This window comes from Actinotalea solisilvae (genome assembly GCF_016464425.1).
Lineage (GTDB): Bacteria > Actinomycetota > Actinomycetes > Actinomycetales > Cellulomonadaceae > Actinotalea > Actinotalea solisilvae.
Map to the genome: position 1 here is coordinate 1 of NZ_JADDKQ010000017.1, position 57,126 is coordinate 57,126.

Consider the following 57,126-nt stretch of genomic DNA (forward strand, 5'->3'; position numbering starts at 1 on the left):
GGGGGGGGGGGGCGGGGGGGGGGGCGGGGGGGGGGGCCCCCCCCCCCCCCGGGGGGGGGGGGGCCCCCCCCGGGGGGGGGGGGGGCCCCCGCACGCCTCACTCGGACGCGATCACTCGGTCGCGCAGGCCACGCCGTCGAGCGCGAAGCCCGTCGGCTCGCCCGGCGAGCCGAAGCCGAGCAGCAGGAACGACGCCGTCCGGTCGGGCCGCAGGACCGCACGGCTCGTCGCGGTCACGGTCGTCCCGTCCTGGTCCACGCGGGCCCCGAGGCCGAGCAGCGCGCGCTCGCCCTGGGTGTAGTCCCACGTGAGGTCCCAGCCCCGCAGACGCTCGTCAGTGAGGTTGGTCACCTGGACCGCGCTGAGGAACAGCCCGGCCCCGAGCGGCTGCGCGACGTAGTCGACGCGGCACGTCGCCGGCTCGGGCGCCTCGGCGACCGGCACGGTGAACGTGAACTGCGTCCCGGTCACCGCGACGGCACCCGTGACGGTGAGCTCGCCCGGCGGCGTGCCCGCCGGCACCGTGAACGTCACCGTCGCGCGGCCGACCTCGTCGGTCGTGTCGACGATCGTCGGGTCGATCGGCGCCGTGGCGACGACCTGCCCGCCCACGGAGAGCGCGACCTCGGCGCCGTCCTGCGGCTCGCCCGCGCTGAACAGCAGCGAGGACAGGGCCACGGTGACGGTGTCACCGGGGAGGTAGCCCTCGGCCGGCGCGGTGAGGTCCACCCCGACGGCCCGCTGGGCCAGGTCCGGGGCGACCGGGGAGAACTCCGCGAGGTAGTCGACGAACGCCTGGAGGTCGACGCGACCGGAGTCACGCTTGTCCGCGCCCAGGCCGAGCGTGGCGAAGTTGTCGCCGCCGCCGGCCAGGAAGGAGTTCGCGACGACGCGGTAGGACCCGTTCGGGTCCAGGGGCGTGTCGCCCACGAGCACCTCGGTGATGCGCTCGCCCGCCGCTGCGGTCGGGTCGTAGGTGTACGTCAGCCCCGCGACGCCGAGCTTGAGGAACGGCCGGCTCGCCGTCGACGGCTGCCACTGCTCCTCGAGCACCTGCACGACCTGCGTGCCCGTGAGGGTCATCGTCACGAGCGTGTTGGCGAACGACTGGACCGTCGCCGCCTCGCGGTAGGTGACGTTGCCGTCCGGGTCGCCCGGGCCGCTCGACGCGTACGTGAGGTCCGCGCGCAGGCCGCCCGGGTTCATGAACGCGATCTCGGCGCCCACGTCCTGCGTCGCCCAGAGCTGGACGTCCGCCACGAGGTTGCCGAGCGTCGACTCGCCGCCGCGGTTGGTGTCCGCCACGGGCGGCGTGCCGGCGGGGTTCTGCCGCGCGCGCATGACGTCGTCGGTGATCTGGCCGAGCGACGCCTTGCCGAGCTCGTCCGCAGCGGCCTTCGCGGCCGCGACGATCGCCGCGACCTCGGGGTCCGCCGGGAACGCCGCCACCCCGCCGGGGGCGAGCGGCACGATCTCGGACGCGCTCGCGGTCACGTCGCCCGTAGCGGCGTCGACCGTGAGCGTCACGTGCGCCAGGTTCTGCCCGTACTCGCCGCTCTGGACGACCGGCCGGGTGAGGCCCTCGGGCCAGCCGACGACCGGGATCTGGTGCGCGTGGGCCTGGTGCGTGTGACCGGCGAAGATGACGTCGACCTCGGGGTCGACCCCGGCCACGATCTGGCCGAACACGGAGTCGTCCGTCGCGTCCTCGATGGCGCTCGACGCCGGGCCCTCGTGGACCAGGAGCACGACGACGTCCGCCTCGCCGTTGGCCGCGTCGCCGTCGGTGAGCTCACCGACGACGCGGTTGACCTCCGGGACGACCGGGCGCGTCTCGATCGTGGCGATCCCGGTGGGGCTCACCAGCGAGGGCAGCTCGGCCGTGACGGCGCCGACGAAGCCGACGTCGATCCCGTCGACCTCGGTCACCCACGACTCCTCGAAGGCGGGCTCGCCGGTCGTGGTGTCGTAGAGGTTCGCCGCGAGGTAGGGGAACTCGACCTGCGGGACGACCCGGTCCTCGAGGTCCACGCGGCCCTGGTCGAGCTCGTGGTTGCCGATCGCCGAGACGTCGAGCCCGATGGCGTCGAGCACGTCGAGGGTCGGCTGGTCGTCCGCCACGAAGGACGTGAACGTCGACGCGCCGATGTTGTCGCCGCCCGAGACGAACAGCGTGCTCGGGTTCTCGGCCCGGAACGCGTCGACCGCGCCGCCGAGGACGGCCGCGCCGGCGACGCCGGACGGCGGGTTCTCCTTCTCGATCCGGCCGTGGAAGTCGTTGATCCCGAGGAGGTCGATCTCGACCGTGCCCGCGACGTCGCCGCCCGCGGTCACGCCGAGCACGATCGGGTCGTGGTCCGAGGCGCGGTACACGTGGCTCGCGTCGGGGTACGACGCCGAGTACTGGTAGCCGGACCACTCGTCGGCGTTGATGTCCCAGACGTCGGCGCCGGTGACGCGCGCCGCGAAGGACGGCGTCGCGAGGGCGTGGTCGAGCGAGCCCAGCTCGCCGTCGAACGTGTACGTCGCCTGGCCGGCGGCACGCGCCGGGACGAGGTCGACCCAGCCCGCCGACGTGAACTCGACGATCGGGTCCTCCTGCGCGTACGCGTTGAGGTCACCCAGCACGACGACGTCCTCCAGGCCGGTCTGCGCCTGGACCTCGCCGACCATCGCGAGCACGGCCTGCGCCTGCTCGACCCGCTCGGCGTTGAAGCGTCCCTGGCCGTCGGCCGGCTCGGCGCCGTCGCCGCTCTTGGACTTGAAGTGGTTCGCGACGACCAGGAAGGGGTCGCCCTCGCCGGCCGGCGTGAACGCCTGCGCGATCGGCTCGCGCGCGATGTCCCACACGGTCTCGTCGACCTGCGTCGCGGACGCGCCGAGCGGCGTGACCGATGCCGTTCGGTAGATCACCGCGTTCATGATCACGTCGGTCTCGGGCGCGCCGGCGCCCACGAGCGCGGCGGGCGTCGGCACGTACGCCCACTCCTCGGCGCCCGCGGCGGCGTTGAGGCCCGCGACGAGGTCGGCGAGCGCGACGTCCGGCGTCCCGTCGCCGAAGTGGACCGAGTTCTCGATCTCCTGCAGGGCGACGACGTCGGCGTCGAGCGCGGAGATCGCGGCGACGATCTTCGCCTTCTGGATCGCGAACGCCTCGGCGGTCGCGGCGCCGCGGGCGTCCGGGTCCTGCGAGGTGAGCGTCGTGAAGTAGTTGAGGACGTTGAAGGCCGCGACGGTGAGGTCGCCGCCGACGGCGTCGGGGGCCGCGGGGCGCGGGTTGAGCTCGGCGAACACCGGCTCGAGCGCGTCGGACGTGCTCGCGCTGAGCGGCGTCGTCGGCTGGAGACGCCACCGGTCGAAGCCGTAGTGGAGCACGTACGTCTGGCCGGAGAAGACGGCGGCGTCGCCCGTGCGCACGGGGTCGCTGCCCGTGAGGTACGGCTGCGTGAGGCCCGTGACCTGGTTGTTGCGGCCGTCGTCGAGCAGGAGCTGGCGCGCGCGGTTGTCGGCGGCGATCGCGTCGGCGTCCGGGCCCGGGCGCACCTGCTCGGTGCTCTTCACGGGCAGCGTCGTGCCGGCGGTGAGCCACACCGAGCCGAAGCGCTCGACCTCGTGCGTCGAGGCGACGCGGTACTCGCCCTCGGGGGCGACGAGCATGCCCTCGTACTGCTCGCGGTCGGCTCCGCGCACCGCGTCGGGCAGCGGCACCGGCGCGGGCAGCGTGCCGGTCCCGAGCACCTCGACGACGGCGCTCGCGGCGCTCGCGTTGAGCTGGGTGAGCCCGAAGTACTCCGCGGCCACGCCCGTGACGCTCACGGTGTCGCCGATGGCGGCCGTGGTCGTCCGGCTGCCGAGGAAGACGAAGATGCCGTCCGACGCGCCGGGGGTCGCGTCCGCGGTGCCGCCGGAGCCGGCGGTCTGGATGTACAGGCCGCGGTAGCCACCCTCGCGGTGGTCGGCGGTGACCACGCCCTCGACGGTGACGGTGGCGCCGGCGAGGGGCGTCGCGTCGGCGGCGCCCTGCACGTCGGCGATGGTGTGGGTGGCCGCAGCGGCGACGACGTCGTCGGCCGCGGCGGGGGCCACGATCCCGGTCGCGAGGGCGGTGGCCCCGGCTGCCGAGAGGAGGAGGAGGCGCGGTGTGCCGCGCCGTGGGGGATGCATCTGGCTGACCTCCAGGGGTCGTCCGAACGGCGCCGGGGGCGCTCCACGGCGCTCCGACCGGTCGGACGCTAGACGTCACCCGGGTGAAAAACCAGACCCCCGTCATGCGCGGCCATGACCCTGATGACGAGTGTTCACGCACCGGACATGGTGTTCACCATGCGGTCGTCAGGCACGCCACCGGCGCACGGGGTCACCGCGGGCGCGCGGCCTGCAGCGGCAGGTACGCCGCGAGGTCGGCGCGCTCGCCCGACGCCCGGACGGCGCCGCTCGCGACCGCGTCCGCCCAGGTCACGGCGCCGGTGACGAGCACGAGCCACGTCTGCGGGTCCGTCTCGACGACGTTCGGCGGCGTGCCGCGCGTGTGGCGCGGCCCCTCGACGGCCTGGACGGCGCCGTCGGGCGGGACGCGCACCTCGACCGCGTTCCCGGGCGCCACGTCGGCGAGCTCCTCGAGCGTGAACCGCACGGCCGTGCGGACGGCGGCGCGCGGCGCCCCGGCAGGGTCCGCGCGCCACGCGGCGAGCGCGGCCCGCCCGTCGTCGGGGTCGGTGCGCCGCCGGGGGCTCACGCGTCCCCCAGCGAGGCCGCGAACTCCTCGTGGGCCGCGCGGTAGGCCTCGAGCTCGGCCTGGTGGGTCGCGAAGAAGGCGCGTTCCGCGGCGAGGGCGGCGGCCGCACGCGCCTCCGCGTAGCCGACCTCCTCGAGGCACCCCCGGTCCGCCTCGGCCAGGGGCACCTCGGTCGCCGCGAGCTCCGCGTGCCGGCGCTGGTACTCGGCCTGCGCCTCGAGGTACGCCGCCGACGTCGTGTAGTCGTCCGTGCTGAGGTCGAGCGCGGCGCTGCCGTAGGTCTCCTGCCAGATGACGCCGGACGCGTCCTGGATCTCGTCCATCGGCTGCCTGGTGCCCGTGTAGCCCGGGTAGCCCGCGTCCGCCATGCACGCGCTCCACGCGCCGACGGTCTCGGCGAGGGCCGGGTCGGTCGCGACGGCGTCGACCATCGCCCGGATCTCGGCCTCGAGGGTCGCGAAGGCCGACGCGTCGAACTGCGGGCGGATCGCGCCGGGGACGTCGTGCTGGGCACGGCCGTAGCACCCGTACCGGGTCCAGTCGTAGGGCTCCTCGCCCGCGGCGTACGCCTCGCCCTGGCCCGGGCCGTAGAGGGTGAGGTCCCACGCGGTCCGCTCCGCGTCGGACATCGCCTCGACCGCCGACGCGTTGGGGTCGACCAGGACGACGGCACCAGGCGGCGCCGGCATCGTGCCCGCGGCGCCGGCGGCGATGCCGTAGCCCAGGCCCGGTCCGTCCTCGTCCTGCGCGACGGGCGGCTCGCCCGACGTCGCGGGCATCGGGACGTAGGGCGTCGGCTCGTACGTGAACCCCTGCTCGGCCATGCACGCGGCGACGGCCGCCTCGACGGCCTCGACCCGGCGCCTCCGGTCCGCCTCGCTCTCCTCGACCAGCCCCCGCAGGGAGGCCAGCATCTGCGAGACGGGGCCGATCTCGGCCTCCTCCGGTCCGGCGTCGGCGGCGGGCGACGAGGAGGGCGAGGGAGGGGTGTCGGTGGCCCGCTCACGGTCGACGGGTGTCGAGCACCCGCCGACCAGTCCGGCGGCGAGCAGCCCGACGAGCGCGAGCCGCCCGCCGGCGCGCCGCGCGTCGTGACCTCGCATGCCGCCGCTCCCCCCGTCGTGGGGCATGCCGACACGCCCCCGCGTCATGATCGCAGGCACGGCCCTGCGCCCGTGGCGGTCCGCGGCCCGGATCGCGTCAGATCACCCCGAGCGCGAGGATCGCGTCGGCCACGCGTCGGAAGCCCGCGATGTTCGCCCCGAGCACGTAGTTGCCGGGCGCGCCGTACTCGTCGGCCGTCGCGGCGCACCGGTCGTGGATCCCGGTCATGATCTCGGCGAGCCGCTCCTCGGTGTGCTCGAAGGTCCACGAGTCGCGCGAGGCGTTCTGCTGCATCTCGAGCGCCGACGTCGCGACGCCCCCCGCGTTCGCGGCCTTGCCCGGCGCGAACAGCACGCCCGCCTCCTGGAGCAGCGCGACGGCGTCGGGCGACGTCGGCATGTTGGCCCCCTCGGCGACGGCGACGACGCCGTGCGTGAGGAGCGTCTTCGCGTCGTCGCCGTCGAGCTCGTTCTGGGTCGCGCACGGCAGCGCGACGTCGACGGGCACGTCCCAGATGCGGCCGTCGGTCACCAGGCGGGCGCCCGGGCGCTCCGCGACGTAGTCGGCCGCGCGCCCGCGGCGGACCTCCTTGACGTCCTTGAGGAGCGCGAGGTCCACACCCGCCTCGTCGACGACGTAGCCGGACGAGTCGGAGAAGGTGACGACGCGCGCGCCGAGCTCCTGCGCCTTCTCGATCGCGTAGATCGCGACGTTGCCCGCCCCCGAGACCGCGACGCGCAGGCCGTCGAAGGACCGGCCGGTCGTGCGCAGCATCTCCTGCGCGAACAGGACGGTCCCGTAGCCCGTGGCCTCGGTGCGCACGAGCGAGCCGCCCCACGTCAGGCCCTTGCCCGTGAGCACGCCCGACTCGTAGCGGTTGGTGATCCGCTTGTACTGGCCGAAGAGGAAGCCGATCTCGCGGCCGCCGACGCCGATGTCCCCCGCGGGCACGTCGGTGTACTCGCCCAGGTGCCGGTACAGCTCGGTCATGAACGACTGGCAGAACCGCATGACCTCACCCTCGGACCGGCCGCGCGGGTCGAAGTCGGAGCCGCCCTTGCCGCCGCCGATGGGCATGCCCGTGAGGGCGTTCTTGAAGATCTGCTCGAAGCCGAGGAACTTGACGATGCCGAGGTAGACCGACGGGTGGAACCGCAGCCCGCCCTTGTAGGGCCCGAGCGCGGAGTTGTACTCGACCCGGAAGCCGCGGTGGATCTGCACGCGGCCCGCGTCGTCGACCCACGGCACGCGGAAGATGATCTGGCGCTCGGGCTCGCAGATGCGCTCGAGGACGGCGGCGTCGGCGTAGTGCGGGTGCTTGCTCACCACGGGGCCGAGGGTGTCGAAGACCTCGCGCACGGCCTGGTGGAACTCGGCCTCGCCGGGGTTGCGGCGCAGGACCTGCGCGTAGATCGACTCGAGTGCGGTGTCCACGGGACCTCCGGGGCGTGCTGGGGGCGAACCATCGACAGTAATCGCGCGCGGGGCGCCACCCGACGGGCGTCCGCGGTGCGGTCGTCGTGCACCGCGCCGGCGCGGGGGTCCCCGCTCGGCCGCCCGACGACGGGAGTGTCCCGCCTCAGCCGCGCGCGACCGCCCGCGCGGCCGCGACGACCGCGCGCACGACGTCGACGTCGGTCACGTCGCGTCCGCCGCCGTCGCCCCCGCCCGGCCCCGACGGGCCCCGGTCCTCCACGCCGCCGCGCGCCGAGAGGTGGACGGCGTCGACGCCCGCCGCCAGGACGGCCGGGGCCGCGGCGGGCGTGAGGCCGCCGCCGGCCATGACCTCGACCCGGCCGGCGGCGTGCCGGACGAGGCGCGCGAGCTCACCCACCGCGTCGCCGGCCCGCGCGGCGCCGCCCGAGGTCAGCACGCGCGTCACACCGGCGCCGGCGAGCACGTCGAGCGCGGCGGCCCGGTCCGCGACGACGTCGAAGGCGCGGTGGAAGGTCACCTCGGCCCCGGCCGCCGCGGCCACGAGCGCGTCGAGCACGGCCCGGTCGACCTCCAGCCCCGGCGTCAGGGCGCCCACGACGACGCCGGCGGCACCCGCGGCGACCGCGTCGCGCACCTCGGCGACGAGCAGCGCACGCTCGTCCCCGTCGTGCACGAAGCCGCCCGCGCGGGGCCGGACGAGCACGTGCACCGGCAGCCCCACGGCCGCGACGCGCGCGACCGCCGCGGGCGTCGGGCTGAGCCCGCCGGTCGCGGCGAGGCCCGCGCACAGCTCGACGCGGTCGGCGCCGCCCGCGAGCGCGGCGCGGGCCCCCGCGGCGTCCTGGACCGCGACCTCGACCGTGACCACGCGCGTGCCCCCGCCCGCCACGACCGGCGCGCCGTCAGCCGAAGTGGCGCGGCAGGGTCGCGCGGTGCGCGTCGGCGAGCTCGCCCAGCGTCACGCTGAACAGCTCCTGGACCTCGAGCGCCGGGCCGGCGTCGTCGGCCCCGTCGAGCGGGGCGTCGTCGGTCACGCCGATGCGCAGCACGGGGTAGCCGCGCGCCGTGCACATGTCGACGAACCGGACCTCCTCGGTGCGCGGCACGGCGACGACCGCCCGGGCCGTCGACTCGGCGAACAGCGCCTCGAACGGCGTGACGCCGTCGCGGTCGCAGAGCTCACCCAGCCACACGCGGGCGCCGGTGCCGTAGCGCAGGCACGCCTCGACGAGGCCCTGCGCGAGGCCGCCCTCGGAGAGGTCGTGCGCCGCGTCGACCAGGCCGTCGCGCGAGGCGTTCACCAGGATCGCGGCGAGCGTCCGCTCGGCCGCGAGGTCGACCTGCGGCGGGAGCCCGCCGAGCTGGCCGTGGACGACGTCGGCCCACGCCGAGCCGTCGAGCTCGCCCCTCGTGGCGCCCAGGAGGTAGATCGCCTGGCCGGGAAGGCGCCAGCCCGACGGCGTCGCGCGCGCGACGTCGTCGAGCACGCCGAGCACGCCGACGACGGGGGTCGGGTGGATCGACGAGTCGATCGTGCCGGGCTCGCCCGTGCCGTTGTAGAGCGAGACGTTGCCGCCGGTCACGGGGATGCCGAGCTCGAGGCAGGCGTCGGCGAGGCCCTCGATGGCCCGGACGAGCTGCCACATGGCGTCCGGGTCCTCGGGCGAGCCGAAGTTGAGGCAGTCGGTCACCGCGAGCGGGCGCGCTCCCGACGTCGCGACGTTCCGGTGCGCCTCGGCCAGCGCGAGCTGCGCGCCCGCGTACGGGTCGAGCTTGGCGTAGCGGCCGTTCGCGTCCGTCGCGAGCGCGACGCCGAGGCCCGTGCTCTCGTCGACGCGCACGACGCCGGCGTCGTCGGGCTGGGCGAGCGCGGTGTTGCCCTGCACGAAGCGGTCGTACTGGTCGGTCACCCACGCCTTGCTCGCGAGGTTGGGGGACGCGACGAGGCGCAGCAGCGTGTCGCGGAGCTCATCCCCGGACGCCGGCCGCGCGTAGCGGGCGGCGCCCTCGGGCCCGCTCACCGTGTCGGCCTGCAGGCCGTCCATCCACGCGGGGCGCGCGTAGGGCCGGTGGTAGACCGGGCCCTCGTGGGCCACGGTGCGCGGGTCGACGTCGACGATGCGGTGGCCGAAGTGGTCGATGGTCAGCCGACCCGTGCCCGTGACCTCGCCGATCACGGCGGTCTCGACGTCCCACCGCCCGGTGATCGCGAGGAACTCGTCGAGCTTGTCCGGCCGGACGACGGCCATCATGCGCTCCTGCGACTCCGACATGAGGATCTCGCCGGCCGTGAGCGTCGGGTCGCGCAGCAGCACCTTCTCGAGGTCGACGTGCATGCCGCCGTCGCCGTTGGACGCGAGCTCGCTCGTGGCGCACGAGATGCCGGCGGCGCCCAGGTCCTGGATGCCCTCGACGACCTGCGCCGCGTAGAGCTCGAGGCAGCACTCGATGAGCACCTTCTCCATGAAGGGGTCGCCCACCTGGACCGACGGCCGCTTCGAGGGCTTGGTGTCGTCGAAGGTCTCGCTCGCGAGGATCGACGCACCGCCGATGCCGTCGCCGCCCGTGCGCGCGCCGAAGAGGACGACCTTGTTGCCCGCGCCGGAGGCGTTGGCGAGGTGGATGTCCTCGTGCCGGAGCACGCCGAGGCACAGCGCGTTGACGAGCGGGTTGCCCTGGTAGGCCGGGTCGAACACGACCTCGCCGCCGATGTTCGGCAGGCCGAGCGAGTTGCCGTAGCCGCCGACGCCGGCGACGACGCCGTGCACGACGCGCGCGGTGTCGGGGTGGTCGATCGCGCCGAACCGCAGCTGGTCCATCACCGCCACGGGACGCGCGCCCATCGAGATGATGTCGCGCACGATGCCGCCGACGCCGGTCGCGGCCCCCTGGTACGGCTCGACGAAGCTCGGGTGGTTGTGGCTCTCGACCTTGAAGGTCACGGCCCAGCCGTCGCCGATGTCGACGACGCCCGCGTTCTCGCCGATGCCGACGAGGAGGTGCTCCTTCATCGCGTCGCTCACCTTGTCGCCGAACTGGCGCAGGTGGACCTTGGACGACTTGTACGAGCAGTGCTCGGACCACATGACCGAGTACATGGCGAGCTCGGCGGCGGTCGGGCGGCGGCCCAGCAGGTCGACGATGCGCTGGTACTCGTCCGGCTTGAGGCCGAGCTCGGCGTACGGGAGGGCGACGTCGGGCGTGGCGGCGGCGTGGTCGACCGTGTCGGGGAGCCCGGTCTCGGGGCTCGCCCCGGGGGCCTTCTCGGGGGTCGCGGCGGCAGCGTCGGTGGAGGTCATCGATTCCCGTCCGGGAGGGCCATGGGGACTCGCCCAGGCTACCGGCGGCTCACCTCTGCCCGGCCCGCCGTCTCGCGACTGCCCCGTGACCGGTCGCGTCGTGGTGGCGTCCGCGATTCCGTGGGGGGTGGGGGGGGGGGCCCCCCCCCCCCCCCCCCCCCCCCCCCCCCCCCCCCCCCCCCCCCCACTGCACCGCTCGTGCGTCCGGTCGGGCCCACGCGACGGTGGTCAGGGCGTCACGGCGCGCGAGAGGGTCCCGGTGGCGGGGGTGACAGGGCGCGGCCGGTGGGGTCGGTGAACACGTAGCGCGTGCCGGGCGGGTCGCCCGGTGGAGCACTGACGCGCCGGATCGCGAGGTCGCGGCGGTGGACCTCGTGGTGATGGAAGGAGCACAGCAGGACGCCGTTGTCGACGCTGGTCGGGCCGGTGTCGCGGTCCCACCAGCGGATGTGGTGGACCTCGCACCATCTCGCCTGGGCCGCGCACCCGTTCCAGCCGCAGCCACGGTCACGGGCCACGACCGCGCGGCGCTGGGCACCGGTGTAGGTGCGCTGGGTGCGGCCGACGTCCAGCGGCGCGCCGTCGGCGTCCAGGACGATGCGGGTCAGCTCGCAGTCGCACAGGGCCCGGGCGACCTCGCTCAGCGGGACCGGGGAGCCGTCGTCGAGAGCCACCGGCTCCAGGCCACCGAACGCCGAGGCGTCGGCGTCGACTTCCGCGGCGGCCGACCGCAGGGCCCGCAGGCCCGCCCAGGTGGCCTCGGTCATGTGGAACGAGACGTGGGGGCGCACGGCGGCACCGCTGAGGGTCTCGGGCGCGGCCAGGACCTTCTCGGCCAGGGTGTCCAGGGCGTCGGCGCGACGCTGCTCGGGCGTCCGGTCGTCGTCCTGCGCCGGCCTCGGCGACACCGCCTCCAGGGCCAGACGCAGGCGGTGCCCGGCCATCCGGTCCACGAGACCGTTGATCCTGGTGCCGTCGGGGGTGTCGGCCAGGTGCAGGAACCTCGCCGCCCGCTGCGCCTGGTGCGAGCGCTCGTGCGCCACCGGGTCCAGCCGGGCCGCGACCCGCGCCGCCGCCCGGGCGAACGTCGGCGCGTCCATCCGACGGGCCGCGTCCACGAGCTCGGCCTGCACCGCGGGCGCCGCGAGCGCTGCCTGCACCGGTGGGGCGGCCTGGGCGACGACTCTGGCCAGGGCATCCAGGTGCGCCGTCGTCGTCGCACCGGCCACCACTGCCTCACGGACCGCTGGCAGCTGCGCGGCCGCCTCCGCCTGTCGCACCTGGGACCGCACCGCGCCCGCCCCGGCACGCGAGGTCCGCGCCCGCCACGCCTCGAACGACGGATCCCCCGACGTCCGCCACGCCCCGGCATCCCGCTCGGCCAGGAGCAGGTCGCCCCGCAGGGCGGTCAGGACCCCGACCACCTGGTCGATCGCCCGCATCGCGTGGCGACGCTCCTCGACCGACCACGCGTGCGCCGTTCGCGCAGGGGCCAGCAGGTGCGCCGCGCGCTCCACGAGAACCACCTCGGGCCTCGCCCCCGGCTCGAGGTCGAGCTCGAGCCCCACGCACGTCCGCGGCCACGCGTCGCCGTCCGGCTCGCGCGGGTTGGCGTCGAGCGACGCGCTCGGGGCGCGCAGGGGCGGTCGGTCGAGCACCGCCCCTTGACCACTCATCGCCACCCGCTCCCCGCTCGAACACCTGTTCGAATGCTATCGCGGTGGCCTCGTCCCGACAATGCCTGCGCCGCGCTGTGGACAGGCTCCGCGCGGGGCGCCGTGCACCACCGCGGACCCGTCACGCGCCGTCGCGCGAACCCCTCGCCACGCGCCGCACCGCGACCGCCCACGCCCCGCCCTCCGCCCCCGCCGCCGGCCCGCACGCCCGACCGGTGGATCGGACTTCCACCCGCACCCCGCCTCCGCCACGATGAGCACCGGAGGTGGCCGTGCTCGACGTCCAGACCCTGCTCGCGTTCTCCGCCGCGTCGGCGGCGCTCGTCGCCACGCCCGGACCCGCGGTGGGCGTCATCCTCGCGACCACCCTGCGCCGCGGCCGCCCCGCCGGCATGGCGTCGGTGCTCGGCGTGGTGACGGGCAACCTGGGGCACACGGTCGCCGCGGTCGTGGGCGTCTCCGCCCTCCTCGCGGCGAGCGCCACCGCGTTCACCGTGGTCAAGATCGCGGGCGCGGCCTGGCTCCTGTGGCTCGCCGTGCGCGCGCTGCGGGCCCGGACCCCCGGCACGTTCGCGAGCGCCGCGGCCGACGACGCCGCCGCACACGCCGCAGCCCCGGCGGCCGCCGAGCCCGACGGGACCACGACCACCCCGCCCCGCGCTCCCGGCCTCCGGTCGGCCTACCGCGCCGCGGCCCTCGTCGGCCTGCTCAACCCCAAGGCGGCCCTCTTCTTCCTCGCCTTCCTCCCGCAGTTCGTCCGGCCCGGCGCCGGCCCGGTGTGGTCCCAGATGCTCCTGCTCGGCCTGGTCTTCACCGGCATCGCCGGCGTCGGGGACACGCTGTGGGTCCTCGGCGGGACGGCCGCGCGCCGCGCGCTCGGCCGCGTCCGCATGGTCGTGCTCGACCGCGTGTCCGCCGCCCTCTTCACCGCATTCGCCGCGCTGACGCTGGCCGTCCGCAGGCTCGCGTGAGCCGCCCCGGCCGCGCGCCCACGGCCCGGCACCCCCGCGCGACCCTGCTCGCCGCGCTCCTCACCACCGCGCTCGCAGCCTGCTCGCCCGCGGCGGCGGGTCCGCCCCCGGCCACCGACCGCGCCGTCCCCCCGTCGACCGAGAGCCCCGCACCGGACCTCCCGCCCCTCGACGCGCGCTCGACGGCGGCGGACCTCCAGGCGCGCCTGACCCCGCTCAGCGGCACGGCGACGCTCCCGCTCGGCTCCGCGGTCACGGTCGAGGACCTCGGCGGCTCGACGCGGACCACGATCACGGGCGACGTGCCCGACGGCGTCCTCGCGCTGGTCGCCGCGCCCGCGGGCGGGACGATCGAGGTGCTCGAGGACGGCTCGGCCGTCGTCCGCGACGCCGCCGGCACCGTGGTCGCGGGCCTCGCGGCGCCCACGCCCGCCCCGAGCCCGGACGGCGTCGTCGAGCCCGCGTCCGACGCCGTCCGCCTCGAGCAGGCCGCACCGGACCTCGTGCGCGTCGTCGGGCCGCCGCGCGGCGGCGCGCAGCTCTGGGCCTCGGACTCCCCCGTCGTCACGACCACGTGGACCGAGCAGGAGGGCGGCCGGTCGCTCGCCGTCGCGCCGTCGGACTGGAGCCGGGTCGCCGGCCAGGCAGCGGCGGACCTCGTCTGGGCGCACCTCGCGCTGGTGGGCGAGGAGGCGACGTCGTCGTCGATGCACGACCAGCTCCTGTGCCACATGATCGGCGCGCCCGACAAGGAGACCTGGAACCTCGAGCCCTGGCGGCCCGACGTCGGCTTCATCGGCGTGCTCGCCGCGGCCTGCAACCCCGTCTGACGGCTCGCGGGGCGCCGCCCTCGCCCGTGTCGGCGGGGACCACCACACTGGGGCCCATGGACCTGCCGGTGCTGCCCCCCGTCGCCCCGATGCTCGCGAAGTCCGTCGACGAGATCCCACCCGACCAGCTCTACGAGCCCAAGTGGGACGGGTTCCGCGCGATCGTCTTCCGCGACGGCGACGAGGTGGAGATCGGCAGTCGCAACACCAAGCCGATGACGCGGTACTTCCCCGAGGTCGTCGACGCGGTGCGCCGCGAGCTGCCCGAGCGGTGCGTGGTGGACGGCGAGATCGTCGTCGCCGACGCCGAGGGCGCGGGCCTCGACTTCGAGGCGCTGCTCCAGCGCATCCACCCGGCCGACTCGCGCGTCCGCCTGCTCGCCGAGCAGACGCCCGCCGTCCTCGTGGTCTTCGACCTCCTCGCGCTCGGCGACGAGGACCTCACCGGCCGGCCGTTCGGCGAGCGCCGCGCGGCGCTGGAGAAGGCCGTCGCGGGCGGCGGCCCGGGCGTCTACCTCACGCGCGCGACGCGCGACGTCGAGGAGGCGCGCCGCTGGTTCGCCGAGTTCGAGGGCGCGGGGCTGGACGGCGTCGTCGCCAAGCGCCTCGACCAGCCGTACCAGGCCGACAAGCGCGTCATGGCCAAGATCAAGCACGAGCGGACCGCGGACTGCGTCCTCGCTGGCTACCGCGTGCACAAGGCCGCGGACGACGCCGTCGGCTCGCTCCTGCTCGGGCTGTACGACGACGACGGGACGCTCGCCTCCGTGGGCGTGACCAGCTCGTTCCCCATGGCGCGGCGGCGCGAGCTGTTCGCCGAGCTCCAGGAGCTCGTCACCGACGCCGCGGACCACCCGTGGACGGCGCAGGCGCAGGCGTCCGGGACGCGCACGCCGACGGAGGCGGCCGGCAGCCGGTGGAACTCCGGCAAGGACCTGTCCTTCGTGCCGCTGCGGCCCGAGCGCGTCGTCGAGGTGCGCTACGACCACATGGAGGGTGCGCGGTTCCGGCACACGACGCAGTTCGTCCGCTGGCGGCCGGACCGCGAGCCCGAGAGCTGCACGTACGCCCAGCTCGAGGTACCGGTGCGCTTCGCGCTCGCCGACGTGCTGGGCTGACGTCGCCCGGCGCCCCGGGCCGCACCGGCGCGGGCATCCGCGCCGCGCCGTCAGACCATCGCGAATGTGCCCACGAGCGTGCGGAGCTCGGCCAGGCCGGCGTCGCCCGCGGGGGCGGTGACCTCGACGAGGACGTAGGCGCCCGCCGCGGTCTGCAGGTGGACCTGCGCGCGCAGGATCTCGACGGTGGCGCCCTCGAACGCCGGCTCGGTGAGCAGGTCGACGCCCGCGAGCGTCGCGCCGGGCACGTCGAGGCGGAAGCCCTGCTGCCCGGTCATGTCGGCCCAGCCGCCCTTCCAGGTGCTCGCGCCCTGGAGCGCGCTGACCTCGAGCGTGCGGGTCACGACCGTCGCGCCGTCGGCGCTCACGGCGAGGGCCTCGGCGGCCGCCGCGGCGGGCGTGACCGGGTGCACGTACGTGCGGTAGTCCCAGCCCTCGGGCGACGTCATGCCGAGGTCCGTCCAGCCGGCGGGCACGGCGAGCTGGAGCGCGCCGACGGCCGTCGGGGTCCAGCCCTCGGGCACGCCCGCGACGACGCCGTCGAGCACCGGGAGGTCCGCGACGGTGGCGGGCGCCTGCACCGCGCTGGCCTCGACCTCGGGCTCACCGGCGGAGGCACCGAACGGCAGCGCCGAGCAGCCCGTGAGGGCGAGCGCCGCGGCGAGTCCGACCGCGACCGCCGTCGTGCGGGCGCGGTGCGCGCCCGGCGTCGCCCGCTGATCCCGTGCACCCATGCGTCCAGCCCCCTCGTCCGGCGAGTCTCGCCCCGTTCTCCATCGGCCGTCCGGCGGCGCGCTTGAGCCCGTCGATCATGTGGTGTGCGCCACGAGCGGCAGGATAGGGCCGTGCACCCGCCCGACGAGGTCCCGCTCACCGGCGGCAACGTGGCCGAGGGCGTCGTGCGCGTCGGCTCGACCGTGCGCAAGCCCGGCGGCCCCCAGACGCCGGCGGTGCACGCGCTGCTCGAGCACCTGCACGACGTCGGCTACCCGCACGCGCCGCGGAGCCACGGGGTCGACGAGCGTGGTCGGCACGTCCTGGAGCACGTGCCCGGCGCACCCGCCCACCCCGCGCCCGCGGGCGCGCCGCCGCTCGACGCCGCCGTGGTCGGCCGCCTGCTGCGCGACCTGCACGACGCCCTCGACGGGTGGGCGCCGCCCGCGGGTGCGCAGTGGGTCTGCGCCATCCCGACCGACGGCGACGACCTCGTGGTCCACAACGACGTCGCGCCGTGGAACCTCGTCGTGCGTCCCGACGGCGGCCTCGTCCTCATCGACTGGGACGGCTGCGCGCCCGGCACCCGCACGTGGGACCTCGCCTACCTCGCGCACGGCCTCGTGCCCCTCGCGCCGGGCGTGGCGTGGGACGACGTCGCCCCGCGCCTGGCCGCGCTCGCCGACGGGTACGGGCTGGACGACGACGGCCGCGACCGCCTCGCACGCAGCCTCGCCCCGCGGACGTGGTCGATGCACACGCTCCTCGAGCACGGTCACCGGACCGGCGAGCAGCCGTGGTCCCGCCTGTGGGACGAGGGGCACGGCGAGGTGTGGGCGCGCGACGCGGCGTGGGTCGAGCGGCACGCCGACGCGCTGCGCGCGGTGCTCCTGCCCTGAGCGGGCCCTGCCCCACCTCGCTGCGCGCGGTGCTCCTGCGGTGAGCCCACCCGCCCGACCTCGGTGCGCGCCACGTCAGCCCGCGCGCACGCGCTCGCGGTGCTGCTGCGGGCTCATCCCCCGTACGCGCTTGAACGCCGCGCTCAGCGCGAAGGGCGTCGCGTAGCCGACCTGGCGCGCGACCGCGCCGACCGTCGCGTCGGGCTGCGCTAGCAGGTCGGCGGCGAGCGCGAGCCGCCACCCGGTGAGGAAGGTCATCGGCGGCTCGCCGACGAGCTCGGTGAACCGCCGCGAGAACGCCGCGCGCGACGTGCCGGTGGTCGCGGCGAGGCGCTCGACCGTCCAGGGCTCGGCGGGGCTGTGGTGGAGCGTCCGCAGGGCCGGCCCGACGACCGGGTCGCCCCACGCGCGGTACCAGGCGGGCGCCTCGCCGTCGGGTCGCGCGAACCACTGCCGGAGCACGGTGATGAGCAGGAGGTCGAGCAGCCGGTCCAGCACGGCCTCCTGGCCGGGCTCGTCGCGGACGACCTCCTCGGCGAGCATGGGGACGAGCGCCCCCGCGGTCGTGCCGCCCACCACGACCGCGGGCGGGAGCGCACGGAGCAGTCGGGCGCCGACCTCGCCCGCGAGCTCGTAGGTGCCCACGAGCAGGACCGTCGAGCCGTCCGGGTCGTTGCCCCAGGTCCGCACGCCGTGGTGCCACGCGTCGGCCAGGGGCGTGCCGTCCGGCGTCGTGCAGCGCTGCCCCGGGTGGACCACGGCCTGCGGCGCCGTGCCGGCGTCGTCGCACATCGTGTAGGGCTCGGGCCCGCGCAGGACGGCGACGTCGCCCGGGGTCAGGTGCACGGGCGGCCCGTCGGTGGGCCGCAGCTCCGCATTCCCGGCGACCTGGGCGACCACCGTGAGCGGGGCTCGGTCCTGGACGCGCAGCGACCACGGCGGCTCCATGACGCAGCGCAGCAGGAACGCCTCTCGGGCGCGCGGGCCGTCGAGCAGACCGGTCAGGGCGTCCACGGCACCTCCGGGTGAGACGGTCGCAGGTCCCCCGACCGTAGACGATCGGACATGCGGACGAGCCGATCAGCCATGGATCGTCTCGTGGAGTGACGGTTGGCTCGCTGCATGACCACCACACCGACCTCCGCCCTCCCGTCCCCCGCACCGACGCCCGACCCCCCACGCGCCGACGTGGCGTCCGTCCTCCTCACCGTCGGCACCGGCAAGACCGGCCGTCGCGTGGCCGCACGCCTCGAGGCGCTCGGCGTGCACGTCCGCAGCGGCTCGCGTTCGGGACCGCCCGCCGCGGCGCCGCCGTCCGGGTCGGGCGCCGCCGTCCGGTTCGACTGGACCGACCGCACGACGTGGGCGCCGGCGCTCGCGGGCGTCGACGCCGCCTACCTGTGCTTCGTGCCCGACCTCGCGGTCGACGGCGCGCCCGAGGCCGTGGCCGCGTTCGCCGACGAGGCCGTCCGCGCGGGCGTGCGGCGGGTCGTCCTGCTCTCGGGCCGCGGCGAGCCCGAGGCCCAGCGCGCCGAGCTCGAGGTCCGGCGGGACGGCCTGGCGTGGACCGTCGTCCGCTGCGCGTGGTTCGCGCAGAACCTCAGCGAGGGGTTCCTGGTCGACGCCGTCCGCGCCGGCGAGCTCGCGCTTCCCGTCACGACCGTCCGCGAGCCCTGGGTCGACCTCGAGGACGTCGCCGACGTCGTCGTCGCCGCGCTCACCGGACCGGACCACGCGGGCCGCACCTACGACGTGACGGGGCCGCGGCTCGTGACCTTCCCCGAGCTCATGGCCGAGGTCTCGCGCGGCCTCGGGCGCGAGGTCGGCTTCCGCACCTGCACCCTCGGCGAGCTACAGGCGGGGCTGCGGCCGTACGGCGACGACGTCGTGGACCTGCTCACGTACCTGGTGACGGAGGTGCTGGACGGCCGCAACGAGCGCCTCGGCCACGGCGTCCGGCGCGCGCTGGGTCGTGAGCCCCGCCACGTCGCGGACTACGTCGCGGCCACCGCCCCGACGGGCGTGTGGGACGTCCGGTGAGCGGGGCGTCCACCGTGGCCGGCGCGACGGGCGTGGCCGGGACGGCCGACGTCGCGCTCCTCGCCACCGCGCTCGCCTGCGCGCTCGTCGGGGGCGTGCTCTACGCGTTCTCGGCGTTCGTCATGCGCGGGCTCGGCTCGCTGCCGCCGGCGGGCGGGCTCGCGGCGATGCAGGCGATCAACCGCGCCGCGCTCCGGGTGCCCGTCATCGGCCCGCTCCTGGTCACCGCGCTCGCCTGCGTGGGCGTCGCCGTCGCGGGCCTCCGCGGCGGCGAGCCGTGGGCCGTCGCCGGCGCGGCGCTCTTCGTCGTCGGCACGGTCGGTGTCACGGGAGCGGCGAACGTCCCGCGCAACGAGGCGCTCGCCGTCGTGGACGCCGCCGACCCGGCGGCGGCCGCGCGCTGGGCCGTGTACCTGCGCGAGTGGGTGGCGTGGAACCACGTGCGCACGGTGGCGGCGCTGGGCGCCGCGGTCTCGCTGGTGGGTGCCGCGGTCGCGTGACGCGGCACGCGCCGCTCCTGCCGCGTGGCGCCGGGTGTGGTCTGCTGCACGGATGGACTCCTTCACGCGTGCGGGCCTGACGTTCGACGTCGTCGACCACGCGCCCGCGGGCACCGCAGGGCAGGACGCGGCCGACGCGCCGACCGTCGTCGCCCTGCACGGCTTCCCGCAGAGCGCGTCGGTGTTCGACGCGGTGGCGGGGCGGCTCACCGCCGCGGGCGTGCGGGTCCTCGCACCGGACCAGCGCGGCTACTCGCCGAGGGCGCGACCCCCGGGCCGGCGTCCGTACGTCGTGCCCGAGCTCGTGGCCGACGTCGTGGCCCTGCTGGACGCGGCCGGCGTCGAGCGCGCGCACCTCGTCGGGCACGACTGGGGCGGGACCGTCGCGTGGACGTTCGCGGGACGGCACCCCGACCGGACGCTCTCGGTCACCTCGCTGACGACCCCGCACCCGGCGGCGATGGCGGCCGCGCTGCGTCGCCCGGCCCAGGCGCGGCGCTCGTCGTACATGCTCGCGTTCCAGGTGCCTCGGCTGCCCGAGGCGCGGCTGCTCGCCCGGGGCGGCGCACGCCTGCGCCGCTCGCTCGAGCGCGCGGGCCTCGCCCCCGACGACGCGCAGCGCTGGACCACCCGGATGCTCGAGCCGGGCGCACTGACCGCCGGCCTGGCCTGGTACCGGGCGATCCCGCTCGCGCGCGGCCGTGGCGCCGGCCGCACGCGCGTGCCGACGACCTTCGTCACGGGCCGCCGGGACCCGTTCGTCGCGCACGACGCGGCGGAGCGGACCGCGGGCTTCGTCCTCGGTCCCTACCGCCACGTCGAGCTCGACGCGGACCACTGGCTCCCCGAGCACCGCCCCGACGACGTCGCCGCCGCCGTCCTCGCGCACCTGCGCTGAGCCGCGCCGGGATCCGGCCCGGCACCGCCGCGCCCGCCCGTCAGGTCGGGCTCGGCGCCGCCGGCGCCACCGCGGGGGCCGGGATCGCCGACGCGGTGCCGGTCGCGGCCACGCTCTTCTCGGGGATCGGCAGGTCCCCCGAGGCGCGCAGGCGCCGGTAGTGCTCGCGCGCCTCGTCCTGCCGGACCGCCTCGGCGCCGCTCGCGATCGGCGCGCGCACGTGCTCGGGCCCGTAGCCGAACGCGTCGACCAGGTCCTGGGCGTGCGGCCGGAGCCGCGCGAGCAGCCGCTCGACGTAGGACGTGACGGTCCGCGCGCGACCCGCCGAGAGACGCCCGTGGATGAGGTACCAGGCGAGGTTCCGCTCGATCGTCACGAGGCCGAACAGGTCGCGCAGCCACGTGAGCACCTGGCGGGTGCCCGGGTCGTCGACCTTCTCCAGGCCCGCGGTGAACGCCTCCCACTGGAGCAGGTCGGCGTGCGCCCGGGCGCACTCGATGAGGGCGTGCTGGTGCTCGTTGAACCGCCGGGCGGCCTCCGCCTGCGGCGCCTTCATCGCGGGCCGCAGGGCGTCCGCCACCTCCGCGACCATCGTCTCGACGCGGTCCGTGAGCAGCTCGCGCTGCGTGCTCGTCTCGCGCAGCTGACCGGCCGAGCGCCGGGCGTCGCCGCCGTCGGCGAGCATCTGCACGGCGCGCATGAGCGGGGTGCGGTGGAGCGCGGCGTCGGCCGCGCGCGTCGCGACGTAGCGCGCCATCCCGCCCGCGTCGATGTCCTTGAACTCCTTGGCGTGGTCGGCGAGCAGGCGCTTGGCGACGAGCTGCAGGAGGACGGTGTTGTCGCCCTCGAACGTCACGTAGACGTCGAGGTCGGCACGCAGGGAGGTGATCCGGTTCTCCGTGAGGAAGCCGGCGCCGCCGCACGCCTCGCGCGCGGACTGCAGCGTCGCGAGCGCGTGCCACGTCGACGACGGCTTGAGGGCCGCGGCGATGGTCTCGAGGTCCTGGCGGTCCTCGTCGGTGTCCCTCTCCCCGGAGAACACGGCGTCGAACGTCTCGAGGAGACGCTCGTGCGCGAAGGCCCCCGCGTACGTCTGGGCGAGCAGCGGCAGGAGGCGCCGCTGGTGCTCGGCGTAGTCCAGCAGGACGACCTCGTCCGACGACCCCGGGCCGGCGAACTGCCGACGCTCGTTGGCGTAGGAGATCGCGATGATCATGGCGAGCTTGCTGACGTTCACCGCGGCGCCGTCGAGCGACACGCGTCCCTGGACGAGCGTGCTCAGCATGGTGAAGAAGCGACGCCCCGGGCTCGCGATCGGCGAGGAGTAGGTGCCGTCGGCGGCGACGTCGCCGTAGCGGTTGAGCAGGTTGGTCCGCGGGACCCGCACACGCGTGAAGTGCAGCCGCCCGTTGTCGATGCCGTTGAGCCCGCCCTTGAGGCCGTCGTCCTCGCCGCCGATGCCGGGGAGGAACGCGCCCGTCGCCGGGTCGCGCAGCGGCACGTAGAAGGCGTGCACCCCGTGGTTGACGCGCGGCCCGCCCGGCGCCTGCGTGATGAGCTGGGCGAACACCACGGCGGCGGTGCCGTGCAGGGCGGCGTTGCCGAGGTAGTCCTTCCACGCCGCGCGGAAGGGCGTGTGGATCTCGAACTCCTGCGTCACGGGGTCGTACTCCGCCGTCGTCGCGATGCTCGCGACGTCCGAGCCGTGCCCGGTCTCCGTCATCGCGAACGCGCCCGGGACGTCGACCGACATCGCGCCGGGCAGCAGCCGCCGGTGGTGGTCCTCGGTGCCCAGGTGCAGGATCGCCGACGCGAACAGGCCCCACTGGACGCCGGCCTTGATCTGCAGCGACGGGTCCGCGGTGATGACCTCCTCGAACCGCGCGAGGCTGCCGCCGTGGTCGTCCGCGCCCCCCAGATCGCTCGGGAACGCGCGCAGGACGTCGCCCTCCGCTGCCAGGATGCGCAGCTGCTCGAGCACGCGCTCGCGGTGGTCGGCCATCGACAGGCCCTCGACGCGGTGCAGACGCGGGTCTGCCAGGAAGGCGCGCGCGCTGCGGCGGACCCCCGCCCAGCGGCCGAGGAGCACCTCCTCGAGGGCGGGGACGTCGACGCGCTCGGGCGTCGACGACGCCCGGGCCTTCGTGGTGGGGCGCTTCTCGCTCAGGGTCGTCATGACTGCTCCTCGGCGGTGAGGTCGGTCGGGTCGGTGGTCGGCACGGGCAGGGGAGGAACGGAGGGGCGGGGGTCTGCGGCGTCCCCGCGCGAGCGCGACAGGACGCTGACCGGGCCGGCCCAGAGCCAGGCGGTCACGCGCTCGGTGAGCTCCTCGCGGGTCGGCGCGGACGGCTCGTCGCGGTGCGTCAGCCACCACTCGCCCGCACCGCGCACGAAGCCCACCGCGCCGGCGGCCCAGACGTCCACCTCGAACGGCATGGCCTGCGGCGCACCCCCAGTGAGCACGCGCGCGAACGGCCGGGCGACCATGCCCGCGACCGCCTCGAGGAAGTGCCCCAGCGGCTTCGACGCGTCCTCGCTCAGCGGACGGGTGACGAACCAGTAGACGTTGGGCGAGCCCTCGACCATCTCGAGGTAGACGTCGATCATCGCGCGCAGTCCGTCGCGCGGCGTCGCGGCCGTGCGCGCGGCCTCGTCGAGCGCGTCGTGCATCTGCGCCACGACCGCCTCGCCGACGGCGACCTGCAGGCCGGACTTGTCGGCGAAGTAGCGGTAGACGATCGACTTGGACGTGCCCGCGGCGGCCGCGATCTCCTCCATCGACACGTCGGCGCCCGTGCGGTGCACGGTGCGTCGCGCGGCCCGCACCAGCTCAGCACGGCGGGCGGCACGGTGGTCGTCCCAGCGGCGGGAGCGCCCGTCGGCGACCTCGTGGGCGAGGACCTCCTCGACCGGGCTCGCCGCGGCGGCCGCCGGCACGGCGGTCGGTGCAGCGACCGACGGCGGCCACGACGGCGGCGACGCGGGTGTGACGGGGCTCACGAAACCGACAGTATCAGGTACTGTTCGTCGCAGGCACTAGCAGTGCGCGTGCCCCATCGCCCGGGACCGTGGTCCCGGGCGTCCGGCCACCGGCTCGACGACGACGCGAGAGGACCCCGTCCCATGGCGGCACCCCGCACCACACCCCCTGCACCCGACGCGCCCGGCGGGACCCCGCGCCGCGCGGTGGTCGTCGGGGGCAACCGCATCCCCTTCGCCCGCGCGGGCGGCCCCTACGTGCGGGCGAGCAACCTCGACATGCTCACCGCCGCGCTGGACGGCCTCGTGGCCCGCTTCGGCCTCGCGGGCGAGCGCATCGGCGAGGTCGCGGCCGGTGCCGTGCTCAAGCACTCGCGCGACTTCAACCTCACGCGCGAGGCAGTCCTCGGCTCGCCCCTGTCGCCCGAGACGCCGGCGTACGACCTGCAGCAGGCGTGCGCGACCGGCCTCGAGACCGTCGTCGGGCTGAGCAACAAGATCCGGCTCGGGCAGCTCGAGTCGGGCATCGCGGGCGGCGTCGACTCGACGTCGGACGCCCCCATCGTGGTGAGCGACCCGCTCCGGCGCGTGCTGCTCGACCTCTCGCGCGCGAAGACGCCGCAGCAGAAGCTCGCGGCCGCCGCCCGGCTGCGCCCGCGCCACCTGGCACCGTCGGCGCCGACCACGGGCGAGCCGCGCACCGGCCTGTCGATGGGCGAGCACCAGGCGCTCACGACCGCCGCGTGGGCGATCACGCGCGAGGCGCAGGACGAGCTCGCCCTCGCGAGCCACCAGAACCTCGCCGCGGCGTACGACGCGGGCTTCTTCGACGACCTGCTCACGCCGTACCGGGGCCTGACGCGCGACGCCAACCTCCGTGCGGACACGTCGCTCGAGAAGCTGGGCTCGCTCAAGCCCGTGTTCGGGACGGGCCTCGACACCCCGGCCACCATGACCGCGGGGAACTCGACGCCCCTGTCCGACGGCGCCGCCACGGTGCTCCTCGCGAGCGACGCCTGGGCCGCCGAGCGCGGCCTGCCCGTGCTCGCGAGCGTCGTCGACGCCGAGGCGGGTGCGGTCGACTTCGTGCACGGCCGCGACGGGCTGCTCATGGCCGGGGCGCACGCCGTGCCCCGGATCCTCGCCCGCAACGGCCTCACCCTCCAGGACTTCGACCTCTACGAGATCCACGAGGCGTTCGCCTCGACGGTGCTGTGCAACCTCGCCGCGTGGGAGTCCGAGGAGTACTGCCGCGACCGGCTCGGCCTGCCGGGCGCCCTCGGCTCGATCGACCGCAGCCGGCTCAACGTGCACGGCTCGTCGCTGGCCGCGGGCCACCCGTTCGCCGCGACCGGTGGACGCATCGTCGCGACCCTCGCCAAGGCGCTCGCCGCCCGGGGCCCGGGCTCGCGTGGTCTCATCTCCGTGTGCGCTGCCGGTGGGCAGGGCGTCGTCGCGATCCTGGAGGCAGCGTGACCGACACCTACCTGGACCTGGTCAACTCCGGGTTCACGAAGAAGATCGCCAAGCAGCTCAAGCTGCCGCGGCCCGCGGTGCTCCGCCGGCACGAGGAGGGCGCCCCGCTCGTCCCGGGCCCGGTGCTGCTCGTGGCGGACGCGGCCGCGGAGGCCGAGGCCGACCTCGTCGCGCAGCAGCTGCTCGGGCTCGACCTCGACGTGCACCGCCACGCCGGGGACACCGACCGCCTCGGCGCGATCGTGCTCGTGCTCACGGGCGTCCGGGAGCCGGCCGACCTCGCCGAGCCCATGCTCGCGGTCGCGGCACCCCTCAAGCGCCTCGCCCCGGGCGGGCGGGTCCTGGTGATCTCGCGCGCCCCGGGTGAGCCCGGGGCGCTGCCCGCGCCGCTCGCCGCGGTGCGGCAGGGGGTCGACGGCATGCTGCGCTCGCTCGCCAAGGAGCTGCGCGCGGGCGCGACGGGCAACGGCATCGTGCTCGCGGACGGCGTCGGTGTCGACGCGCCGAGCGTCGTCGGCGCGACGCGCTTCCTGCTGTCGGGGAAGTCCGCGTTCGTCGACGGGCAGCTGCTGCAGGTCACGTCCGACGGCGGCGCGGTGCCCGCGGACTGGTCCCGCCCGCTCGACGGCCAGGTCGCCGTCGTCACCGGGGCGGCCCGGGGTATCGGGGCGGCGATCGCGCGCACGCTCGCGCGGGACGGCGCGACGCTCGTCGTCGTCGACGTCCCGGCGGCCGGCGAGGCGCTCGCCTCGGTCGCGAACGAGGTGCACGGCACCGCGCTCCAGCTCGACGTCACGGCCGACGACGCCGCGGCGAAGATCCTCGCGCACGTCGCCGCACGGCACGGCCGCCTCGACGTCGTCGTGCACAACGCGGGCATCCTGCGGGACAAGCTCCTGGTGAACATGACGCCCGCGAAGTGGGACCCGGTGCTCGCGGTGAACATCACCGCGCCGCTGCGGATCACCGAGGAGCTGCTCGCGTCCGGGACGCTCGGGCCGGCGCCGCGGATCATCGCGCTCGCGTCGACGAGCGGCATCGCGGGCAACCGCGGGCAGACCAACTACGGCGCGTCCAAGGCGGGCGTCATCGGCATGGTCCGGGCGTTCGCGCCGCGCGTCGCGTCGCTCGGTGGCACCGTCAACGCGGTCGCCCCGGGCTTCATCGAGACCGACATGACCGCGAGCATCCCGTTCGCGATGCGCGAGGCGGCGCGGCGCCTGTCGTCGCTGCAGCAGGGCGGCCAGCCGATCGACGTCGCGGAGACCATCGCCTTCCTCGCGACGCCGCAGGCCGGTGGGGTCAACGGTCAGGTGCTGCGCGTGTGCGGCCAGAACATGGTCGGCGCGTGAGCGGCGCACGCGGGCGGTGGCGCCGGTGAGGGCGCCCCGGCGCGTCGTCGAGCTCGCGGCCATGCCGCCGCTCGCCCGCACGTACGTCAAGGGCGTCACGACGTCGGCGGTCGCGATGATGGCGCCGCGTCGGCCCGTCGGCGTCGACGAGGTGCCGGACGTCGACCTGCTCGTCCGCGGCGTGATCTCGGACGCCGAGCGGCTGACCGCCTACCAGCACCTCGTCGGCGAGCCGGCCGGCGACGTGCTGCCCGCGGGGTTCGTGCACGTGCTGGCGTTCCCGCTGCAGACGGCGCTCATGATCCGCGCCGACTTCCCGCTCCCGCTGCTGGGCATGGTGCACCTCGCCAACCGCGTCGAGCAGCGCGCGCCGGTCCGCCTCGGCACGGCCCTCGACGTCCAGGTGGGCGCCCGGGACCTCCGGGCGCACCGGGCGGGGGTCACGGTGGACCTCGTCGGCGAGGCGCGCGTGGGCGACGACGTCGTGTGGACCGGGGTCTCGACCTACCTGGCGCGCGGCGCGCGCCTCGCGGGCGCCCCGGTCCCCGCGAAGCAGAAGGGTCCGGCCTGGCGGCCGCCGACGCCGACGGGCGAGTGGCGGCTGCCGGTCGACGTCGGACGCCGGTACGCGGCCGTCTCGGGCGACCGCAACCCCATCCACACGTCGTCGCTCGCGGCCAAGGCGTTCGGCTTCCCGCGCACGATCGCCCACGGCATGTACACCGCGGCGCGCACGCTCGCCGACGTCGGGCCCGGCGCCCGCGGTGACGCCTACCGGTGGGAGGTCGAGTTCGCCGCGCCGGTGCTCGTGCCGGGGACGGCCTCCGTCCGCGTCGCACCCGACGGCGACGGCCACGCCTTCGTCGCGTGGCACGCGCGCACGGGCAGGAAGCACCTCGAGGGCCGGGTCACCCCGCTCCCCTGACCCGCCCCACCGCCACGCCGCACGCGCGTCGACCTGGCCACCGGACGACCGGGTCACCAGGCGAGGGCGCGGAGGACCTCCCGGGCGGCGTCGGCAGGCGACCCGTCGTTGAGGACCACGGCGTCGTCGAGCGCCGCCGCCGCGAGCACGGCCTCGAGCTCGACCGTCCGGGCGAGGTGCCACGCCCGCGAGGGTCCGGCGGGCGTGCGCGCCTCGAGCCGCGCGACGCGCACGGGCTCGGGCGCGGTGAGCCGCACGACGCGGACGTCGGCGCCGTCGAGCGCGGCCTCGTACCGCTCGCGGTCCTCGGGGCGCTCGACCACGCGCGCGAGCACGAGGTGGCGGTAGCCGGCGTCGACGGCGGCGCGGCCCACCGCGCGGACGTTGCGCAGGGCGACGGCGTCGGCGAACGGGTCGCCCGCGGGCGGCGGCCACACGTCGCAGAGGGCGTCCACCTCGAGCACGGCGTGCGGCACGCCACGCTCCTGGAGGAGGTCGCCGACGGCGGACGCGACCGTCGACTTCCCGGACCCGACCGAGCCGTTGAGGAGGACCGCGCGCGTCGCCAGCGCGGGGTCGAGCCAGCGCGCGTAGCAGACTGACGACGGCTCGGTGACGTACGGCCCGTAGTTCTCGACCCGGCGGTACCCGGCGGAGCGGTAGAGGCCGATCGCCTCGGGCTGGCGGACGCCCGTCTCGAGCAGCAGCCGCCGCAGCCCGGCGTCGGCCGCGACGCGCTCGAGCTCGCGCAGCACGAGACGGGACAGGCCGCGGCCCCGCGCGGCCGGGCGGACGAACATCCGCTTGAGCTCGCCGTGGGCCTCGCCGAACGCCGGGGCCGCGCGCAGCGAGCCGCAGGCGACCGCGTCCCCGTCCAGCCGGACGAGCACCGTCGCGAGCATCTCGTCGGGCGGGAGGACCGGCTCGATGTCCTCGACGCCGTCGTACCGCGCGGCGAGCTCCGCCTGCTGCTCGTCGCGCAGGCGTGCGGCGTCGTCGTCGTGCCAGGGCACCGGCTCGACGGTGATGCCGGGGGGTGGGGTGCTCACCGGATCGGCGTCGTCGGGCGGCCGGGTCGGCTCGGGCTGCCCGGTCAGCGGACCAGCGTGCCGAGCACCGACGTGAAGAAGCGCAGGCCGTCGGTGCCGGTGCGCGGGCCCGCGTCGCCGTCGGGCCCGAAGCCGCGCTCTACCGCGTGCTCGGGGTGCGGCATGAGCCCCACGACGTTGCCCGCGGCGTTGGCGATGCCGGCGATCCCGCGGCGCGAGCCGTTGGGGTTCCAGCCCTCGTAGCGGAAGACGACGCGGCCCTCGGCCTCGAGCTCGTCGAGGTCCCGCTCGGACGCGACGTACTGGCCGTCCTGGTTCTTCAGCGGGATGACGATGTGCTCGCCGCGCTCGTACTCGCGCGTCCAGGCGGTGTCCGCGTTCTCGACGACCAGCACCTGCTCCCGGCACAGGAACGTGCGGTGGTCGTTCTTGATCATCGCACCGGGCAGGAGGTGCGCCTCGCAGAGCACCTGGAACCCGTTGCAGATGCCGAGCACGGGGAGCCCGCCGCGCGCCGCGTCCACGAGCGAGCCCATCACGGGGGCGAAGCGGCTGATCGCGCCCGCGCGCAGGTAGTCGCCGTAGGAGAACCCGCCCGGGAGCACGACCGCGTCGACCCCGTGCAGGTCGGCGTCGGCGTGCCACAGGGGCACGGCGGTGCCGCCCGCGAGGCGCACGGCGCGCGCGGCGTCGCGGTCGTCGAGCGTCCCGGGGAACGTCACGACGCCGATGCGGGCGCCGTCGACGCCGCCGTCGGTCGCGGGTCGCTCGGTGGTCGGGGCGCTCATGCGCGCTCCTCCTCGACTGCCTCCGCGACCCGCACGACGTCCTCGATCACGGGGTTCGACAGGAGCGTCTCGGCGGCCCGTCGCACGGCGTCGAGCACGTCCTCGGTGACGTCACCGTCGACCTCGAGCTCGAAGCGCTTGCCCTGCCGGACACTCGTGAAGCCGTGGAAGCCGAGACGCGGGAGGGCGTTGGCCACGGCCTTGCCCTGCGGGTCGAGGATCTCGGGCTTCGGCATGACGTCGACGACGACTCGTCCCACAGAGGGCTCCTGGGTCTGGTGCGGCGGGAGGCAGGCCCAGGGTACCTGCGCGTCCCGACGCACCGGCGGCGCTGCCCACCAGTCGGCTGCCCACCCGGGGGCGGCGCGTCCGGCGCCGGCGGCAGGGCCGGCGCGGGGCCGCGGCGGCCGCTGCAGGCCGGCGTGTGACGCACGCCACTTTGGCGGACGGGTGATCGCGCGCTGCGACGCTCAAGCGCCGTCGTGCGCCGGTCGACCTCCCGAGGATGACCCACGTTCCCACCGGCGTGCAGCCGGGCTGGTACCCGTGCCCGCAGACGGACGGTCTGCTGCGCTGGCACGACGGGTCCACCTGGACGACGGCGACCACGCCGACGCCCCCCGCCGCCGCGGCCGAGGCCGACCCCGCGACGGCCTGGGCCCCGGCGGGCGGCCCCGGCCCGCACGCCACGGAGGCGACCGCACCCTCGGGCTACGCCGCACCCTCGACCACGGCGGCGTCGGGCTACGCGTCGCCCTCGGCCTACGGCGCATCCTCGCCGTACGCCGCGCCGTCGGCCTTCGCCGCTCCCTCGCCGTACTCCTCCTCGGCCGCTCCCGCGCCCTCGGCCTACGCCGCACCCTCGGCCTACGCCGCACCCTCGCCGTACGCAGCGCCGTCCGCCTACGCCGGGCAGCCGACCTACGCCGGGCAGCCGGCGTATGCGGCACCCTCCGGGTACGCCGCCGCCACGCCGCGGCAGGGCTGGGCACCCGCGCCCGCCGAGCCCGCGCACGGGCCGAAGGACACGATCCACTGGCTGCTCCCGGTCGGCCGCTCGGGCGTCTCGATCGCCGCGGGCTACGTGGCGATCGTCGCCCTCGTCTTCTGGATCCTCGGACCCGTCGCGATCCTGCTGGGCGTGCTCGGGCTCCGGCGCGCCCGGACGGGCGGCCACGGCTCGGGACGCAGCTGGTTCGCCATCGTCGTGGGCGTGCTCGCGACGATCGGCGCGATCCTCGTGGGCTGGAGCATGCTGCTGCCGGGCGCCTGACCCCCGATCCGGACCTGCGCCGCCCCGCGCTCCCGGGCGCTCCCGCCGAGGGCCGCCGCCAGTCGTGCGACTCGAGGTGCGATCCCGCCTGCGGCTCCATCTGCATCATGCCGCCGTCGACCACCCACGACGCCCCGGTGACGTCGCCGGCGTCGGGTCCGCAGACCAGCGGCACCTGCTGTCCCGCAGCCGTGTCAGTGGTCGCCCGTAGTGTCCGGGTATGGGCGGATCGCGGGTGCCGACGGGCACGTGGGGCGACGAGTGGGAGTGGTCGGTGCGCCACCGGCTCGCCGCCGAGCTCGACGCCGCCGCGCCCGGAGTCCCGCTCGTCCAGCAGCTCCTCGACCTCGAGCCGGCCGACGTCGACGACGCCGCCCTGGTCGAGATGGCCGCGGCGTGGGAGCGGGTCGTCTCGTGGGCCGCGGCGGCGCAGTCGCGCGTCGTCCAGGAGCTCGCGCGCCGTCGTCCTGCCGGCTCTGACGGCGGCGTCGGGGACGAGCTCGCCGCGCGTCTCCTGCTGACGCGCGCGGCGGCCGAGGGCAAGGTCGCGCTCGCGGCGGGGCTGGACGTGCTCCCAGAGGTCGCCGACGCGCTCGCCCGGGGTGAGCTCGACGTGCGGCGGGCCGCCGTGCTGGCCGACGACCTGGCGCACCTCCCCGCCCCGGCGGCGCGAGAGGTGGCCGTCGCGACGCTGCCGGCCGCACGCGAGTGCACGGCACCCCAGCTGCGCCAGCGCCTGCGCCGCATGGAGATCGTCCGGGACCCCGAGGGCGCCGTGCGGCGCACCGAGCGTGCCCGTGAGCGCCGACGCGTCGAGCTGTCCCCCGCACCCGACTCCATGGCCTGGCTGAGCGCGTACCTGCCCGCCGATGACGCGGTCGCGATCCACACCGCGCTCACCGCGATGGCCGACCAGCACGCCGACGAGGACGCGCGGTCGCGCGACGCGCGCCGGGCCGACGCCCTGGTCGACGTCGTGACCCGGTGGCTCGACGCGGGGACGGCGCCCGACGGGACGCCGCTCGTGAGCCGCCAGGGGCGGCGCCCGCACCTCGTGCTCACGGCGACCGCGCTCGCCGTCGCGGGGCTGAGCGACACGCCGGCGCACCTCGAGGGCTACGGTCCCGTGCCCGCCCAGCTGGCGCGCCGCATCGCTGCCGGGGCCACGTGGGAGCCGCTGCTCGTCGACGCGCGGACGGGCGCTCCGCTCGCGCGGTCCACCCGGCGCTACGCGCCGACCCAGGCGCTGCGGGACGCCGTCGCCCTCCGGGACCGGACCTGCACCTTCCCCGGCTGCCGCATCCCGGCCCGACGGTGCGACGTCGACCACGTCGAGGCCTTCGACCCGATCGCCGAGCGCGACCAGACGTGCCCCGACAACCTCCACGCCCTGTGCCGGCACCACCACCGCCTCAAGACGCACCAGGACTGGAGCCCGCTCCGCACACCGGCCGGGCACACCGTGTGGCGCTCACCGGCCGGCCGCACCTATCGACGACCCCCGGAGCACCCGCCGCCGGACCGGCCCCCTCCCCTGCCGCTGCCCGACGGCGTCCACGTCGACTTCGTGCCGCCGCCGTTCTAGCGACGCCCGTCCGGCGGCCGCGGTCGCACATCGCCGCGCCGCCGTGGCGGCTCACCGCTACGCGAGCGCCAGCCGCCCGCCGCGCATCCACGCCGTGCGTCCACGCCGTGCGTCCACGCGGTGCATCCACGCCGTGCGTCCAGGTCGGGCATCCGCCGTCGTGCGTGAGGACCGGGCGGCGCGTCCCTAGGGCACGACGACGGTCATGCCCGGGCCGAGCGCGCCCCGGCCCATCTCGGCGAGCGCGGCGCCCGCGTCGTCGAGGCCGATCGTGCGCGCGACGAGGCGGTCGGGCGTGAGCACGCCCGACGCCACCCTGGCGAGCATCGAGGCGTACTCGTGGGCCGCCATGCCGTGGCTGCCGTAGAGCTCGAGCTCCCACGCGACGACGCGGTCCATCGGGAGCGCGCTCCACGCGTCGCCCACGAGGAGGAGCCCGACCTGGACGTGCCGCCCTCGCCGGCGGAGCCCGAGCACCGACGCCGCGGCGGCGACCGGGTCACCGAGCGCGTCGAGCGACACGTGCGCACCGCCGCCCGTGACCTCGGCGACGCGCGCCCCGACGGCGGCGGCACGGTCGCGCGCGTCGTCCCGGTGGCGTGACCGACGCGCGCGCGGCGCCGGGACGTCATCATCGGCGCTCGGACCAGCGACCTCGGCGGGTGTGGAGACGCTCGGACCAGCGACTTCGGCGGGTGTGGTAACGCTCGGACCAGCGACCTCGGCGGGTGTGGAAACGCTCGGACCAGCGACCTCGGCGCGGCTGGCCGGACGCGAACCAGCGACCTCGGCGGGGTCGAGGGCGACCTCGGCGCCCAGGTCGAGCGCGGCCGCCCTCGCCGCGGCGGAGACGTCGAGCGCGACGACGCGCGCGCCGGCCGCGACCGCGATCATCACGGCCGACAGCCCGACCCCGCCGCACCCGTGCACCGCGACCCACTGGCCCGGTCGGACCCGTCCGTGCACCTCCACGGCGCGGTACGCGGTGGCGAAGCGGCAGCCGAGGGACGCCGCGGTCACCGCGCTCATCCCGTCGGGCAGGCGCACGAGGTTGACGTCGGCGTGGTCGATCGCGACCCGCTCGGCGAACGAGCCCCAGTGCGTGAACCCCGGCTGGGTCTGGCGCTCGCACACCTGGTGCTCGCCCGCGAGGCACGCGGCGCACTCGCCGCACGCGCACACGAACGGCACGGTGACCCGGTCCCCCACCCGCCACGCGCGCACGGCCGGGCCGACGGCGACGACGGTCCCCGCGAGCTCGTGGCCCGGCACGTGCGGGAGCGCGATCCCGTCGTCGTGGCCCTGCCAGCCGTGCCAGTCGCTCCGGCACACGCCGGTCGCCTCGACCCGGATCACCGCGCCGGACATCGGGCACGCGGGCTCGCGCACGTCGCGCACCACGAGCGGGCCACCCGACCGCTCGAACACCACGGCCCGCATCAGCGCGCACCTCCCGCGGACGGCGCCGCGCCGCGCGGCAGGACGACGGTCGGCGTCCGGCGGGCCGCCACCGCGAGGCGAGGCTCAGAGCGCACGGTGGGTCCACCGTCCCGCCAGCAGGGTCCCGGCGACCGGCATCGCCCGCAGGGCGTCGCCCCGCGTCGCGAGGGGGTCGGCGTCGAGCACCGCGAGGTCGGCGACCTCGCCCACCGCGACCCTCGAGCGCACCGACGCGGCGAGCGCGACGTCCGCGGCGAGCCGCTGCTCGGGGTGCCACGGCTCGCGCCCGTCACGCGCGCGGTCGACCGCGGCGCCGATCGCGGACCACGGGTCGAGCGGCGCGACCGGGGCGTCCGAGCCGAGGGTCAGGCGCACCCCGGCGGCGTGCAGCGCGCGCAGCGGGAACGCCCGCGCCGTCCGCCCCGCCCAGTGGCGGTCGGCGACGTCACGGTCGTCCATCGCGTGCTCGGGCTGCACGCTGGCGACGACTCCGAGCAGCGCGAGCCGCGCGACGTCGTCCGTCGCGAGCAGCTGCGCGTGCTCGACGCTCCCGGACGCACCCGTCGCGGCGAACGCGTCGAGCGCGAGCGCGTTGGCGCGGTCGCCGATCGCGTGGATGGCGCAGGCGAGGCCGGCGGCCGTCGCGCGTGCCATGAGCGGGCGCAGCTCCTCGGGCGGCACCGACAGCGTCCCGTGCGAGTCCGGGCCGGAGAGGCCCGGGTACGGGTCGTGGCAGTACGCGGTGCGCGTGTTGAGCGAGCCGTCGCTGATGACCTTGAGCGGTCCCATCGTGAGGAGGTCGGCGAGGCGGTCGCCGGTGCGCAGGCCGCGCGCGACGACGTCGTCCAGCCCCGCGGCCCACACCGAGGCCACGACGCGCAGGTCGGCGTGCCCGGACGCGACGCGCCGCTCCCACGCCGGCACGGCGCCGGCCATCTCGAAGTCCACGACGCCGACGACGCCGCGCCGGGCGGCCGCGCGCGCCGCGTCCTGCACCCAGCCGTCCACGACGTCCGGCCCCGCGTCGTCCAGGCGGTCGAGAACGGGGAACCACGGGTGCTCGCGCAGCAGGCCGGTGCCGTCGCGGCCGACCACGCCAGCGAGCCCGTGCACCTCGGCCGCGCGCGTGCTGAGCCAGCCGCAGTGCAGGTCGCCGCTGATGAGCACCACGGGCACGTCCGGGTGCCCGGCGGCCGCCGCCGCGTCGTCGAGCAGGGCCGACGTCGGGAGGTCGGGCCACAGCCCGTCCCGGAACCCGAGCCCGACGAGCGCGGTGCCGGGCGGCGGGGCGGCGGTCCGCAGGCGCTCGCGCACCAGCGCGGCCGCCTCCGCGGCCGACGACGCCCCCGAGACGTCGAGCCGCTGCCGCGCGAGCGCCCACTGCTCCATGTGCGTGTGCGCGTCCCAGAGGCCGGGCGCGAGCCAGCGGCCGTCGAGGTCGACGGTCTCGAGCGCGGCGCGCGCGCCCGCCCCGAGGTCGGCGAGCGCGGCGCGGGCCGCGTCACCCGTCGCGACGACGACGCCGTCGACGACGAGCACGTCCTGCGGCGCGTCCTGCCGCGCGTCCGGTGTCCCGGCGTGCGCGCCCGCGGGCGTCGTGCCCGACACGGGGTCCGGCGACGTGGCGAGGCGCACGGAGGGCACGACGTCGACGACGCGTGCGCCGCGCAGCAGGAGCGGTCCGGCGGTGGGCTGGTGAGGGTCGGCCGCGTGCACGGCCCCATCCTCCCAGGGGACGGCCGCGGCGATGACCCGCCGACGGCGCCCCGGGATGAGCGACCGCGCCACGGCACCCGGCGCCCCGGCGCCCCGGCGCCCCGGTGAGGATCCAGCCCCGCTCAGCGGCGGCGCACGGCTCGCACCTCGGGGACCACGAGGGGTGTGCCGCTCGCCGGGTCGGGCACCACACGGCACGCCAGACCGAAGACGTCCTCGACGAGCCGCGCCGTGACGACGTCGCCGGGCGCGCCCCGGGCCGCGACGGCGCCGTCCTTCATCACGACGAGGTGCGTGGCGTAGCGCGCCGCCTGGTTGAGGTCGTGCAGCACGGCGACGAGCGTGCGTCCCTGCTCGTGCAGGCCGGCGCACAGGTCGAGGACCTCGTACTGGTGCGCGATGTCGAGGAAGGTCGTGGGTTCGTCGAGCAGCAGCACGGGCGTCTCCTGCGCGAGCACGAGCGCGAGCCACACGCGCTGCCGCTGCCCGCCCGAGAGCTCGTCGACGGCCCGGTCCGCGAGGTCCGTCACGTGGGTGAGCGCCATGGCGTGCGCGACGGCGCCCTCGTCGGCCGCCGACCACTGCCGCAGCAGGCCCTGGTGCGGGTAGCGCCCTCGCGAGACCAGGTCGGCGACGGTGATGCCCTCGGGGGCGACGGCGCTCTGCGGGAGCAGCCCGACGCGGCGCGCGACCTCCCTGGTCGGCAGCGTGTGGACGGCGCGGCCGTCGAGCAGCACCGCGCCCGAGCGCGGCGTGAGCAGCCGGGCGAGGCCGCGCAGGAGCGTCGACTTGCCGCACGCGTTGGGCCCGACGACGACCGTGAAGGAGCCGTCCGGGACGTCGAGCGACAGGCCCTCGACGACGACGCGCTGGTCGTAGGCGAGCGTCACGTGGTCGGCCGCGAGGTGCGGCGGTCGCCCCCGTGGCGCGTCGTCGTGGGGCGCGTCCTGGTGGGGCGCGTCGTCGTGGGGCGCGTCGTCGCTCGGCGTGCCGTGCGGCTCGGTCACGAGCGCCGTCCTTCCCGGGTGAGCAGCCACGCGAGGTACACCCCGCCGACGACGCCCGTCGCGACCCCCACGGGCAGCGGCACGGGCAGCGCCCGCTGCGCGACGACGTCGGCCGCGACGAGCAGGACGGCCCCGGCGAGCGCGGAGGGGACGAGCCCCAGGACGGCGCCGCGCGCGAGGCGCCGCGCGACCTGGGGCGCGACGAGCGCGATGAACGGTACCGGCCCCGCCACGGCGACCCCGACCGCGCACAGCGCGACCCCGAGCGCCACGAGCAGCAGCTGCGCCCGTCGCACGGGGAGGCCGAGCGCGGCCGCCGCGTCCTCGCCCAGCTCGATCACGCGCATCCAGCGCGACGCCACGACCGCGACCGGCGTGAGCACGAGGAGCACGGCCCCGACGAGGACCACGTGGTCCCACGAGCGCGCGTTCAGGGACCCGACGAGCCACGCCGACGCGACCTGCGCCTGCGTCAGCTCGGCGCGCGTGAGCAGCCACCACGTCACGGCGTTGAGCATCGCGCCGACGCCGATCCCCACGAGGACGAGGCGCGTGCCGAGCAGCCCGCGCCGGAACGCGGCGAGGTAGACGAGCACCGCGGTGAGCACGCCTCCCGCGAGCGCGGAGCCCAGGAGCGTCGCACCCGTGGCGCCCGCGAGCACGATGCCCGCGACGGCACCCGCCGACGCGCCCTGCGTGAAGCCGATGAGCTCGGGGCTGCCCAGCGGGTTGCGCACGACGGTCTGGAACAGCGCGCCGCTCGCCCCGAGCGCGGCGCCGACGGCCACGGCGGCCAGCGCGCGCGGCAGGCGCAGGGTCACGACGAGGAACCGCGTCCCCTCGTCGCCGCCCCCGAGCAGCGCACGCACGACGTCGCCCGGTGCGAGCGGGCGGTCCCCCGCGGACACGGCGACGACGACGAGCACGGCCGCGACGACGACGAGCGCGGCGCACACCAGCGCGGCGCGCGGCTGCCAGCGCGCCGAGAGCCCGCCGACGCGCAGCACGCGTCCGGGCACGGACGGGCCACCGGCCCGGGCGACGGGTGGCGCGCTCACAGCGCCACGACCTTGCGCCGGCCCGCGAGCGCGACCAGCACCGGCGCCCCGAGGAAGGCCGTGACGACGCCGACCTGGATCTCGGCGGGCGCCGCGACGACCCGGCCGAGCACGTCGGCGAGCAGGAGGAGCACGGGCGCCGCGAGCGTCGAGAGCGGCAGCACCCAGCGGTCGTCCGGGCCGGTGAGGGCGCGCACCGCGTGCGGCACGGCGAGCCCCACGAACGCGAGCGGCCCGACGGCGGCCGTCGCCGCGCCGCAGAGCAGCGTGACCACGACGCCCGTGACGGCGCGCACCACGCCGGGGCGCAGGCCGAGCGCGCGGCCCGTGTCCTCGCCGAGCGCCATCGCGTTGAGCGGCGCCGCGAGCAACAGCCCGACGACGACGCCCGCGACGAGGAAGGGCAGCACGCGGGCCAGCACGTCGAGGTCGCGCCCGGACAGGCTGCCGACGGCCCAGAAGCGGTAGAGGTCGAGCGCCTGGCGGTCGACGAACGTCATGGTCCACACCGCGGCCATGAGCACGGCCGTGATCGCCGCACCCGCGAGCGCCAGCCGCACCGGCGTCCCGGACGCCGCACGCCCGCCCGTGCGCGCCCCGACGAGGTAGACGAGCGCGGCGGCGCCGCCCGCACCGGCGAACGCGAGCCACACGTACTCGCCGACGGTCGTCAGCCCCAGCAGGCTGATCCCTCCGACGACGGCGGCGGCGGCACCCGCGTTGACGCCCAGCAGCCCCGGCTCCGCGAGCGGGTTGCGCGTCAGCGACTGCATGAGCGCGCCCGCGAGGCCGAGCGCCGCCCCCGCCGCGATGCCGAGCAGCGTCCGTGGCACACGGACCTCCTGCACGATCGCGGCGTCGCTCGACCCGTCGGGTGCCACGAGGTGCCGCCAGACGTCGTCGAGCGGGATGCCGCGCGCGCCCACGGCGATGCTGAGCACGACGGCGACCGCGAGCAGCGCCAGCGCCCCGAGCACGACGAGGGCCCGGCGCGCGGTCGGGTGCGCCGCGCGCGTCGGGCCGACGGGCCGCAGTCGGACCGTCGTCATGGGTGGGCCGCCGTCACGGGAGCGATCCTGGTGCGCCGCGCGCCGCCGCGTCGGGTGCCGTCCCGCCTCGTCAGGCCGTGCCGACCTTGCCCGCGGCCTCGACGAGCTGCGGGACGAACGCCTCGAGACCCCAGGGCAGGCTGAGCGCCGTCGTCGTGCTCATCGCCATGCCGAGCTGACGGTCGAGGATCGGCAGGTAGCTGCCGCGCTGCACGGCCGGGATCGCGGCGAACGTGCCGAGCGCCTCGACCGTCGCCTGCTCCTCCTCGTCGTTGAACCACGTGATCAGCACGTCGGCGTCGTCGAGCAGGTCGGTGCTCTCCGTGCCGAGGTTGACGAAGAACGTGCCCTCGGGCGCCTCGAGGCCCGCGACGCCGGGCGCGAGCTCCATGCCGAGGCCCGTGAGCATGTCGATGCGCGGGTCGCCCTCGACGTACGCCGAGAGCGTGCCGTCGGGGCTCGCGTAGACGTAGGCGAACGTCGTGCCGGCGAGCTCGGGGTTGTCCGCGCCGGTCCGGGCCAGGAGCTCCTCCATGTCGGCGACGAGCTGCTCCGCCTCGGCCTCCTGGCCGAGCGCGCGACCGTTGATCGTCGTCTGGTCCTGCCAGCTCACGAGCCACGGCTGGTCGGGGTAGGCCACGGTCGGCGCGATGAGCTCGAGCTGCGCGTAGACCTCGGGCGAGATGCCCGAGTACGTGGCGAGGATGAGGTCCGGCGCGAGCTCGGCGACCGCCTCGACGTCGACCTCCGGCAGGTCGACGAAGGTCGTCGGCAGCTCGCCGCCCAGCTCCTCGACGGCTTCCTGGGTCCACGGCAGCAGGCCCGTCTCCGGGTCGCCGGCGAAGCCGTCGAGCGGCACGCCGACCGGGACGGTGCCGAGCGCGAGCACCGTGTCCTGGGAGCCCCAGCCGATCGTCACGACGCGCTCGGGCTGCTCCTCGATCGTCGCGCTGCCGAGAGCGTGCTCGATCGTCACGGGGAACGCGGAGTCGCCCGCGGGGGCCTCGGTCGCGCCGGCGTCGTCGTCCGTGCCGTCCGACGTCCCGCCGCACGCGGCCAGGGCGAGGGTCGCGGCGACGGCGACCGCGATCCCCGTCGAGCGACGGCGGCGCGGGGTGCTGGCGGGGGACATGAGGGCTCCGATCGAGGCGTGCCGGTGCGGCGCGGAGGGCGCCGGGGGTGCGCGGGTGGTGCGGGTGGTGCGGGTCCTGCGACTCAGGAGGCCTCGGCGCGACCGTGGCGCCAGTACCCCATGAAGGCGACCGACCGGCGGTCGACGCCGAGGTCGCGCACGAGGAAGCGCCGCAGCTCCTTGACGACGCCGGCCTCGCCGGCGACCCAGGCGTAGAGGCCGTCGGCGGCGAGGGGCTGCTCCGGCACCTCCCACATGATCCCGTGGTCGACGTCGACCTCGTCGAGGACGACGTCGGCCGCGGGGCGCGGCGCGGTGGTCGCGACGGCCGACGGGGCGGCAGCGCGGACGGCGGCCGCGAGCAGGCTGCCGTGCTCGGCCTCGGCGGTCGCGCCGCCGTCGGCGACGCGGCGCCGGGGCAGCCAGTGCAGCTCGACGCCGGCGGGTGCGCGCACGTCGAGCACGTCGTGCTCGGTGGGGACCTCGAGGAAGGCGTGGCCGCGCGCGTCGGCGGGCAGCTGCTCGACGATCGCGCACACGGCGGGCACCGCCGTCTCGTCGCCCGCGAGCAGCACCGTCCGCGCGTCGGCGGGCGGCTGCCACTCGATGCCGCCGGCCGGGCCCTCGAAGCGCGCGTTGGGGCCGATGAGCACGATCGGGTCGCCCGCGCGCGCCGCGGCGCACCAGCGCACGGCCGGGCCGGCCTGGGCCGAGCACGCGCAGCCGAGCAGCTCGGCGAGCCCGCAGCCGCGGGTCGTCACGGCGCCGGGCTCGACCCCGTGCAGGACGACGTCGACGTCGACCTCGCGCTGCGCCTGGCGCACCGCGCGCACGGTGTAGGTGCGCAGGGGGTAGCGCTCGTCGTCGGGCATCGCGCGCCACGTCTCGAACCACGAGTCGTCCGAGAACAGGCCCGGGTCGACGCGGGCGCCGCACGCGGCCGGCAGGACGAGCTTGATCCGCTGGTCGAAGCCGTCGGCCGCGAAGAGCGCGAGGTCGTCACCCGAGAACGTCATGCGCAGGAAGCTCGGCGAGAGCCGGCGCGCGCGGACCACCTCGACCTCGAAGGCCCGGTAGGCGGGCTCCGCGCGGGTGAGCGTGCTCGCGGACATCGGGCTCCTCGCGGTGCTGCGTGCTGCGTGCTGACGGGGTCGGGGCCGGCGCGACCGAGGTCCCTGGCCTGGCGTCAGTAAAGCATAGGCTTACCTAACGAAGATAACCCTGCCCTCACCTCCGGGCCTGTGAACCGCGTCACAGGGCTCCTGCCGCCCGCGCCGCCCGTGACGGCTGGGCGGAGCACCGTGCCCCCGTGCGGAGCCGCGTGCCTCCGAGCGGAGCCGCGTGCCTCCGTGCGGAGCCGCGTGCCCAGCTCGCGGAGCCGCGTGCCGCGACCCGCCGGCGTGTCGTGGCACGACGCTCCGCGCCGGCCGGCACGGAGGCCTCGGGCTGTCCCCCGGGAGAGGGGTCAGAGCGCGAGCGTGCGTCCCGTGAGCCGCTCGAACGCCTCGAGGTAGCGGGCCTGGGTGCGCTCGACGACGTCGTCGGGCAGCGGCGGGGGCGGGGCGTCCGACGCCCGGTCCCAGCCCGACGCGGGCGACGTGAGCCAGTCGCGCACGTACTGCTTGTCGAAGCTCGGCTGGGCGCGCCCGGGCTCCCAGCCGTCGAGCGGCCAGAACCGCGACGAGTCGGGCGTGAGGACCTCGTCGCCCAGCACCAGGGCGCCCGTGTGCGGCCCCTCGAGCGCGCGGCCGAACTCGAGCTTGGTGTCCGCGAGCAGCACGCCGCGCTCGCGCGCGATCCCCTCGGCCCGCGCGTAGACGGCGAGCGTGAGGTCGCGCAGCCTCTCCGCGTCCTGGGCGCCGACCCGCTCGACGACCGCGTCGAAGGTGATGTTCTCGTCGTGCTCGCCGAGGTCGGCCTTGGCGGCCGGCGTGAAGATGGGCGCCTCGAGGCGCGAGCCGTCGACGAGGCCCGCGGGCAGCGGCACGCCGCACACCTCTCCGGACGCCCCGTACTCCGCGAGCCCGGACCCGGTGAGGTAGCCGCGCGCGACGCACTCCACGGGGACCATCGCGAGCCGGCGGCACACCATGGCGCGCCCCGCGACGACGTCGGGCACGCCGCCGCCGTCGCGCTCCGGGGTCGCGGTGACGACGTGGTGCGGCACGAGGTCGGCGAGCTGGTCGAACCACCACAGGCTCAGCTGCGTGAGCACGACGCCCTTGCCCGGCACCGGCGTGGCGAGCACGTGGTCGTACGCGCTGATCCGGTCGCTCGCGACGACGAGGACGACGTCGCCGTCCGGGTGCGCTGCGGCGGGCACGTAGAGGTCGCGGACCTTGCCCGAGTAGGTGTGCGTCCAGCCCGGGATGTCGACGGCGGTCATGCCCCGCAGTCTCCCAGCCGCGCGCGCCGCAGCGGACGGGGTGTCCATGCGGGACCTGGCGCGTGGCGTCGCCGCGGGCCGGGGCCGCCCGGACGGCTCCGCCCGGCCATCGCCTCGCTCCCCGCCGCCGGGATGTGCGGCGCGGGTGACGTCTGGGGCTCATGCGGGTCGGTCACCGGCCGACGGGGTCCCGTGCGTCACTCCTGCACCGTGCGCCGCACGTCTCGCGCAGCAGCGCGGGTGCGCGCAGGTGCGACTCGCCGGGCTCGCGTCTCGTCGGTCTCGCGTCCCACCGGGCTCGTGTCCCGTCGGTCTCGCGTCCCGCCGGGCTCGCGTCCTGCGACGTCAGGGCACGACGTCGACCGGGGCGCCGAGGGGCAGGCCCACCTCGTTCGCGAGGCGCAGGACGTCGGCGTCGAGCAGGCGCACTCCCCCGCCGACGCCGTCCGTGCCGAGCTCGGCGGCCGACGCGCCGCCGTGGATGCCGCTGGGCTCCGCGCCGGACGCGAACTGCGCGAGGAGCGGCGGCGACCCGGACAGCCCGTACGCGAGCGCGCCGAGCCGCGAGCCGCCCGCGGGCGGGCTGAGGAGCTCGGTCACCGAGTACCGCCCCGGGGCGGGCACCCCCGTCGCGCCGAGCGCGACCGGGACCTCGAGGACGACCTCGCCCGCGTCCTCGACGCGCAGCAGGTGCTCGGCGAGCCGCACCTCGACGCGCAGCGTCGTCGCCGAGAGGGCGACGGCGCCGGCCGCGACCCACGCGGTCGCACCCGTCGTGGGGACGAGGACCTGCACGCGGTCGCCGTCCTGCGCCGTGACCAGCAGCGTCAGCGGGACCTCGGGCATCGAGGTCACCTCGGCCGCCGTGAGCGTCCCGGCGGGCGTCGGCGTCGCGGCGTCGACGAAGAGCTCGAGGGACGGCGCGAGCGCGGTCGCCAGGATCGACGGCGGCGGGCCGGTGGGCGTGGGGCTCGGGGTGGGGCTCGGGCTCGCCGCCGTCGTGGGCGGGGGCGTGCTGGGCGCGGGCTCCGGCGCCGGCGCCGAGCACGCCGCGAGGACCACCGCGAGGACAGCGGCGAGCGCGGCCGTCACGGCCGCCGCGAGACCCCGTCCGCGCCCGTCCGCGAGGCCCCACCCGTCCGCGTCCGCGGGCCGCGGGTCGTGCCGTGCCAGGACTCAGAGCTCCGGCATGCGCGCGGCGATGTCGCCGCGGTGGTGCGAGCCCTCGAGCGCGATCCGGTCGACGCCCGCGTACGCGGCGGCGCGCGCGGCCTCGACGTCCGGCCCGCGGCCGACGACCGACAGGACGCGGCCGCCGGCGGAGACGAGCGCGTCGTCGACCGTCGCGGTTCCCGCGTGGAGGACGTGGACGCCCGGCAGCGCGTCGGCGTCGTCGACGCCGCTGATCGGGTCGCCCGTGCGCACGGTGGCCGGGTAGCCGTGCGCCGCGACGACGACCGTCACCGCGGCGTCGTCGCGCCAGCGCAGCCGCGGCTGCTGGTCGAGGCGGCCGGTCGCGGCCGCGAGCAGCTCGTCGGCGAGAGGGCTCGCGAGGCGCGCGAGGACCACCTGCGTCTCCGGGTCGCCGAAGCGAGCGTTGAACTCGACGACGCGCACGCCGCGCCCTGTGAGCGCGAGGCCGCAGTAGAGGACGCCGACGAACGGCGTGCCGCGGTGGCGCATCTCGTCGACGGTCGGCTGCGCGACGCGCTCGAGCACCTCGTCGACCAGCCCGGCCGGGGCCCACGGGAGCGGCGAGTAGGCGCCCATCCCGCCCGTGTTGGGGCCCTCGTCGCCGTCGTGCGCACGCTTGAAGTCCTGCGCCGGGGCCAGCGGCACCACCGTGGACCCGTCGCTCAGGCAGAACAGGGAGACCTCGGGACCGTCGAGGTACTCCTCGACGACCACCTGCGCGTCGCCGCCGCGCGCGAGGCACGCGGCGCCGTGCGCGAGCGCCTCGGCCCGGTCGGACGTCACCACCACGCCCTTGCCGGCCGCGAGGCCGTCGTCCTTGACGACGTAGGGCGCGCCGAACGCGTCGAGGGCGTCGGCGACCTCGTCGGGCGTCGTGCAGACGTGCGCCATCGCGGTCGGCACGCCCGCCGCCGCCATGACGTCCTTGGCGAACGCCTTCGAGCCCTCGAGCGCGGCGGCCGCGGCGCTCGGCCCGAAGCACGGGATGCCGGCCGCGCGGACGGCGTCGGCCGCGCCCGCGACGAGCGGCCCCTCGGGCCCCACGACGACGAGGTCGACCTCGAGCCGGGCGGCGAGGTCGCCCACGGCCACCGGGTGCATCGGGTCGAGCGCGTGCAGGCGCGCGTGCGCCGCGATCCCCGGGTTGCCGGGCGCCGCGTGGAGCTCGTGGCCGGTCGGGGTGCCGTCGGGGCCGCCGGCGAGCGCGAGGACGACGGCGTGCTCGCGCGCGCCCGAACCGATGACGAGGATCTTCACGGTCGGCCAGCCTAGGAGGTGCGGGCGGGGGGCGCGGGCGTCCCCCGGCGAGCGGGCGGGAGGGGCGTCAGGACAGCAGGTCGTGGCGGACGATCGTGGCCTCGCGACCGGGGCCGACGCCGATGCCCGAGATCCGGGTGCCCGACATCTCCTCGAGCGCGAGGACGTAGCGCTGCGCGTTCACCGGCAGGTCGGAGAACTCACGGCACTCCGAGATGTCCTCCCACCACCCGTCGAGCTCCTCGTAGACCGGGACCGCGTGGTGGAAGTCGCTCTGGTCGACGGGCATCTCGTCGTGGCGCACGCCGTTCACGTCGTACGCGACGCACACGGGCACCTTCTCCAGGCCCGTGAGCACGTCGAGCTTGGTGAGGACGAGGTCGGTGAGCCCGTTGACGCGGCCCGCGTAGCGCGCGACGACGGCGTCGTACCAGCCGCAGCGGCGCGGCCGGCCCGTGGTCGTGCCGTACTCGCCGCCCGTCTTGCGCAGGCGCTCGCCCATCTCGTCGAGGAGCTCGGTCGGGAAGGGCCCCTCGCCGACGCGCGTCGTGTACGCCTTGATGACGCCGACGACGCGGTCGATGCGCGTCGGGCCGACGCCCGAGCCGGTGCACGCGCCGCCCGCGGTCGCGGACGAGGACGTGACGAACGGGTAGGTGCCGTGGTCGACGTCGAGCATGGTCGCCTGACCCGCCTCGAAGAGGACGGTGCGGCCCGCGTCGAGGGCCTGGTTGAGCACGAGCGAGGTGTCGGTGACCATGGGCCGCAGGCGCTCGGCGTAGGCGAGCAGCTCGGCGACCGTCTCGTCGACCGTGATCGCGCGGCGGTTGTAGACCTTCACGAGCAGGTGGTTCTTCTGGTCGAGGGCGCCCTCGACCTTCTGCCGCAGGATGTGCTCGTCGAAGAGGTCCTGGACGCGGATGCCGACGCGGCTGATCTTGTCGGCGTACGTGGGGCCGATGCCGCGGCCCGTCGTGCCGATGCGGCGCTTGCCGAGGAAGCGCTCGGTGACCTTGTCGATCGTCCGGTTGTAGCCCGCGATGATGTGCGCGCTCGACGAGACGAGGAGCTTCGAGGTGTCGACGCCGCGCGCCTCGAGCGCGTCGATCTCGCGGAACAGGACCTCGAGGTCGATGACGACGCCGTTGCCGATCACCGGGACGACGCCCGGCGAGAGGATGCCCGAGGGCAGCAGGTGCAGCGCGTACTTCTCGCCGTCGATGACGACGGTGTGGCCCGCGTTGTTGCCGCCGTTGAACTTCACGACGTGGTCGACCCGGGAGCCGAGCTGGTCGGTGGCCTTGCCCTTGCCCTCGTCGCCCCACTGGGCGCCGAGCACGACGACGGCTGGCATGGACGGTCCTTCGTTCGACGGGCTGGGAGGCGGCGCGCACGCCCCCACCGGCCACGCGCCCCCACGAGGTTACCGGAGCGCGTGGCGGGTGGACGTCGGACGGGCGGCGGACCCGGCGTCGGACGGGCCGTCAGCGCCGGAGCGCGGCGACCTCGTCGGCGCTCGTCCCGCAGTCGGCGAGGAACGTCGTGCAGCGCTCCGCCTCCTCGGCCTCGCCGATCGCCGCGGCCGCCTGCGCGAGCGCGAGCAGCGCGCGCAGGAAGCCCTGGTTCGGCTCGTGCACGACGGGCACCGGACCGGTGCCGCGCCAGCCCGCCCGGCGCAGGCTGTCGAGCCCGCGGTGGTACCCGGTGCGCGCGTAGGCGTAGGCGGCGACGTCGTCGTGACCGAGCTCCTCCTCCGCGAGCAGCGCCCACGCGAGGCTCGACGCGGGCAGGGCGCGCGCGACGTCGCGCGGCCCGGACGTCGCGAGCGCGGCGCGGGCCGCGGTGTCGGGGTGGTCGGCGGGCAGGAGCGTCGGGGCGGGGCCGCCGAGCAGGTTCTCGTGGGACATGCGCCCATCCTGCAGTGCGCGGGGGCGCCCTCCCACCGCGGGGCGTGCGACCGGCGAGGCCCGTGGCTACAGTCGAGCCCGGCACCCCCCGCCACGCATCGGAGCCCTCCCCATGATCGAGATCGCCATGTCACCGGCGACGACGACCCTCACCATCTCGGGCGACCTCGACCTCGCCGAGCGCGACCAGTTCCCCGAGATCACCGCGCGCGTCACGGGCCTGAGGCGTCAGCTGCTCGTCGTCGACATGTGCCGCGTGACGTTCATGGACTCGACCGGCGCCGCGTTCCTCATCTCGCTCGCCGACTCGGGCCGCAAGCGCGGCGGCGCCACGGTGCTGCGGGGCGTCGACGAGCGCGAGCTCTTCGTGCTCGAGGTGTGCGGCGCGCTGCCCCTGTTCCGCCTCGACCCCGAGCACGCCTGCCCGCCGATCCAGACCGCCCGCGTCTGAGCCCGACCCGCCTCAGGCGGGTGGCGGGGGCGGCGTCTCGGCGAACGGCGACGGGCGCACCCGGGCCCACACGAGCTTGCCCGCGCCCGAGGGCCGCCAGCCCCAGTCCGCGAGGCGCTCGACGATCTGCATGCCGTAGCCGCCGACCCGCCCGTGGTGGCCGTCGGTGGCGACGGGCGGCGCGGGGTTCGCGTCCTCGACCTCGATCCGCAGGCCCTCGCCGGTGTCGAAGAGCCGCAGGACGACGTGGCCCCATCCGTGCAGCACCGCGTTCGCGACGAGCTCGGAGACGACGAGCTCGGCGCTGCGCGCGCCGGGCAGGTCCCACGCCTCGCACGTCCGCGTCACCGCGTGCCGGGCGCGGGCGATCGACGCGGCCTCGCTCGGCATGGACCAGCGCCGCCGGCGGGGGGCCTCGCCCGTCGCCCGCGGCGCGGTCGCGCCGTCGGCGCGCGCACCGGCCGGGTCCCCCGGCACGCGCACGACGACGACGGCGACGTCGTCCTCGGGGCCGTCCGCGAGCCGGGCGAGCAGCTCCTCCCCCACGCCCGCCGCGTCCGTCGCGCCGACGTGCGAGGCCGCCTCGACGAGCGAGGTCAGGCCGTCGCGCAGGGTCCGGTCGCGCCGCTCGATGAGGCCGTCCGTGTAGAAGACGAGGACGTCGCCGGGGCGCAGCGCGACCTCGCCCGAGAGCCGGGGCGCCACGCCGAAGCCGACCATCGCGCCGCCCGCGTCGGCGAGCTGCACCACGTCGCCGTCGCGCGCGAGCAGCGGGGGCAGGTGCCCGGCGCGCGAGTAGCGCATGGTCCACCCGCCCTCGTCCGCGCGCTCGAGCACGGCGAGGACGAGGGACGCGGAGCGCGCCATGCGCATCCCGCCGACGAGCTGGTCGACACGGTCCAGGACCGGGCCCGGGTGACCGCCGTCGAACGCGTAGGAGCGCACGACCGACCGGAGCTGACCCATGGCGGCGGCGGCCTCGACGTCGTGCCCGACGACGTCGCCGATGACGACGGCGACCTGCTCGGCCGAGAGCTGGAGCACGTCGTACCAGTCCCCGCCGACCTGCGCGTGACCCGAGCTCGGGGCGTAGTACGTCCACACGTCGAGACCCTCGACCTCGGCCTGCTCGGGCAGCATGGCGCGCTGGAGGGTCTCGGCGAGCCGGTGCTCGCGCGCGTAGAGCCGCACGTTGTCGATCGCGACGCCGACCCGGCGCACCACGAGGTCGAGGACCGTGAGGTCGCTCTCGTCGAGCGCGGCGAGGCCGCGGCCGCCGCGCGGCACGGTGACGAGCACGCCCTGGCTGCGGCGCCGCCCCGGGATCCCGTGCACGACGACCTGGTGCGGCGCCGAGGCGCCGTCGGGCCGGCTGCGCAGCGCGACCGCGAGGTGCGCGGCGAGCCACGCCGTCGTCGGGCCGCCGTGCTCGACGCCCAGGCGCAGCTCGACGGGACCGGCGGACGCGCCGTCGAGCAGGTCCTGGACCGGGTCCGGCGGGGGCGGCCCGTCGACGTGGTCGACCGGGCGGCGCCGGTGGGTCGACGCGCTCTCGCGGAAGCCGGGGTCGATGCCGTGGGCGGCGCGCAGGCCACGGTCGGCCACGAAGAAGGCGGCCCAGTCCACGACCTGCGCCCGCAGCAGCGACGCGATGGAGCGCAGCACGTAGGGGTCGTCCAGGTCGGAGAGCAGGTCGGAGACCTGGGACACGAGCGCGAGGCCCGTGCGTGCGCGGCGCTCGACCGCGATGGACTGCTGCTGGGTCTGCGCGAACCGCACCTGCTCGGTGACGTCCACCTGGATGCCGACCCAGTGGGTCACCGTGCCCGCGTCGTCGCGCACGGGCGAGATCGAGACCTGGTTCCAGAACGGGCTGCCGTCGCGGCGGTAGTTGAGCACCGTGACCGTGCACGCGCGCCCCTCCGCGACGGCGTGGGTCATCCGCCCGGCCTCGACGAGGTCGGTGGCCGGCCCGTGCAGCAGGCTCGGGTTGCGGCCGAGCACCTCCTCGACCGCGTACCCGGTGGTCCGGGTGAACGCGTCGTTGACCCACACGATGGGCGTGTGGGGCGCGGTCGCGTCGGTGATGACGAACGAGACGTCCGTGTCCCGCAGCGCCCGGTCCCGGACCTCCGCGAGGGCGTCGGCCAGCGGCGCCGCCAGGGGGGCCGTGGGGACTGCGACGAGGTCGGCGAGGGTGGGGCCCGACGGGTGGTCGTCGGTCGGGCCCACCGGCCCCCGGTTGACCATCACCGCCTCCGATCGTCTAGCGTTCGCACCAACGCTCCGCAGCCGGACGCCCGACGGGGGCGTCGGTGGAGGTACACGTAGGAGGGAGCGACGTGCGCGACGGTAACAGCCGGACGCCGGACGGGCCTGCCGAGCCCGCCGACACGCAGGACCCGTCGGTCGTGCAGGACGAGGACACCACCGGCGAGATCCCGACCGACGGCCCCAACGAGCCCGCCTCCGTGCACGTCATCGTCCAGGACGGCCGTACGCGCATCGTGCTCTCGGGCGAGGTGGACGCCGACCTCGCCGCCGACCTCACGGAGGCCACGTCCGACGCCGAGGCGACGGGCCTGCCCATCGACATCGACGCGCAGCACGTCACCTTCATGGACTCCTCGGGCATCGCCTTCCTCGCCCGGATCGCCACGCGGTCGAGCCAGAAGGTCCGCATCCTGCGCGCCCCGGAGACGGTGCGCTTCCTGCTCCAGGTGACCCGGATCGGCGAGCTCCTCGAGCTCGTCGACGACCCGGACGTCCCCGAGGCGGGCGACGAGCCGGAGCAGCAGGCGCAGCAGAACCACGGCCTGCCGACCATCGGACCCGGCGGCCGCTCGCCGCAGACGGTCGCCCCCGGCCCGGACGACGTCGCCTGACGCACCGCCGCCGGCGCGCACCACGCTCCACGGCACCACGCACGAAGGCCGCCGCCCCGAGGGGCGGCGGCCTTCGTCGTGAGCGGGGCTCAGCGGATCTTGTTGCCCGCCGAGCGCAGCTGCTGGCACGCCTCGACGATGCGCTGGGCCATGCCCGCCTCGGCGAGCTTGCCCCAGGCACGCGGGTCGTAGGCCTTCTTGTTGCCGACCTCGCCGTCGACCTTGAGGACGCCGTCGTAGTTGCTGAACATGTGGCCGACCACCGGGCGCGTGAACGCGTACTGCGTGTCGGTGTCGATGTTCATCTTGATGACGCCGTTGTCGACGGCCTCGGCGATCTCGGCCTCGGTCGAGCCCGAGCCACCGTGGAAGACGAGGTCGAACGGGTTCTCCTTGCCGATCTCGGCGCCGACGGCCTTCTGGATGTCCGCGAGGATCGACGGGCGGAGCTTGACGGCGCCCGGCTTGTACACGCCGTGCACGTTGCCGAAGGTCAGCGCCGTGAGGTAGCGGCCCTTCTCGCCGGCGCCGAGCGCGCGGACCGTCGCGAGGCCGTCCTCGGCCGTCGTGTAGAGCTTCTCGTTGATCTCGGCCTCGTGGCCGTCCTCCTCGCCGCCGACGACGCCGACCTCGATCTCGAGGATCGTGCGGGCCGCCTGCGAGAGCGCGAGCAGCTCCGCCGCGATGACGAGGTTCTCCTCGAGCGGGATGTCCGAGCCGTCGAACATGTGCGACTGGAAGGTCGGGTTCTCGCCGCGCTTGACCTGCTCGGCCTCGTGGGCCAGCAGCGGGCGGACCCACGAGTCGAGGTTCTTCTTGACGCAGTGGTCGGTGTGCAGGGCGACCGTGATGCCGTAGCCCTTGGCGACCTCGGCCGCGTAGGCCGCGAGCGCGAGCGTGCCGGAGACGCGGTCCTTGACCGTCGAGCCGGACGCGTACTCGGCGCCACCGACGGAGACCTGGATGATGCCGTCCGACTCCGCCTCGGCGAAGCCCTGGAGGGCCGCCGTGACCGTCTGCGACGACGTGATGTTGACGGCGGGGTAGGCGAACGCGCCTGCCTTCGCCCGGTCGATCATCTCGGCGTAGACCTCGGGGGTGGCGATGGGCATGGAGACTCCTGCTCGGTCCGTGGGGGTGGTTCGGCCCCATGGTGTCACGCGCACGCGCGACCCCGTCAGGACCTCTCGCCCCCTGGTCGCGGGCGAGGTGCGCGGCGCCCGCGTGGTCGCCGACGGGCGCCACGCTGGGACACTGGGGCGTGCCCGACCCCACGCCGCCCCCGCCCGGCTCGTCCGCCCCGGAGGGCGCCGCCCCCGCCGTGCTCCCCGACGACCAGTGGCGGTGGGCGAGCGAGCACCTGCCGATCGCGTGCGTCGACGTGCTGCCGGTCGTGCGTGCGCGGGACGGGCGCATCGTCCGGGTCGGCCTCATCGAGCGGGACTCGCCGTGGGGCCGCCGCTGGTGCCACGTGGGCGGGCGCGTCCTGCGGGGGGAGCCGCTCCGCGACGGCGCGGTCCGGCACCTGGAGGCCAGCCTCGTGGGCCTGGCCGGCGACGCCGTGGCCGCCGAGCCGTACCTGGTCCGCGAGTACTTCCCGGACGCGCGTCCGGGGATGGGGGTCGACCCCCGGAAGCACGCGATCGCGTCGTGCTACCTCGCCGAGGCCGTGGGAACGGCCGACGTCGCCGCCCACGGCACCGAGGCGCGGCGCTTCTCGTGGTTCCCGGTCGACGCCGTGCCGGCCGAGGAGCACCTGTGGCCGGGGACGGCGGCGATGGTCGAGCGCGCCGTGGAGACGTCCGGCGAGAACGACCACCTCGCGGCCTACGAGGCCCTCGCCGCCCGCCAGGTGTCCCACAACGAGCTCATGTGGCAGACGCCCGCGCTCGCGATGACGGCCATGGCGTTCCTGCTCACGATCGCCCTCGGCGACGGGGAGCACTGGCAGCGGGGTCTCGCGTCGGCGCTCTCGGCGGCGGTCGCGCTCATCAGCGCCCAGCTCATGTCGAAGCACTCGGTCGGTGCGATCGCGGACGCGGAGGCGCTCCTGGAGATGGAGACCCGTCGCGGGATGCCGCGTGTCCACGCGCGCCCGGACCCGGCCCCGCAGCGGCACCACCGCTCGAGCTGGAGCGGAGGCCTGCAGGACCGGCTCGCGCGGTACCGGAGCCGCGACTGGTGGTTCACCGCGCTCGTCGCGTTCGGGCTCGTCTCCTGGCTCCTCACCGTCCAGGCCGCGGTCGCGTGGGCGGTGTCGGGCTGACGCGGGTGGCGGGGGCCGTCAGGCGTGCAGCGTGACCCACGTGTGCATCGCGATCGCCGCCGCGGCTCCCGCGTTGATCGAGCGGGTCGAGCCGAACTGCCGGATGTGCAGCACGTCGGCGCACGCGGCGCGCGCCGCGTCGGACAGCCCCGTCGACTCCTGCCCGAACAGCAGCACGCACGCGCGCGGCAGCGGGTAGCCCTCGAGCGGGACCGAGCCGGGCAGGTTGTCCACGCCCAGCACGGGCAGGTCGCGCTCGGCCGCCCACGCGACCAGGTCGGCGACGTCGGGGTGGTGCAGCACGTGCTGGTAGCGGTCGGTGACCATCGCGCCGCGCCGGTTCCAGCGCCGTCGGCCGACGACGTGGACCGCCTGCGCCGCGAAGGCGTTGGCCGTGCGCACCACGGACCCGATGTTGAGGTCGTGCGCCCAGTTCTCGACCGCGACGTGGAACGGGTGCCGCCGCAGGTCGAGGTCCGCGACGACGGCCTCGAGCGTCCAGTAGCGGTAGCGGTCCACGACGTTGCGCCGGTCCCCGTGCTCGAGCAGCTCGGGGTCGTACCGCCGCACGCCGTCGACGTCGAGCGCGGGCCACGCCGCGCGGCCCCCGGGCCACGGGCCGACGCCGACCTCGGGTGCGCCGTCGTCGGCGGTCGGGTGGTCGGGGCGCGGGTCCGGGCCGGGTGTCGGTGGCACGGCGCCAGTCTGCTCGACGTCGCACCACGGTCCGACGTCGTGCGCCCGACCGGCCGCCGTCAGCCGGTGGGGTCCGCCGCGTGGCCGGCGTTCTGACCCTGGTGCCCGTTGCCGCGCGCCCGCGTGTGACCCACACCGCCGCCCGTCTCCGGGGCCTCGGGGGTGACCACCTCGGACGGCGGCTCCGCCGGAGCCTCGGCGGCGTCAGCCTCGGCGGCCTTGCGCACCTGGCCGGGCGCGACGTCGCTCGGCGAGCCCGTCCGGTCGAGGTGACCGCGGGCGAGACCCGTGCCCTCCGCGCGCTCCGCGCGGCCGTAGGCGTGGCCGATGCCGGCGGACGCGTCGTCCTCGCCCTCGTCGGCGTCCGGCGCGTCGGCAGGGTCGTCGTCCGTGCCCTCGTCCTCCGTGCCCTCGTCCTCCGTGCCCTCGTCCTCCGTGCCCTCGTCCTCCGTGCCCTCGTCCTCGGCGGACGCGTCCTCGGTGCCGTCGGCGGGCGCGGTGACCGGCTCGACGGGTGCGACGCCCTCGACCTCGGGCGCGGGGTCGCCCTCGACCGCCGCGGCGACCGGTCCGGCGAGGACGGCGACGAGCACCGCCGCGCTCAGCGCGCCGAGCGCACGGGTCCGGCCTGGGGTCATGGGGACACCTCCTGCGCCCACGGTCGCACACGCGGGCGCGCCTGCCGATCCGCCGACCGGGTGGACCCGCGCCGCGGGCGCGCGCCGGTCACCGGCGGGCGGCGCGCCACGCCTGCGCCGCGCGCAGCCGCGAGCGCGTGTGCAGCACCGAGCCCTCGTAGAGGCGAGCGCCGAGCGCGACGAAGGCGACCGCGGTCACGAGCACGACGGCGGCCGCGACCCACGGCTCCCAGGGCGCGGCGTTGCCCAGGACGACGCGCGCGGGCATGAGCAGGGGCGCGGTGAAGGGGATGTAGGAGAGCACGCGCTGCGTCGGACCCGGGTCGATCGCGAAGACCGCGGCGAAGAACGGCACGATCACGAGCACCTGCATGACGACGGTCGTGGCCTGCAGGTCCTCGACGCGCGACGCGAGCGCGCCCGCGCCCGCCCAGAGGCACGCGAGCATGACGAAGCCGAGGAGGAAGAACACGACGAACCAGCCCGACGCGCGCAGCACCTGCCCGAGCAGCTGGCCCTCGCCCGCGACCGTCGCCGCGAGCAGACCCGCCCCGACCACGACGACGACCTGCCCGACGGCCATGAGCGTGTTGCCGACGACCTTGCCCGCGAGCAGCCGGCGCACCGGCATCGCCGCGACGAGCAGCTCGACGACGCGCGACTGCTTCTCCTCGACGACGCTCTGCGCGATCGACATCCCGAACGTGAGGACCGAGAGGTAGAAGAGGAAGGCGAAGACGAGCACGAGCAGCTCGGGCGGCACCGCACCCTCGGGCCGCGCCTCGAGCAGCGTCGACGACGGCGGCTGCGGGTTGGTCAGCGCCGCGACCGCGGCCGGGGTGAGGCCGGCCTCGGCGGCGGCCCGCTCGACCTGCACCTCGCTCGCGGCGGCGCGCACCAGCACGCCGACCTCGTAGGGCACGGACTCCGCGCCGAGCACGCGCAGCCCCACGACGTCGTCGCCCACGACGGCGGCCGAGACGTCGCCGTCGCGCACGAGGCGCTCGACGTCGGCGTCGGGCTCGACCTCGATGGGCCACAGGTCGGCCGCGGGCAGACCGCCCGCGCCGAGCAGCGCGAGCGCGGGCGGCACGTCGGGATCGGGCTCCTGCGCCTGGCGACCGAGCTCGGCGGCGAGGTCGACGACCTCGGCCGCGGCGCTGCCCTGCACCGCGACGCGGTGCTGCGGGGTCTGCTGGCCCAGGAGTACGGGCACCACGGTCGCCGCCGTGACGAGCACGAGCAGGAACGCGGTCGAGCCGAGGAACGCCTTGTCGCGGAGCTTGACCGCGATCTCGCGCGCGGCGACAACCCGCACGGAGGACCACGCGCTCGGCGACGCGTCGACGGTCACCCGGTCGTCCGCGCCGCTCACCGGACGACCTCGCGGAAGATCTCGGCGAGCGACGGCCGGACGGGCGTCAGCTCGCGGACCCGGCCGTGGCGCTGCGCCTCGGCGAGGAGCGCCTGGTCGTCCGCGTCCTCGGCGAGGTCGACCACCACGACGTGCCCCGTCTGGCTGCGCACGGAGACGCCGGGCACCTGGTCGAGGAACGCGGCGACGCCCGTCGGCGCACCCTCGGGCTCCGACGCGCGCACGCCCGCGTCGTCGACGCCCGGGTCCACGACGACCCGCAGCCGCCGTCCGGCGCGGTCGGCGCGCAGCCGCTCGGCCGGGCCCGCCGCGACCACGCGCCCGCGGTCGACGATGACGACGTCGTCGCACAGGCGCTCGACGAGCTCGAGCTGGTGCGAGGAGAAGAGGACCGGGACGCCGGCGTCCGCGCGCTCCCGCAGGAGCGCCGCCATCGCGTCGACCGCGAGCGGGTCGAGCCCCGAGAACGGCTCGTCGAGCACGAGGAGCACCGGGTCGTGCACGAGCGCCGCCGCGACCTGGACGCGCTGCTGGTTGCCGAGCGAGAGGGTCTGGAGCAGGTCCCGCGCGCGGTCGGCGAGCCCGAGCCGCTCGAGCAGCGCCCCGGTGCGCCGTCGCGCGGTCGCCGCGTCGAGACCGTGCACGCGTCCGAGGTACACGAGCTGGTCGGCGAGCGTCATCTTCGGGTAGAGCCCGCGCTCCTCGGGCATGTACCCGAAGCGGCGTCGGACCGCGGGCGTCAGCGGTCGCCCACCCAGCTCGACGCGCCCCGAGTCCGCCGCGAGGACGCCCACGACGATGCGCATCGCCGTCGTCTTGCCGGCGCCGTTCGCGCCGACGAACCCGGTCGTGCGCCCCGGCCGCACCGTGAACGACACGTCGGTGAGCGCGGGCCTGCCGTCGAAGCTGCGGCAGACGTCGACGAGCGCGAGCTCGTCCTGCTCGGTGCCCACGCGCGCTCCTCCCCGGCCCGAGGGCCCTCGGCACCGAACCTACCCAGCGTCACCACACCGGGCGCGCGGGACACCCGGACCGCGTCCGGGGCCGCCCCGTAGGCTGGGCCGGTGATCGCCTCCTCCCTCCTCGCCGACCCCGTGCTCGCCGACGCCCTCGTCGGCCGGGTGCCGACGCTGGGACCGGACTTCCTCGACGCGGACAAGCTCATCGCGTCCTTCGGCCCGTACGCGCTCATCGGCGTCGTCCTGGTCGTCTTCGTCGAGACCGGCCTGCTCTTCCCGTTCCTGCCGGGCGACAGCCTGCTGTTCACCGCGGGCATGCTCGTCGCGCAGGACACCATGCAGGTCCCGCTGTGGCTGCTGTGCCTGTCCCTCTTCCTCGCCGCGTTCCTCGGGGACCAGGTGGCGTTCGCGATCGGCCGCAAGGCCGGGCCGAAGATCTTCAACAAGCCCGACTCGCGCTTCTTCAAGCAGCAGTACATCGACCAGACGTACGCGTACTTCGACCGCTACGGCGGCCGGACGATCATCGTGGCGCGGTTCATCCCCTTCGTGCGCACGTACGCCCCGGTCGCGGCGGGCGTCGGCAACATGCGCTACCGGCACTTCGTCTCCTACAACGTCGTCGGCGCGCTGCTCTGGGGCGTCGGCGTCACGGTGCTCGGCTACCTGCTCGGCAACGTGACGTTCATCAAGGAGAACATCGAGATCATCCTCATCGGGGTGGTCGGGCTCTCCGTGCTGCCGATCGCCGTCGAGCTGCTGCGCGCGCGGAGCAAGAAGCGCGACCCGCGGTACGACGAGCCCGCCGAACGCGGCCGCGTCGCGCGCGAGGACATCGAGGGATGACGCACCGGCCGCAGGACCGCGAGATCCACGCCTGGCTCACCGACATGGACGGCGTGCTCGTCCACGAGGGCCGCGCGATCCCCGGCGCACCCGACTTCGTCCGGGCGCTGCAGGACGCCGGCCGCCCGTTCCTCGTCCTCACCAACAACTCGATCTTCACGGCGCGCGACCTGCGCGCGCGGCTCGCGGCGTCAGGCATCGACGTCCCCGAGCACGCGATCTGGACCTCCGCGCTCGCGACCGCGGACTTCCTCGCCGACCAGGTCCCCGGCGGCTCGGCGTACGCGATCGGCGAGGCCGGCCTCACGACGGCGCTCTACGAGGCCGGGTACACGCTGACCGAGTCGGACCCGGACTACGTCGTGCTCGGCGAGACCCGCACCTACTCCTTCGAGGCGATCACCAAGGCGATCCGCCTCATCCAGGGCGGCGCGCGGTTCATCGCGACCAACCCGGACGTCACGGGCCCGAGCGCCGAGGGCGACCTGCCCGCGACGGGGTCGGTGGCGGCGATGATCACGGCCGCCACGGGGCGCGAGCCCTACTTCGTCGGCAAGCCCAACCCGATGATGTTCCGGTCCGCGCTCAACCGGATCGACGGCCACTCCGAGACCACGGCGATGGTCGGCGACCGCATGGACACCGACGTCGTCGCGGGCATGGAGGCGGGCCTGCTCACCTACCTCGTGCTCACGGGCTCGACGCGCGCCGACGACATCCGCCGCTTCCCCTTCCGCCCGAGCCACGTCGTGGACTCGGTCGCGGACCTCGTCGCGCTGGTCTGACGCCGGGACCTTCGTCCCGGGCGCCCCGGCGGGGTCTGCCTACGGTGCGGCCATGGTGACCGCCGTCCCGACCCGGGCGCGGGGCCGACGTCGCCGCGGGCCCGGCTGGGTGCCGAACCAGCACGGCGCGTGGGCGATGCTCGTGCTCCCGGCCGTCGTCGGCGCGGCGCACGCGGGGGTGCGGTGGTGGCACCTCGTGCTCCTCGCCGCCTGGCTGAGCGCGTACCTCGCCTACTTCGCCGTCGGCCTCTGGCTGAAGTCCCGGCGCCGCCCCCGGTACCTGCCCCCGGTCCGCGCGTACGCCGCGACGACGGCCGTCCTCGGTGCGCTCGTCGTCGTCGGCGAGCCCGCCGTGCTGCGCTGGGGCCTCGTCTACGCGCCGCTGCTCGCCACGAGCCTGGTCCTGGTGGCGCGCCGCGCGGACCGGACCG

50 protein-coding genes and 1 pseudogene (1 of these 51 only partly in view) are annotated in these 57,126 nt (G+C 76.2%); 18 read left to right on the forward strand and 33 right to left on the reverse strand.

Annotation, left to right across the window (positions count from 1 at the left end):
- Positions 1–111 precede the first annotated feature (111 nt).
- From JIG38_RS13795 to JIG38_RS13825, 7 genes are all read right to left on the reverse strand, one after another.
- Positions 112–4,164: an ExeM/NucH family extracellular endonuclease gene (locus JIG38_RS13795; RefSeq protein WP_199424403.1), complete on the reverse strand. Its 4,053-nt coding sequence runs from the start codon at positions 4,162–4,164 to the stop codon at positions 112–114.
- Positions 4,165–4,357: 193 nt separating this feature from the next.
- Positions 4,358–4,735, reverse strand: a complete 378-nt coding sequence (locus JIG38_RS13800; protein WP_199424404.1) for a sterol carrier family protein — start codon at positions 4,733–4,735, stop codon at positions 4,358–4,360.
- Complete coding sequence (locus tag JIG38_RS13805) at positions 4,732–5,838, reverse strand: hypothetical protein (RefSeq protein WP_199424405.1); 1,107 nt, start codon at positions 5,836–5,838, stop codon at positions 4,732–4,734. Before JIG38_RS13805 ends, JIG38_RS13800 begins: the two co-directional genes overlap by 4 nt.
- 97 nt (positions 5,839–5,935) lie before the next feature.
- The gene (gdhA, locus tag JIG38_RS13810; protein ID WP_199424406.1) at positions 5,936–7,273 is read right to left on the reverse strand and encodes an NADP-specific glutamate dehydrogenase; all 1,338 of its coding nucleotides are present in this window, start codon (positions 7,271–7,273) and stop codon (positions 5,936–5,938) included.
- Positions 7,274–7,418: 145 nt separating this feature from the next.
- On the reverse strand, positions 7,419–8,144 hold the full coding sequence (locus tag JIG38_RS13815) for a copper homeostasis protein CutC (RefSeq protein ID WP_199424407.1): 726 nt from the start codon (positions 8,142–8,144) through the stop codon (positions 7,419–7,421).
- Positions 8,145–8,178: 34 nt separating this feature from the next.
- On the reverse strand, positions 8,179–10,575 hold the full coding sequence (purL, locus tag JIG38_RS13820; protein ID WP_199424408.1) for a phosphoribosylformylglycinamidine synthase subunit PurL: 2,397 nt from the start codon (positions 10,573–10,575) through the stop codon (positions 8,179–8,181).
- A gap of 236 nt (positions 10,576–10,811) precedes the next feature.
- Complete coding sequence (locus tag JIG38_RS13825; RefSeq protein ID WP_199424409.1) at positions 10,812–12,233, reverse strand: HNH endonuclease signature motif containing protein; 1,422 nt, start codon at positions 12,231–12,233, stop codon at positions 10,812–10,814.
- A 284-nt stretch (positions 12,234–12,517) separates the two neighbouring features.
- Here JIG38_RS13825 and JIG38_RS13830 point away from each other — a divergent pair, with 284 nt between their 5' ends.
- The 3 genes from JIG38_RS13830 to JIG38_RS13840 are packed head-to-tail and all read left to right on the forward strand — an operon-like array spanning position 12,518 to position 15,170.
- Complete coding sequence (locus JIG38_RS13830) at positions 12,518–13,222, forward strand: LysE family translocator (protein WP_199424410.1); 705 nt, start codon at positions 12,518–12,520, stop codon at positions 13,220–13,222.
- Positions 13,219–14,052: a DUF2599 domain-containing protein gene (locus tag JIG38_RS21080; protein WP_199424411.1), complete on the forward strand. Its 834-nt coding sequence runs from the start codon at positions 13,219–13,221 to the stop codon at positions 14,050–14,052. The genes JIG38_RS13830 and JIG38_RS21080 overlap by 4 nt, the downstream gene beginning before the upstream one ends.
- Before the next feature lie 56 nt (positions 14,053–14,108).
- Positions 14,109–15,170, forward strand: coding sequence for an ATP-dependent DNA ligase (locus JIG38_RS13840; protein WP_199424412.1), 1,062 nt, complete (start codon positions 14,109–14,111; stop codon positions 15,168–15,170).
- Between the two features lie 50 nt (positions 15,171–15,220).
- On the opposite strand, the gene JIG38_RS13845 is transcribed toward JIG38_RS13840, so the two are convergent.
- Positions 15,221–15,904: a hypothetical protein gene (locus tag JIG38_RS13845; RefSeq protein WP_199424413.1), complete on the reverse strand. Its 684-nt coding sequence runs from the start codon at positions 15,902–15,904 to the stop codon at positions 15,221–15,223.
- A 111-nt stretch (positions 15,905–16,015) separates the two neighbouring features.
- Between JIG38_RS13845 and JIG38_RS13850 the strand changes: the two genes are divergently transcribed.
- A complete protein-coding gene (locus tag JIG38_RS13850) occupies positions 16,016–16,783 on the forward strand; it encodes a phosphotransferase family protein (RefSeq protein ID WP_199424414.1) in 768 nt (255 codons plus the stop codon).
- A gap of 75 nt (positions 16,784–16,858) precedes the next feature.
- Here the strand turns inward: JIG38_RS13850 and JIG38_RS13855 are convergent, their stop codons facing one another.
- Positions 16,859–17,797: an AraC family transcriptional regulator gene (locus JIG38_RS13855; protein WP_199424415.1), complete on the reverse strand. Its 939-nt coding sequence runs from the start codon at positions 17,795–17,797 to the stop codon at positions 16,859–16,861.
- A gap of 108 nt (positions 17,798–17,905) precedes the next feature.
- Between JIG38_RS13855 and JIG38_RS13860 the strand changes: the two genes are divergently transcribed.
- The 3 genes from JIG38_RS13860 to JIG38_RS13870 are packed head-to-tail and all read left to right on the forward strand — an operon-like array spanning position 17,906 to position 20,221.
- Positions 17,906–18,823 (forward strand): SDR family oxidoreductase, encoded by a 918-nt coding sequence (locus JIG38_RS13860; RefSeq protein ID WP_199424416.1) that lies wholly within the window; start codon positions 17,906–17,908, stop codon positions 18,821–18,823.
- Positions 18,820–19,323 (forward strand): anthrone oxygenase family protein, encoded by a 504-nt coding sequence (locus JIG38_RS13865; RefSeq protein WP_199424417.1) that lies wholly within the window; start codon positions 18,820–18,822, stop codon positions 19,321–19,323. Before JIG38_RS13860 ends, JIG38_RS13865 begins: the two co-directional genes overlap by 4 nt.
- 52 nt (positions 19,324–19,375) lie before the next feature.
- Positions 19,376–20,221: an alpha/beta fold hydrolase gene (locus tag JIG38_RS13870; protein ID WP_199424418.1), complete on the forward strand. Its 846-nt coding sequence runs from the start codon at positions 19,376–19,378 to the stop codon at positions 20,219–20,221.
- Between the two features lie 40 nt (positions 20,222–20,261).
- On the opposite strand, the gene JIG38_RS13875 is transcribed toward JIG38_RS13870, so the two are convergent.
- Both JIG38_RS13875 and JIG38_RS13880 read right to left on the reverse strand, forming a co-directional pair.
- Entirely contained in the window at positions 20,262–22,397 is a 2,136-nt protein-coding gene (locus JIG38_RS13875; RefSeq protein ID WP_199424419.1) for an acyl-CoA dehydrogenase family protein, read from the reverse strand.
- Entirely contained in the window at positions 22,394–23,221 is an 828-nt protein-coding gene (locus JIG38_RS13880; RefSeq protein ID WP_307844933.1) for a TetR/AcrR family transcriptional regulator, read from the reverse strand. Before JIG38_RS13880 ends, JIG38_RS13875 begins: the two co-directional genes overlap by 4 nt.
- 123 nt (positions 23,222–23,344) lie before the next feature.
- Here JIG38_RS13880 and JIG38_RS13885 point away from each other — a divergent pair, with 123 nt between their 5' ends.
- Genes JIG38_RS13885 through JIG38_RS13895 form a run of 3 tightly spaced genes read left to right on the forward strand, consistent with a single transcriptional unit; the run spans position 23,345 to position 26,953 of the window.
- Positions 23,345–24,676, forward strand: coding sequence for an acetyl-CoA C-acetyltransferase (locus tag JIG38_RS13885; protein ID WP_199424420.1), 1,332 nt, complete (start codon positions 23,345–23,347; stop codon positions 24,674–24,676).
- A complete protein-coding gene (locus JIG38_RS13890) occupies positions 24,673–26,028 on the forward strand; it encodes a 3-oxoacyl-ACP reductase (protein WP_199424421.1) in 1,356 nt (451 codons plus the stop codon). Before JIG38_RS13885 ends, JIG38_RS13890 begins: the two co-directional genes overlap by 4 nt.
- 25 nt (positions 26,029–26,053) lie before the next feature.
- Positions 26,054–26,953, forward strand: coding sequence for a MaoC family dehydratase (locus JIG38_RS13895; protein WP_307844934.1), 900 nt, complete (start codon positions 26,054–26,056; stop codon positions 26,951–26,953).
- A 53-nt stretch (positions 26,954–27,006) separates the two neighbouring features.
- Here the strand turns inward: JIG38_RS13895 and JIG38_RS13900 are convergent, their stop codons facing one another.
- The 3 genes from JIG38_RS13900 to purS are packed head-to-tail and all read right to left on the reverse strand — an operon-like array spanning position 27,007 to position 29,050.
- Complete coding sequence (locus tag JIG38_RS13900; protein WP_307844935.1) at positions 27,007–28,002, reverse strand: GNAT family N-acetyltransferase; 996 nt, start codon at positions 28,000–28,002, stop codon at positions 27,007–27,009.
- A gap of 44 nt (positions 28,003–28,046) precedes the next feature.
- Positions 28,047–28,790, reverse strand: a complete 744-nt coding sequence (gene purQ / locus JIG38_RS13905) for a phosphoribosylformylglycinamidine synthase subunit PurQ (protein ID WP_199424422.1) — start codon at positions 28,788–28,790, stop codon at positions 28,047–28,049.
- Positions 28,787–29,050: a phosphoribosylformylglycinamidine synthase subunit PurS gene (purS, locus tag JIG38_RS13910; RefSeq protein WP_199424423.1), complete on the reverse strand. Its 264-nt coding sequence runs from the start codon at positions 29,048–29,050 to the stop codon at positions 28,787–28,789. The genes purQ and purS overlap by 4 nt, the downstream gene beginning before the upstream one ends.
- A 245-nt stretch (positions 29,051–29,295) precedes the next feature.
- On the opposite strand from purS, the gene JIG38_RS13915 reads away from it, so the two are divergent.
- Positions 29,296–30,063, forward strand: a complete 768-nt coding sequence (locus JIG38_RS13915; RefSeq protein ID WP_199424424.1) for a DUF4190 domain-containing protein — start codon at positions 29,296–29,298, stop codon at positions 30,061–30,063.
- 52 nt (positions 30,064–30,115) lie between these two features.
- Here the strand turns inward: JIG38_RS13915 and JIG38_RS20300 are convergent.
- Positions 30,116–30,214: pseudogene (locus JIG38_RS20300) on the reverse strand (SDR family oxidoreductase); the annotation flags it as partial.
- 69 nt (positions 30,215–30,283) lie between these two features.
- On the opposite strand from JIG38_RS20300, the gene JIG38_RS13920 reads away from it, so the two are divergent.
- Positions 30,284–31,648: an HNH endonuclease signature motif containing protein gene (locus JIG38_RS13920; protein ID WP_199424425.1), complete on the forward strand. Its 1,365-nt coding sequence runs from the start codon at positions 30,284–30,286 to the stop codon at positions 31,646–31,648.
- Between the two features lie 186 nt (positions 31,649–31,834).
- Here JIG38_RS13920 and JIG38_RS20305 read toward each other — a convergent pair whose 3' ends face one another.
- The 12 genes from JIG38_RS20305 to JIG38_RS13980 form a co-directional block, all read right to left on the reverse strand.
- Complete coding sequence (locus tag JIG38_RS20305; RefSeq protein ID WP_233405019.1) at positions 31,835–33,088, reverse strand: alcohol dehydrogenase catalytic domain-containing protein; 1,254 nt, start codon at positions 33,086–33,088, stop codon at positions 31,835–31,837.
- 84 nt (positions 33,089–33,172) lie between these two features.
- Entirely contained in the window at positions 33,173–34,627 is a 1,455-nt protein-coding gene (locus JIG38_RS13930; protein WP_372419897.1) for an amidohydrolase, read from the reverse strand.
- Between the two features lie 299 nt (positions 34,628–34,926).
- On the reverse strand, positions 34,927–35,694 hold the full coding sequence (locus JIG38_RS13935; protein ID WP_307844939.1) for an ABC transporter ATP-binding protein: 768 nt from the start codon (positions 35,692–35,694) through the stop codon (positions 34,927–34,929).
- 113 nt (positions 35,695–35,807) lie between these two features.
- The gene (locus JIG38_RS13940) at positions 35,808–36,869 is read right to left on the reverse strand and encodes a FecCD family ABC transporter permease (protein WP_307844937.1); all 1,062 of its coding nucleotides are present in this window, start codon (positions 36,867–36,869) and stop codon (positions 35,808–35,810) included.
- Complete coding sequence (locus tag JIG38_RS13945; protein WP_199424427.1) at positions 36,866–37,918, reverse strand: iron chelate uptake ABC transporter family permease subunit; 1,053 nt, start codon at positions 37,916–37,918, stop codon at positions 36,866–36,868. Before JIG38_RS13945 ends, JIG38_RS13940 begins: the two co-directional genes overlap by 4 nt.
- A gap of 70 nt (positions 37,919–37,988) precedes the next feature.
- Positions 37,989–39,050, reverse strand: coding sequence for an iron-siderophore ABC transporter substrate-binding protein (locus JIG38_RS13950; protein WP_199424428.1), 1,062 nt, complete (start codon positions 39,048–39,050; stop codon positions 37,989–37,991).
- Between the two features lie 83 nt (positions 39,051–39,133).
- Positions 39,134–40,162 (reverse strand): siderophore-interacting protein, encoded by a 1,029-nt coding sequence (locus JIG38_RS13955; protein WP_199424429.1) that lies wholly within the window; start codon positions 40,160–40,162, stop codon positions 39,134–39,136.
- Between the two features lie 353 nt (positions 40,163–40,515).
- Positions 40,516–41,436, reverse strand: coding sequence for a phosphoribosylaminoimidazolesuccinocarboxamide synthase (locus JIG38_RS13960; RefSeq protein WP_199424430.1), 921 nt, complete (start codon positions 41,434–41,436; stop codon positions 40,516–40,518).
- Between the two features lie 345 nt (positions 41,437–41,781).
- A complete protein-coding gene (locus JIG38_RS13965; protein WP_199424431.1) occupies positions 41,782–42,528 on the reverse strand; it encodes a L,D-transpeptidase in 747 nt (248 codons plus the stop codon).
- An 84-nt stretch (positions 42,529–42,612) separates the two neighbouring features.
- On the reverse strand, positions 42,613–43,887 hold the full coding sequence (gene purD / locus JIG38_RS13970; RefSeq protein WP_199424432.1) for a phosphoribosylamine--glycine ligase: 1,275 nt from the start codon (positions 43,885–43,887) through the stop codon (positions 42,613–42,615).
- Between the two features lie 67 nt (positions 43,888–43,954).
- A complete protein-coding gene (locus JIG38_RS13975; protein WP_199424433.1) occupies positions 43,955–45,241 on the reverse strand; it encodes an adenylosuccinate synthase in 1,287 nt (428 codons plus the stop codon).
- Between the two features lie 130 nt (positions 45,242–45,371).
- Positions 45,372–45,794 (reverse strand): DUF3151 domain-containing protein, encoded by a 423-nt coding sequence (locus tag JIG38_RS13980; protein ID WP_199424434.1) that lies wholly within the window; start codon positions 45,792–45,794, stop codon positions 45,372–45,374.
- Positions 45,795–45,906: 112 nt separating this feature from the next.
- Here JIG38_RS13980 and JIG38_RS13985 point away from each other — a divergent pair, with 112 nt between their 5' ends.
- Positions 45,907–46,245, forward strand: a complete 339-nt coding sequence (locus tag JIG38_RS13985; protein WP_199424435.1) for an STAS domain-containing protein — start codon at positions 45,907–45,909, stop codon at positions 46,243–46,245.
- Positions 46,246–46,257: 12 nt separating this feature from the next.
- On the opposite strand, the gene JIG38_RS13990 is transcribed toward JIG38_RS13985, so the two are convergent.
- A complete protein-coding gene (locus tag JIG38_RS13990; RefSeq protein WP_199424436.1) occupies positions 46,258–48,495 on the reverse strand; it encodes an ATP-binding SpoIIE family protein phosphatase in 2,238 nt (745 codons plus the stop codon).
- 92 nt (positions 48,496–48,587) lie between these two features.
- Between JIG38_RS13990 and JIG38_RS21085 the strand changes: the two genes are divergently transcribed.
- The gene (locus JIG38_RS21085) at positions 48,588–49,130 is read left to right on the forward strand and encodes an STAS domain-containing protein (protein ID WP_199424437.1); all 543 of its coding nucleotides are present in this window, start codon (positions 48,588–48,590) and stop codon (positions 49,128–49,130) included.
- Positions 49,131–49,219: 89 nt separating this feature from the next.
- Here the strand turns inward: JIG38_RS21085 and fbaA are convergent, their stop codons facing one another.
- Positions 49,220–50,242, reverse strand: coding sequence for a class II fructose-bisphosphate aldolase (gene fbaA, locus JIG38_RS14000; RefSeq protein WP_199424438.1), 1,023 nt, complete (start codon positions 50,240–50,242; stop codon positions 49,220–49,222).
- Between the two features lie 149 nt (positions 50,243–50,391).
- Here fbaA and JIG38_RS14005 point away from each other — a divergent pair, with 149 nt between their 5' ends.
- The gene (locus JIG38_RS14005; RefSeq protein WP_199424439.1) at positions 50,392–51,396 is read left to right on the forward strand and encodes a DUF4916 domain-containing protein; all 1,005 of its coding nucleotides are present in this window, start codon (positions 50,392–50,394) and stop codon (positions 51,394–51,396) included.
- Positions 51,397–51,414: 18 nt separating this feature from the next.
- On the opposite strand, the gene JIG38_RS14010 is transcribed toward JIG38_RS14005, so the two are convergent.
- The 4 genes from JIG38_RS14010 to JIG38_RS14025 all read right to left on the reverse strand — a co-directional run bounded on the left by JIG38_RS14010 (position 51,415) and on the right by JIG38_RS14025 (position 55,058).
- Positions 51,415–52,092, reverse strand: coding sequence for a TrmH family RNA methyltransferase (locus tag JIG38_RS14010; protein ID WP_199424440.1), 678 nt, complete (start codon positions 52,090–52,092; stop codon positions 51,415–51,417).
- A gap of 59 nt (positions 52,093–52,151) precedes the next feature.
- The gene (locus tag JIG38_RS14015; protein WP_199424441.1) at positions 52,152–52,730 is read right to left on the reverse strand and encodes a hypothetical protein; all 579 of its coding nucleotides are present in this window, start codon (positions 52,728–52,730) and stop codon (positions 52,152–52,154) included.
- A gap of 88 nt (positions 52,731–52,818) precedes the next feature.
- Positions 52,819–54,105, reverse strand: a complete 1,287-nt coding sequence (locus JIG38_RS14020; RefSeq protein WP_199424442.1) for an ABC transporter permease — start codon at positions 54,103–54,105, stop codon at positions 52,819–52,821.
- The gene (locus tag JIG38_RS14025; RefSeq protein ID WP_199424443.1) at positions 54,102–55,058 is read right to left on the reverse strand and encodes an ABC transporter ATP-binding protein; all 957 of its coding nucleotides are present in this window, start codon (positions 55,056–55,058) and stop codon (positions 54,102–54,104) included. Before JIG38_RS14025 ends, JIG38_RS14020 begins: the two co-directional genes overlap by 4 nt.
- 114 nt (positions 55,059–55,172) lie before the next feature.
- Here JIG38_RS14025 and JIG38_RS14030 point away from each other — a divergent pair, with 114 nt between their 5' ends.
- The 3 genes in view from JIG38_RS14030 to JIG38_RS14040 are tightly spaced (at most 52 nt apart) and all read left to right on the forward strand, a layout consistent with a single transcriptional unit that may run on beyond the window.
- Positions 55,173–55,910 (forward strand): VTT domain-containing protein, encoded by a 738-nt coding sequence (locus tag JIG38_RS14030; protein WP_199424460.1) that lies wholly within the window; start codon positions 55,173–55,175, stop codon positions 55,908–55,910.
- Entirely contained in the window at positions 55,907–56,695 is a 789-nt protein-coding gene (locus JIG38_RS14035) for an HAD-IIA family hydrolase (protein WP_199424444.1), read from the forward strand. The genes JIG38_RS14030 and JIG38_RS14035 overlap by 4 nt, the downstream gene beginning before the upstream one ends.
- A gap of 52 nt (positions 56,696–56,747) precedes the next feature.
- Positions 56,748–57,126, forward strand: the 5' portion of a protein-coding gene (locus JIG38_RS14040; protein WP_199424445.1) for a YwiC-like family protein. 452 nt of this gene lie beyond the right edge of the window; 379 of the gene's 831 nt are visible here — the first part of the coding sequence; the start codon lies at positions 56,748–56,750; its stop codon lies off the right edge, out of view.

Coding starts and splice junctions, on each gene's coding strand:
- JIG38_RS13885 (WP_199424420.1), top strand. CDS start 23,345: ATGGCGGCACCCCGCACCACACCCCCTGCACCCGACGCGCCCGGCGGG.
- JIG38_RS13795 (WP_199424403.1), bottom strand. CDS start 4,164: ATGCATCCCCCACGGCGCGGCACACCGCGCCTCCTCCTCCTCTCGGCA.
- JIG38_RS13805 (WP_199424405.1), bottom strand. CDS start 5,838: ATGCGAGGTCACGACGCGCGGCGCGCCGGCGGGCGGCTCGCGCTCGTC.
- JIG38_RS13845 (WP_199424413.1), bottom strand. CDS start 15,904: ATGGGTGCACGGGATCAGCGGGCGACGCCGGGCGCGCACCGCGCCCGC.
- JIG38_RS20305 (WP_233405019.1), bottom strand. CDS start 33,088: ATGCGGGCCGTGGTGTTCGAGCGGTCGGGTGGCCCGCTCGTGGTGCGC.
- JIG38_RS13980 (WP_199424434.1), bottom strand. CDS start 45,794: ATGTCCCACGAGAACCTGCTCGGCGGCCCCGCCCCGACGCTCCTGCCC.
- JIG38_RS13860 (WP_199424416.1), top strand. CDS start 17,906: ATGACCACCACACCGACCTCCGCCCTCCCGTCCCCCGCACCGACGCCC.
- JIG38_RS13985 (WP_199424435.1), top strand. CDS start 45,907: ATGATCGAGATCGCCATGTCACCGGCGACGACGACCCTCACCATCTCG.
- JIG38_RS13960 (WP_199424430.1), bottom strand. CDS start 41,436: ATGACCGCCGTCGACATCCCGGGCTGGACGCACACCTACTCGGGCAAG.
- JIG38_RS13870 (WP_199424418.1), top strand. CDS start 19,376: ATGGACTCCTTCACGCGTGCGGGCCTGACGTTCGACGTCGTCGACCAC.
- JIG38_RS13875 (WP_199424419.1), bottom strand. CDS start 22,397: ATGACGACCCTGAGCGAGAAGCGCCCCACCACGAAGGCCCGGGCGTCG.
- JIG38_RS14015 (WP_199424441.1), bottom strand. CDS start 52,730: ATGACCCCAGGCCGGACCCGTGCGCTCGGCGCGCTGAGCGCGGCGGTG.
- JIG38_RS13975 (WP_199424433.1), bottom strand. CDS start 45,241: ATGCCAGCCGTCGTCGTGCTCGGCGCCCAGTGGGGCGACGAGGGCAAG.
- JIG38_RS13920 (WP_199424425.1), top strand. CDS start 30,284: ATGGGCGGATCGCGGGTGCCGACGGGCACGTGGGGCGACGAGTGGGAG.
- JIG38_RS13990 (WP_199424436.1), bottom strand. CDS start 48,495: ATGGTCAACCGGGGGCCGGTGGGCCCGACCGACGACCACCCGTCGGGC.
- purQ (WP_199424422.1), bottom strand. CDS start 28,790: ATGAGCGCCCCGACCACCGAGCGACCCGCGACCGACGGCGGCGTCGAC.
- JIG38_RS13945 (WP_199424427.1), bottom strand. CDS start 37,918: ATGACGACGGTCCGACTGCGGCCCGTCGGCCCGACGCGCGCGGCGCAC.
- JIG38_RS13950 (WP_199424428.1), bottom strand. CDS start 39,050: ATGTCCCCCGCCAGCACCCCGCGCCGCCGTCGCTCGACGGGGATCGCG.
- JIG38_RS13915 (WP_199424424.1), top strand. CDS start 29,296: ATGACCCACGTTCCCACCGGCGTGCAGCCGGGCTGGTACCCGTGCCCG.
- purL (WP_199424408.1), bottom strand. CDS start 10,575: ATGACCTCCACCGACGCTGCCGCCGCGACCCCCGAGAAGGCCCCCGGG.
- fbaA (WP_199424438.1), bottom strand. CDS start 50,242: ATGCCCATCGCCACCCCCGAGGTCTACGCCGAGATGATCGACCGGGCG.
- JIG38_RS13840 (WP_199424412.1), top strand. CDS start 14,109: ATGGACCTGCCGGTGCTGCCCCCCGTCGCCCCGATGCTCGCGAAGTCC.
- JIG38_RS14035 (WP_199424444.1), top strand. CDS start 55,907: ATGACGCACCGGCCGCAGGACCGCGAGATCCACGCCTGGCTCACCGAC.
- JIG38_RS13955 (WP_199424429.1), bottom strand. CDS start 40,162: ATGTCCGCGAGCACGCTCACCCGCGCGGAGCCCGCCTACCGGGCCTTC.